40 protein-coding genes and 1 riboswitch are annotated in these 42,453 nt (G+C 73.1%); of the genes, 25 read left to right on the top strand and 15 right to left on the bottom strand.

Going from position 1 to position 42,453, the window contains the following annotated elements:
• Positions 1-411 precede the first annotated feature (411 nt).
• Complete coding sequence (locus V2J85_RS32790; RefSeq protein ID WP_330823614.1) at positions 412-693, bottom strand: Lrp/AsnC family transcriptional regulator; 282 nt, start codon at positions 691-693, stop codon at positions 412-414.
• Positions 690-1,370, bottom strand: coding sequence for a rhomboid family intramembrane serine protease (locus V2J85_RS32785; RefSeq protein WP_261957160.1), 681 nt, complete (start codon positions 1,368-1,370; stop codon positions 690-692). The genes V2J85_RS32790 and V2J85_RS32785 overlap by 4 nt, the downstream gene beginning before the upstream one ends.
• 339 nt (positions 1,371-1,709) lie before the next feature.
• On the opposite strand from V2J85_RS32785, the gene V2J85_RS32780 reads away from it, so the two are divergent.
• The 5 genes from V2J85_RS32780 to V2J85_RS32760 all read left to right on the top strand — a co-directional run bounded on the left by V2J85_RS32780 (position 1,710) and on the right by V2J85_RS32760 (position 7,460).
• A complete protein-coding gene (locus V2J85_RS32780; protein WP_261951962.1) occupies positions 1,710-1,949 on the top strand; it encodes a hypothetical protein in 240 nt (79 codons plus the stop codon).
• A gap of 18 nt (positions 1,950-1,967) precedes the next feature.
• Positions 1,968-3,341: an NYN domain-containing protein gene (locus V2J85_RS32775; protein ID WP_261951963.1), complete on the top strand. Its 1,374-nt coding sequence runs from the start codon at positions 1,968-1,970 to the stop codon at positions 3,339-3,341.
• A gap of 315 nt (positions 3,342-3,656) precedes the next feature.
• Positions 3,657-4,682 (top strand): C40 family peptidase, encoded by a 1,026-nt coding sequence (locus V2J85_RS32770; RefSeq protein WP_261951964.1) that lies wholly within the window; start codon positions 3,657-3,659, stop codon positions 4,680-4,682.
• A 290-nt stretch (positions 4,683-4,972) separates the two neighbouring features.
• Positions 4,973-6,019: a C40 family peptidase gene (locus V2J85_RS32765; protein WP_330823613.1), complete on the top strand. Its 1,047-nt coding sequence runs from the start codon at positions 4,973-4,975 to the stop codon at positions 6,017-6,019.
• A gap of 52 nt (positions 6,020-6,071) precedes the next feature.
• Entirely contained in the window at positions 6,072-7,460 is a 1,389-nt protein-coding gene (locus V2J85_RS32760; protein ID WP_330823612.1) for a hypothetical protein, read from the top strand.
• Here V2J85_RS32760 and V2J85_RS32755 read toward each other — a convergent pair.
• Positions 7,414-8,706, bottom strand: coding sequence for a glycosyltransferase 87 family protein (locus V2J85_RS32755; RefSeq protein ID WP_330823611.1), 1,293 nt, complete (start codon positions 8,704-8,706; stop codon positions 7,414-7,416). The genes V2J85_RS32760 and V2J85_RS32755 overlap by 47 nt on opposite strands.
• A gap of 128 nt (positions 8,707-8,834) precedes the next feature.
• Between V2J85_RS32755 and V2J85_RS32750 the strand changes: the two genes are divergently transcribed.
• The gene (locus V2J85_RS32750; protein ID WP_261951968.1) at positions 8,835-9,977 is read left to right on the top strand and encodes a glycosyltransferase family 4 protein; all 1,143 of its coding nucleotides are present in this window, start codon (positions 8,835-8,837) and stop codon (positions 9,975-9,977) included.
• Positions 9,978-10,065: 88 nt separating this feature from the next.
• On the opposite strand, the gene V2J85_RS32745 is transcribed toward V2J85_RS32750, so the two are convergent.
• On the bottom strand, positions 10,066-11,862 hold the full coding sequence (locus V2J85_RS32745) for an AMP-dependent synthetase/ligase (RefSeq protein ID WP_261951969.1): 1,797 nt from the start codon (positions 11,860-11,862) through the stop codon (positions 10,066-10,068).
• Between the two features lie 283 nt (positions 11,863-12,145).
• On the opposite strand from V2J85_RS32745, the gene V2J85_RS32740 reads away from it, so the two are divergent.
• From V2J85_RS32740 to V2J85_RS32715, 6 genes are all read left to right on the top strand, one after another.
• The gene (locus V2J85_RS32740; RefSeq protein WP_261951970.1) at positions 12,146-12,922 is read left to right on the top strand and encodes a metallophosphoesterase family protein; all 777 of its coding nucleotides are present in this window, start codon (positions 12,146-12,148) and stop codon (positions 12,920-12,922) included.
• Between the two features lie 130 nt (positions 12,923-13,052).
• The gene (locus V2J85_RS32735; RefSeq protein WP_261951971.1) at positions 13,053-13,553 is read left to right on the top strand and encodes an SRPBCC family protein; all 501 of its coding nucleotides are present in this window, start codon (positions 13,053-13,055) and stop codon (positions 13,551-13,553) included.
• Between the two features lie 2 nt (positions 13,554-13,555).
• On the top strand, positions 13,556-14,758 hold the full coding sequence (locus V2J85_RS32730) for an ArsA family ATPase (protein ID WP_261951972.1): 1,203 nt from the start codon (positions 13,556-13,558) through the stop codon (positions 14,756-14,758).
• A gap of 110 nt (positions 14,759-14,868) precedes the next feature.
• Positions 14,869-15,345 carry a DUF5304 domain-containing protein gene (locus tag V2J85_RS32725; protein WP_330823610.1) on the top strand — a complete coding sequence of 159 codons (477 nt, stop codon included), beginning with the start codon at positions 14,869-14,871 and terminating at the stop codon, positions 15,343-15,345.
• Positions 15,346-15,401: 56 nt separating this feature from the next.
• The gene (locus V2J85_RS32720) at positions 15,402-16,343 is read left to right on the top strand and encodes an ROK family glucokinase (protein ID WP_261951974.1); all 942 of its coding nucleotides are present in this window, start codon (positions 15,402-15,404) and stop codon (positions 16,341-16,343) included.
• Positions 16,344-16,352: 9 nt separating this feature from the next.
• Positions 16,353-17,108: an endonuclease/exonuclease/phosphatase family protein gene (locus tag V2J85_RS32715; protein ID WP_261951975.1), complete on the top strand. Its 756-nt coding sequence runs from the start codon at positions 16,353-16,355 to the stop codon at positions 17,106-17,108.
• A gap of 1 nt (position 17,109) precedes the next feature.
• On the opposite strand, the gene V2J85_RS32710 is transcribed toward V2J85_RS32715, so the two are convergent.
• Positions 17,110-17,649, bottom strand: a complete 540-nt coding sequence (locus V2J85_RS32710; protein WP_261951976.1) for a hypothetical protein — start codon at positions 17,647-17,649, stop codon at positions 17,110-17,112.
• Positions 17,636-18,442, bottom strand: coding sequence for an alpha/beta hydrolase (locus tag V2J85_RS32705; protein ID WP_261951977.1), 807 nt, complete (start codon positions 18,440-18,442; stop codon positions 17,636-17,638). Before V2J85_RS32705 ends, V2J85_RS32710 begins: the two co-directional genes overlap by 14 nt.
• A gap of 275 nt (positions 18,443-18,717) precedes the next feature.
• Here V2J85_RS32705 and V2J85_RS32700 point away from each other — a divergent pair, with 275 nt between their 5' ends.
• From V2J85_RS32700 to V2J85_RS32680, 5 genes are all read left to right on the top strand, one after another.
• Entirely contained in the window at positions 18,718-19,452 is a 735-nt protein-coding gene (locus tag V2J85_RS32700; RefSeq protein WP_261957161.1) for a lysophospholipid acyltransferase family protein, read from the top strand.
• 65 nt (positions 19,453-19,517) lie between these two features.
• Positions 19,518-20,807, top strand: a complete 1,290-nt coding sequence (macS, locus tag V2J85_RS32695) for a MacS family sensor histidine kinase (protein WP_410011158.1) — start codon at positions 19,518-19,520, stop codon at positions 20,805-20,807.
• Complete coding sequence (locus tag V2J85_RS32690; protein ID WP_261951978.1) at positions 20,804-21,475, top strand: response regulator; 672 nt, start codon at positions 20,804-20,806, stop codon at positions 21,473-21,475. Before macS ends, V2J85_RS32690 begins: the two co-directional genes overlap by 4 nt.
• A 212-nt stretch (positions 21,476-21,687) precedes the next feature.
• Positions 21,688-22,716 carry a 6-phosphofructokinase gene (locus tag V2J85_RS32685; protein ID WP_265363081.1) on the top strand — a complete coding sequence of 343 codons (1,029 nt, stop codon included), beginning with the start codon at positions 21,688-21,690 and terminating at the stop codon, positions 22,714-22,716.
• 112 nt (positions 22,717-22,828) lie between these two features.
• Positions 22,829-23,845 carry a 2-hydroxyacid dehydrogenase gene (locus tag V2J85_RS32680; RefSeq protein WP_330823609.1) on the top strand — a complete coding sequence of 339 codons (1,017 nt, stop codon included), beginning with the start codon at positions 22,829-22,831 and terminating at the stop codon, positions 23,843-23,845.
• Here the strand turns inward: V2J85_RS32680 and V2J85_RS32675 are convergent.
• Positions 23,811-25,766, bottom strand: coding sequence for an anthranilate synthase family protein (locus tag V2J85_RS32675; protein WP_330823608.1), 1,956 nt, complete (start codon positions 25,764-25,766; stop codon positions 23,811-23,813). The genes V2J85_RS32680 and V2J85_RS32675 overlap by 35 nt on opposite strands.
• Before the next feature lie 265 nt (positions 25,767-26,031).
• Between V2J85_RS32675 and V2J85_RS32670 the strand changes: the two genes are divergently transcribed.
• Together V2J85_RS32670 and V2J85_RS32665 are read left to right on the top strand one after the other, a co-directional pair.
• Complete coding sequence (locus tag V2J85_RS32670; protein WP_261951982.1) at positions 26,032-27,381, top strand: class II 3-deoxy-7-phosphoheptulonate synthase; 1,350 nt, start codon at positions 26,032-26,034, stop codon at positions 27,379-27,381.
• Positions 27,382-27,585: 204 nt separating this feature from the next.
• The gene (locus V2J85_RS32665; protein WP_330823607.1) at positions 27,586-27,873 is read left to right on the top strand and encodes a (2Fe-2S)-binding protein; all 288 of its coding nucleotides are present in this window, start codon (positions 27,586-27,588) and stop codon (positions 27,871-27,873) included.
• Between the two features lie 3 nt (positions 27,874-27,876).
• Here V2J85_RS32665 and bfr read toward each other — a convergent pair whose 3' ends face one another.
• Positions 27,877-28,353: a bacterioferritin gene (gene bfr, locus V2J85_RS32660; RefSeq protein ID WP_330823606.1), complete on the bottom strand. Its 477-nt coding sequence runs from the start codon at positions 28,351-28,353 to the stop codon at positions 27,877-27,879.
• Between the two features lie 147 nt (positions 28,354-28,500).
• On the opposite strand from bfr, the gene V2J85_RS32655 reads away from it, so the two are divergent.
• Positions 28,501-29,133 (top strand): sulfite oxidase-like oxidoreductase, encoded by a 633-nt coding sequence (locus V2J85_RS32655; RefSeq protein WP_330823605.1) that lies wholly within the window; start codon positions 28,501-28,503, stop codon positions 29,131-29,133.
• 25 nt (positions 29,134-29,158) lie between these two features.
• Here the strand turns inward: V2J85_RS32655 and V2J85_RS32650 are convergent, their stop codons facing one another.
• From V2J85_RS32650 to thiO, 5 genes are all read right to left on the bottom strand, one after another.
• Positions 29,159-30,058, bottom strand: a complete 900-nt coding sequence (locus V2J85_RS32650; protein ID WP_261951986.1) for a deoxyribonuclease IV — start codon at positions 30,056-30,058, stop codon at positions 29,159-29,161.
• Positions 30,059-30,109: 51 nt separating this feature from the next.
• On the bottom strand, positions 30,110-32,077 hold the full coding sequence (gene pknB, locus V2J85_RS32645) for a Stk1 family PASTA domain-containing Ser/Thr kinase (protein ID WP_330823604.1): 1,968 nt from the start codon (positions 32,075-32,077) through the stop codon (positions 30,110-30,112).
• Between the two features lie 485 nt (positions 32,078-32,562).
• Positions 32,563-33,405, bottom strand: a complete 843-nt coding sequence (locus tag V2J85_RS32640; RefSeq protein ID WP_261951988.1) for a thiazole synthase — start codon at positions 33,403-33,405, stop codon at positions 32,563-32,565.
• 6 nt (positions 33,406-33,411) lie between these two features.
• A complete protein-coding gene (gene thiS, locus V2J85_RS32635; protein ID WP_261951989.1) occupies positions 33,412-33,633 on the bottom strand; it encodes a sulfur carrier protein ThiS in 222 nt (73 codons plus the stop codon).
• The gene (gene thiO, locus V2J85_RS32630) at positions 33,630-34,841 is read right to left on the bottom strand and encodes a glycine oxidase ThiO (protein ID WP_330823603.1); all 1,212 of its coding nucleotides are present in this window, start codon (positions 34,839-34,841) and stop codon (positions 33,630-33,632) included. The genes thiS and thiO overlap by 4 nt, the downstream gene beginning before the upstream one ends.
• A riboswitch (TPP riboswitch) is annotated at positions 34,839-34,951 on the bottom strand. It overlaps the preceding gene by 3 nt.
• A gap of 156 nt (positions 34,952-35,107) precedes the next feature.
• Between thiO and V2J85_RS32625 the strand changes: the two genes are divergently transcribed.
• The 5 genes from V2J85_RS32625 (at position 35,108) to V2J85_RS32605 (ending at position 39,956) form a co-directional block, all read left to right on the top strand.
• Positions 35,108-36,391, top strand: a complete 1,284-nt coding sequence (locus V2J85_RS32625; RefSeq protein ID WP_261951991.1) for an NAD(P)/FAD-dependent oxidoreductase — start codon at positions 35,108-35,110, stop codon at positions 36,389-36,391.
• A 151-nt stretch (positions 36,392-36,542) separates the two neighbouring features.
• Positions 36,543-36,908, top strand: coding sequence for an Rv2175c family DNA-binding protein (locus V2J85_RS32620; RefSeq protein WP_261951992.1), 366 nt, complete (start codon positions 36,543-36,545; stop codon positions 36,906-36,908).
• Between the two features lie 131 nt (positions 36,909-37,039).
• On the top strand, positions 37,040-37,690 hold the full coding sequence (gene thiE, locus V2J85_RS32615; protein ID WP_261951993.1) for a thiamine phosphate synthase: 651 nt from the start codon (positions 37,040-37,042) through the stop codon (positions 37,688-37,690).
• A 108-nt stretch (positions 37,691-37,798) separates the two neighbouring features.
• Complete coding sequence (gene metF / locus V2J85_RS32610; RefSeq protein ID WP_261951994.1) at positions 37,799-38,716, top strand: methylenetetrahydrofolate reductase [NAD(P)H]; 918 nt, start codon at positions 37,799-37,801, stop codon at positions 38,714-38,716.
• Positions 38,717-38,753: 37 nt separating this feature from the next.
• Positions 38,754-39,956: a hypothetical protein gene (locus tag V2J85_RS32605; RefSeq protein ID WP_330823602.1), complete on the top strand. Its 1,203-nt coding sequence runs from the start codon at positions 38,754-38,756 to the stop codon at positions 39,954-39,956.
• 26 nt (positions 39,957-39,982) lie between these two features.
• Here the strand turns inward: V2J85_RS32605 and V2J85_RS32600 are convergent, their stop codons facing one another.
• Complete coding sequence (locus V2J85_RS32600) at positions 39,983-41,506, bottom strand: phytoene desaturase family protein (RefSeq protein ID WP_330823601.1); 1,524 nt, start codon at positions 41,504-41,506, stop codon at positions 39,983-39,985.
• Positions 41,507-41,574: 68 nt separating this feature from the next.
• Positions 41,575-42,195 (bottom strand): DUF4126 domain-containing protein, encoded by a 621-nt coding sequence (locus V2J85_RS32595; protein ID WP_261951997.1) that lies wholly within the window; start codon positions 42,193-42,195, stop codon positions 41,575-41,577.
• Positions 42,196-42,453 lie beyond the last annotated feature (258 nt).

Below are 42,453 nucleotides of genomic sequence, written 5' to 3'. Positions count from 1 at the left end.
GTCTCGCCGTTGCGCCGGCGGCGGGCTGGGTTGTGTTGGGTGCGGTGACGGGCCTCCGGGGCCGGTTGTGTGGACTGCTGACGCTTTACGTCCACACAACCGGCCCCTCCGGCCCGTCCCCTCCCGTTGGGGGGAAGTTGAGGCCGGTGGGGGTGCAGGTAATGCCGACGTGCGCGCAGGCAACGGATTACGCCCGCCCCCAACCAGCTCAGTAACTCCCACTCACGGGAGGGGCTGGACCGGAGGACGAAGTCTGGAGGGCCGGCACCGCACCCGACAAACCAACGCCCGCCGCCAGGCGCAACGGCGAGACGACCCGCGGCGGGACAGCCGGCTACGTGCGGGGCGCCGCAAAGCGCAGTGCCCCGCGGCGGGAAAGCCAGGTACGTGGGGGCGAGGCCAAGCGCAGCGCTAGGCGTCAAGCCCGATCGCGAACGCGGCCTCAAGGTCATGCTGCGAGTACGTGCGGAAGGCGATGTGCGTCTCCGTGGAGGCGACGCCGGGGATCTTGCTGATGCGGCCGGGGATGACGTCCGCGAGGTCGTCGTGCTTGGCGACGCGGACCATCGCGATCAGGTCGTGCGCGCCGGTGATGGAGTAGACCTCGCTGACGCCTTCCAGCGCGGCGATCTTCTCGGCGATCTCCGGGATCTGGTCCACGCTGGTCTTGATGAGCACGATCGACGTGATCACGGCTGGCTCTCTCCCTCATTCGCCCGGACGTTCCCGCTGGTGGACCCCACACTATCCCTCCGGTAGCGCAGCCATGCGTAGAGGAAGCCCAGGGCGAAGCCGATCACATGGGCGAGGTACGCGACGCCGGGGCCGTTGGGGTCGTCCTGGGCGGCCTGCCATTGGAGGAAGAACCAGAACAGCAGGACGACCCAGGCGGGGAAGCGCAGCGGGAGGAAGAAGAGGAAGGGGAAGACGCTGGTGACCCGGGCCCGGGGGAAGAGGTACAGGAAGGCGCCGAGGATGCCGGCGATCGAGCCGGAGGCGCCCACCAGCGTCTGGCCCGAGGCGGCGTGCGCGGCCGCGTAGCCGAGCAGCGCGAGGTAGCCGATGATGAGGTAGAAGGCGGCGAACGGCAGCCGGCCCATCCGCGCCTCGGCCATTCCGCCGAAGACGTAGAGAAACAGCATGTTGCCGAGCAGATGCAGCCAGCTGCCATGCACGAACAGCGCGGAGAGCGGGGTGATCAGCGCCCGCAGGGAACCGCTCCACAGCTCCACGGGAATCACGCCCCACCGCTCGAAGTACGCGGTCTGGGCCCGCAGCAGCGCGTCGCCGGTGCCGTACGTCCGGTTCAGGCCCGAGGCGGGGCCGAGCACGAAGACCGCACAGCACAGGGCGATCAGCACGTTCGTCAGCCGGGAGCACACCGCGGCCAGGGACCGGACCGGATGGCGTGGGCGGGGGAGCGGGCCGGAGGAGCGCGGCGTACGGAAGAAGAGCCGGGGAAGGGAAGGACGAGAAGAGCGGGGAGAACGGGGTGGGGGAGCCGGCGCCGTCATGAAGTGATCATGGCGTAATGCGGGCAATCGGGACAGAGTGCCTCGCCGCGTCCCGGCTCCCGGGCAGGGCCGCACCCGCCCCCCATCAGGCCGTAGGGTTGCAGGCAGTACTTTGCGTACTTCCGCAGTCCGACGGCGCACCGCGTGAACGGCGCAGCAGCAGCACGACCGACGAGCACGAAAGAGGACGACACGATGGCTGTTCCCCTGCCGACGGCCGAAACCCGGTGGCGCTGCACGCTGTGCGGCAACCTCACCCGTTTCGATGTGACCCGCCAGGCCAAGGTCGTGGAGTACATCCACCTGGATCTGGCCGGCGAGCCCAAGGTGGAGGAGCGCGAGGTCCTCAGTGAGAGCATCGAGTCCGTGCGCTGCCGCTGGTGCAACGCGGTCGACCAGATCGAATTGGTGGACCGGCCGGGCGCGAGCGCCTGAGATCGGAGCGATGCAGCCGTGGTGGACCGTCCAGAAGGGGAGCCGGGGGCCGAGCGTCATGACGTACCCGAGGGTGCGGCGGACGAGGTGCTCGACCGACCGCTGCCCGAGGGCGTACGGCGCCGTGTCGTGGCGCTCACCGCGGAGTCGTTCGGCGCGCTGACCGTCGCCGAACTCCCGCCCCCGCTGCGGCAGTACGCCCGGTTCACCCCGACTCGCCGGGCGAAGTTCGCCGGGAACGCGATGGCCGCGGCGCTGGAGAGCGACGCGGTCTTCCGGCAGCGGATCGCGGGGAAGCTGCGCGAGGCCCAGCCGGAGCTGGCCGAGGCGCTGGAGAGCGGCACCCCGCCGGCCGCCGCCGATCCGCTCGACGTCGCCGCGGCCGCCTATGTGCTGCGCCCGGACGGCTGGGTGAAGCTGGTCGCGGCGGCCGGCGAGGAGGCGCAGCGGGCGCGCGACGAGCGGGCCGGTGCGGAGGCCGAGCGGGAGCTGGCCCGGCTGCGCGAGGAACTGGCCCAGGCGCGCGGCGAGGCCCGTACGGAGACCGAGCGGATCCGGGGCGATCTGGAGGCCGCCCGCCGGGAGAACGAGTCGCTGCGCCGCAAGCTGCGCAGCGCGCTCAGCGACGTCAAGCGCGGGGAGGCGGCGGTCCGCAAGGCCGAGGCCGCGCTGCTCGACGCGCGGGACCGGGCGGCGACGGAGAAGACCGCGGCGGACAGCGAGCTGCGCCGGCTCAAGGCCCGGATCGCCGAGGCCGAGGCCGCACTGGAGACCAGCCGGCGGGCCGCCCGCGAGGGGCGCAGCGTCGAGGACATGCGGCTGCGGCTGCTGCTGGACACGGTGCTGGACGCCGCCCAGGGGCTGCGCCGCGAGCTGGCCCTGCCGCCCGCCAGCGTCCATCCGGCCGACACCGTCGAGGCGGTCGCGCCGGGCCGGATGACGCCGAAGGACATCGCGACGCGTGCGCTGTCCGAGATGGACCCCGCCTTGCTGGACCAGCTTCTGGCGCTGCCCCAGGCGCATTTGGTGGTGGACGGCTACAACGTCACCAAAACCGGCTATCCGACCATGCCGCTCGACAAGCAGCGGCTGCGGCTGCTGGGCGGGCTCGCGGTGCTGGCGGCGCAGACCGGTGCGGAGATGACCTGTGTCTTCGACGGTGCGGAGCTGGCGGCGCCGGTGCTGCTCGCGCCACCTCGGGGCGTACGGGTCCTTTTCAGCAAACCGGGCGTAACGGCCGATGAGTTGATTCGTCAGCTGGTACGGGCCGAACCGCCCGGCCGACCGGTCGTGGTGGTCTCCACGGACCGCGAAGTGGCGGACGGCGTGGCCAAGGCCGGCGCCCGCCCGGTCGCATCGGCCTTGCTGCTCAAGCGACTTGCCCGTACGTGACGCCGGGCCGGGCATGCTTTCCGGCCGGAAGTAATTCGCTTGACCTGCCCGACCGCTCCGTATCTGAGCGTCAATTGGCGCTCACTGCCTGTGTGATGTTGGTAAAGGATGGGGCTGGTGGCGCAGTTTTTTCCCCTGAGGATTTGAAGCGATCACAGCTCGGTTACTAAGGTCAGGGCCCGAGCCTTCATTAAGGTGATCATCCACCCGGGATGAACAGTGAAGGTACCGCCGAGTCCGCAGCGTTCCCGCGGAGCCGGGGTTTCACCACCCCCCCACCCGGTAGGCGGCTGGAGGAAGAAGGAGCTCGCCCCCGTGGCGTCCCACCGTCGACCCAAGCAGCCGAGCCGTACTCGCGTCACCGTGCTCACCGCCACCGCCGCGGCGGCCGTCGCCCTGTCGTCCCAGGTCGCCCAGGCCGACCCCCACCAGTCGAAGAAGGACGTCAAGTCCGAGGTCGACAAGCTCTACAACGAGGCGGAGCAGGCCACCGAGAAGTACGACGGTGTCAAGGAGCAGCAGGACAAGCTCCAGAAGGAGGTCGACGACCTCCAGGACAAGGTCGCCCGTGGGCAGGGAGATCTGAACCAGCTCCGCAAGAGCGTGGGTGCGGTCGCCTCCGGCCAGTACCGCAGCGGGTCCATCGACCCCTCGGTCCAGCTGTTCCTCTCCGGCGATCCGGACAGTTACCTCGAAAAGGCCGCCACCCTCGACCAGTTGAGCGGCAAGCAGGCCGAGCAGCTCAAGGTCATCGCGGAGAAGCAGCGCCAGCTCGCCCAGGAGCGCGCCGAGGCCGCGGCCAAGATCAAGGACCTCGCCGACACCCGTAAGGCGCTCGGCGACAAGAAGGACGAGATCAAGGGCAAGCTCGCCAAGGCGCAGGCGCTGCTCAACTCCATGACCGCCAAGGAGCGGGCGGCCATGCAGGCCAAGGAGGACCGCGCCAACCGCAGCAACGAGCGGGTCAACCTCGGTGACGACGTGCCGGCTTCGCAGCGCGGTGCGGCCGCCCTCGCCGCCGCCCAGTCCAAGATAGGTTCGCCCTACGTCTGGGGCGCCACCGGCCCGTCGTCCTTCGACTGCTCCGGTCTGACCTCCTGGGCCTACGCGCAGGCCGGCCAGTCGCTGCCGCGCACCTCGCAGCAGCAGGCCAACGCCGGTACCCGGATCGCCTCGGAGAGCGCCCTCAAGCCCGGCGACCTGGTGCTCTTCTACGGCGACCTGCACCACATCGGCCTCTACGCCGGCAACGGCACGGTGCTGCACGCCCCGAAGCCCGGTGCTTCGGTGCGCTACGAGTCGATCAACAACATGCCGTTCCAGTTCGGCGTGCGGGTCTGAGCACGCACGGGGCCGCTGTTCACCGGTGTGACCAATGCGCCGGTGAACGGGTCTGAAAAGCCTCACAACCCTCTCAACCTGCCGCCCGAACGGGCGAATTGCGGCCTCCACGGCTGACCCGCCGCCCCGCCGGTGACCTGCACAGTCACCGGCGGGGCGGCTTTTTGCGTACGAAATGGGGTCTTTGGCCGGTGTGGACCGGCGCCGTTACTGTCTGCCCTCGCAGCATCCGGTCACCGACCGCCCTCCCGGGGCGGCAGGGGCTGCACAGGGGAAGGAGTGCGGCTCCCGTGGCGTCCCACCGCCGTATCCCGCAGCACGGCCCGGCCACCCTCGCCGGGGTCACCGTTCTGTCGGCCGCTCTGGCGACCGCGGCCGCCGCGCTGTCGGCACCGCCGGCGTCCGCCGACCCCGCCGCCCGTCCGGCCGCCGGCCGGGGCGCGGCCACCGCCCGGGTCGACGTCCTCTACGAGCAGGCGGAGCGGGCCACCGAGAAGTACGACGGCGCGGACGCCCGGACCAGGAAGCTGCGTGCCGAGGTGGCCGACCTCCAGGACCGCACCGCCCGCGCCCAGGAGCGGGTCAACCGGATGCGCGGCCGGCTCGGCGCGCTGGCCGCCGCCCAGTACCGCGCCGGCGGCATGGACCCGGCCCTGAAGCTGATGCTCTCCGAGCGCCCCGACAGCTACCTGGAGAAGGCCTCCGCGCTGGACCGGCTCGGCCGGCACCAGGCCGGCCGGCTGCACGAACTGCGGGCCGCCCAGCGCTCCCTGGAACAGCAGCGCCGGGAGACCGCCGCCAAGCTCGCCGAGCTGGAGGCGAGCCGCGAGCAGGTCGCCCGCCACAAGAAGGACGTCCAGCACAAGCTCGCCACCGCCCAGCGGCTGCTGAACGCGCTGCCGCGGGCGGACCGGGAGGCCTGGGAGCGGTCCGCCCGCAGCGAGGGGCGTGCCGGGGCGGTGCCCGACCCGGCCGGGTCGGTGCCGTCCTCCGGACGGGCCGCCGCGGCCGTCGCCGCGGTACGCGCCGCGGTCGGCTCCCCGTACGCCTGGGGGAGCGCCGGCCCCGGCGCCTTCGACTGCTCCGGACTCACCCAATGGGCCTACCGCCGGGCCGGCGTCTCATTGCCCCGTACGTCACAGGCCCAGCGCGGCGCCGGACACCGGGTGCCGCTCGGCCGGATCCGGCCCGGGGACCTGGTCATCTACCGCTCGGACGCCAGCCACGTCGGGATGTACGTCGGCCACGGCCAGGTCGTGCACGCGCCCTATCCCGGCGCCCGGGTGCGCTACGACCCGGTCGGGATGATGCCGATCTCGGCGGTCACCCGGCCCTGAGCGCCGCTTCCTGCGTTTTTGCCCCGGCCGGGCCCGCTCTACGATCGTCCGCATGTCGGACCAGCGGGCGAAACGGCCGGTACGGGCCGGGGCGGCGGCCTGCGCCGCCCTGAGCGGCCTCGCCCTGCTCGCCCCGCTGGTCGGCTGCGCCCCCGGGCCCTCGTTGTCGGCCCGCTTCCCGGACGTCCAGCGGATGCTCGACAGCCGGGCGCACGCCGTCGAGCAGCGCGACGAGGCCGGCTTCCTGGCCGCCGTGGACCCGCGGGCCACCGCCTTCCGCGACCGCCAGCACGCCGTCTTCGGCAACCTCTCCGGCGTCCCGGTGACCGACTGGCACTACGACCTCGACGCCACCGACGCCTTCCCGCTGCCGCCCGGCGAAGGCGGTGAGCGGCTGGCCGCCAAGGTCCGGCTGCGCTACCGGCTCAAGGGCTACGACACCGCGCCGGTCAACGCCGTCCAGTACCTCACCCTTACCGAGCGGGACGGCCGCTGGCTGATCTCCTCGGACCGCGACGGCGCACCGGCCGGCCGCAGCGGCAACCGCCAGCTGTGGGACCAGGGGCCGGTACGGGTGGTCCGCGGCCGGCACAGCCTGGTGCTGGGCGGCGCCTCCCATTCGGCGCGGCTGCGGGACCTGGCGCGCCGGGTGGACCGGGCGGTGCCCGCGGTCTCCGACGCCTGGAAGGGCACGTGGTCCGAGAAGGTCGTGGTGGAGGCGCCGGACTCGGTCGAGCGGATGGCGCAGCTGATGGGCAGCGACGACCCGTCCGGCTACACCGGTATCGCGGCGGTCACCACCGGCGAGGCGGGCGTCACCACCAACGCGCCGGCGGACCGGGTGATCGTCAACCCCGACGCCTACGAGGAGCTCAACGACCTGGGGCGCAAGGTCGTCCTCACCCACGAGACCACCCATGTCGCCACCCGTACGGTCACCACGGCGAGCACCCCGCTGTGGTTGTCCGAGGGCTTCGCCGACTGGGTCGCCTACCGCGGGGTGCACCGCAAGCCCGCCACCGCCGCGCCCGAGCTGACCCGCGCGGTGCGGGCCGGCACACCGCCCGGCCGGCTCCCGACCGACGCCGACTTCGGCTTCCGGGCCGGCGCCGACCGGCTGGCGACGGCGTACGAGGGCAGCTGGCTGGCCTGCCGGATGATCGCCGAGAAGTGGGGCGAGGCCAAGCTGCTGGCGTTCTACAAGGCGGCGGGCCGGAGCGCGCCGCGCACCTCCGCGGCGACCGGGGACGCGCCGATCGAGGTGGCCACCGCCGGCCCCGCCTCGGCCCGTCCGGGGCCCCCGGCCGCCGGTGCCGGCCACCGCCCGGCGGCCGGCCGCACCGAGCTCACCGACCGGGCCCTGCGGACCCAACTGGGCGTCGGGCTGGGGGAGTTCACCCGGCAGTGGCGGGCTTATGTGAAGCGGCTGCTGGGGCGGTGACGGTGCGCGGCGCGGGTGCCCGGCGCAGGCCGGAGCCGCCGCGTCCGGTGCCCCGCCGGCCGGCGCCGGTGGCGGTCCACAGCCGGCGGCAGGCCAGCAGCGACGCGGCGACCAGCAGCCCGTTGCGCACCGCCAGCAGCGCGACGCCCCACGGGGCGCTCGCCACGACGTCGGCGAAGTGGACCGGGAACTCCAGCAGTGTGACGCCGGTGGCGAGCAGCACCAGCACCGCCGCCGGTGTCTGCCGGGTGCCGCGTACGGCCAGGCACACCGCGGCCAGTCCCACCAGCCACAGCAGGTACTGCGGGCTGATCACCCGGCTGGTGGTGGTGAACAGCAGGGTGGCGGTGAAGGCCGCGTCGGCGGGCGTCGCCCGGGTGAACCGGCGGGCCCGCGTCCGCCACAGCACCAGCCAGCCCAGCGCCGCCCCGCTCAGCATGACGGCGAGGGTGCTGACGAGCGGGACGCCGGGCCCGAGGAACTCCACCGAGCCGTAGTGCAGCAGCACCTGGCCGTCCCAGCCGTAATGGCGGGCGAGGTGGAAGACCAGCCCGCCGAGCGACTCGACCTCCGTACCGCGGTCGCGCTGGAAGGTCAGGAACGCCAGGGCGCCCGGTGCGGCGGTCACGGAGAGCAGGGTGAGTCCCGCCACGGTGCCGGCCGTGCTGCGCCACAGGACCCGCGCCCGGCGGCCGCGCAGCGCCTCCCCGGTCAGCAGCAGCGCCGGCCACACCTTCAGCAGCGTCCCGAACGCGATCAGCGCGCCCGCCACCCGGGGCCGGCGGGCGGCCGTGAGCAGCGCCGCGACCGCGACCGCGGTGACCATCAGGTCGTAGCGGGCGTACCCGGTCGGGCCGAGCAGGGCGACGCCCGCGATCCACACCCAGGCCCCGGCCGCCCGGTGGCCGGGCCGTCGCCCGGCCCGCAGGAACAGCGCCAGCGTCGCCGCGTCCGCGAGCAGGACCAGCACGAAGAACGCCGGGGCGTAGCCGAGGAACGGCAGCAGGCCGGGGGAGAGCACCGCCAGCGCGGCGGCCGGCGGGTACTGCCAGGTCACGTCGTCCAGCGGGAAGGCGCCGGTCCTCAGCACCTCGGCCCAGCCGTGGTAGATCACCGAGACGTCGGTGGTGACGTCCGGCCCCGGCAGCACCAGCACCTTCAGCACGCAGAGCAGCAGCACGGCCCGGGTCACCGCCCAGGCCGCGACCGCGAGCCATCTCCCGAGCGCCCCGCCGGCGCCGTCCATCGCCACCTCCGCCTGTCCGCCGTCCTCTGCATCATGCCGTCGGCGGCCGGTCACGGGGCGGCGCCGCGGTACGGGCGTGGCGGGCCTCCCGGCCACCGTGCGCCGGTCGGCGGGTAGCCTCGGGCCTCGTGCACAAGACCCTGATCGTCACGAACGACTTCCCGCCCCGGCCCGGCGGCATCCAGGCCTTCCTGCACAGCATGGCGCTGCGGCTGGACCCCACCCAGGTGGTCGTCTACGCCTCGACCTGGAAGCGGAGCGCGGAGGGGATCGCGGCCACCGCCGCGTTCGACGCCGACCAGCCGTTCCCGGTGGTCCGGGACCGTACGACGATGCTGCTGCCCACCCCGAGGGTGACCCGGCGGGCCGTCGGCCTGCTGCGCGAACACGGCTGTTCCTCCGTCTGGTTCGGTGCCGCGGCACCGCTCGGCCTGATGGCGCCCGCGCTCCGCGAGGCCGGCGCGCGGCGGATCGTGGCGACCACACACGGCCACGAGGCGGGCTGGGCGCAGCTGCCGGCCGCCCGGCAGCTGCTGCGGCGGATCGGTGAGGGCACCGACACCCTCACCTACCTCGGCGAGTACACCCGCTCCCGGATCGCCGCCGCGCTGACCCCGGCGGCCGCCTCCCGGATGGTCCAACTCCCGCCCGGCGTCGACGAGAAGACCTTCCACCCCGGCTCGGGCGGCGACGCGGTGCGCGCCCGGCTCGGCCTGGCCGACCGCCCGGTCGTGGTCTGCGTCTCCCGTCTGGTGCCCCGCAAGGGCCAGGACACGCTCATCGAGGCGATGCCGGCGGTCCTCGCCGCCGTCCCGGACGCCGTCCTGCTGATCGTCGGCGGCGGCCCGTACGAGAAGGACCTGCGCGCGCTGGCACGGGACAAGGGCGTGGCGGAATCCGTGCGCTTCACCGGTGCGGTGCCGTGGGAGGAGCTGCCGGCCCACTTCGGCGCCGGTGACGTCTTCGCGATGCCCTGCCGCACCCGCCGCGGCGGCCTCGACGTCGAGGGGCTGGGCATCGTCTACCTGGAGGCCTCGGCCACCGGGCTGCCCGTGGTGGCGGGCGACTCCGGCGGTGCGCCGGACGCGGTGCTGGACGGCGAGACCGGCTGGGTGGTCCCCGGCGGCTCCCCGACCCCCACCGCCGAACGCCTGGTCACCCTCCTGACGCACCCCGCCCTGCGCCGCACCATGGGCGAGCGCGGGCGCGCCTGGGTGGAGGAGAAGTGGCGCTGGGACCTGCTCGCGGAACGGCTCAAGGAACTGCTGTAGCCGGGGCCGCAGGGGCGCCGCTACGCGAACCGCCGCCGGGGCACACAGCCCCGGCGGCGGATTCCGGCCATGATCCTCAGGGATCTCGTCATCCCCGGTAGATCGCCTCGATCTCCTCCGCGAAGTCCTTGGCGACCACGTTCCGCTTCAGCTTCAGCGACGGCGTGACGTGGCCCGACTCCTCGGTGAACTGGGTCGGCAGGATGCGGAACTTGCGCACCGACTCGGCCTGCGAGACGGCCGCGTTCCCGTCGTCGACGGCCCGCTGGACCGCGGCGAGCAGCTCCGGGTCGCCGGCCAGCTCGGCCGGGGTGCTGCCGGCCGGGTGGCCGTGCTCCTCGGCCCAGCGCGGCAGGAACTCCTCGTCGAGGGTGACCAGCGCGCCGATGAACGGGCGGCCGTCGCCGACGACCATGCACTCGGCGATCAGGGCGTGCGCCCGGATGCGGTCCTCGATGACGGCCGGCGCGACGTTCTTGCCGCCCGCGGTGACCAGGATTTCCTTCTTGCGGCCGGTGATGGCCAGATAGCCGTCCTCGTCGAGGGTGCCGAGGTCGCCGGTGTGGAACCAGCCGTCGGACAGCGCCTCTTCGGTGGCCGTGGGGTTGTTCCAGTACTCGGTGAAGAGGTGCTCACCGTGCAGCAGGACCTCGCCGTCGTCGGCGATCCGGACCACCGAGCCGGGCAGCGGCTGGCCGACGGTGCCGATCTTCTGGCGGTCCCAGGGGTTGAACGCGGTGGCCGCGCACGACTCCGTCAGGCCGTAGCCCTCCAGGGCGGTGAAGCCGATGCCGCGGTAGAAGTGGCCCAGCCGGTCGCCGAGCGGCGCGCCGCCGGAGATCGCGTGGGTGGCCCGGCCGCCGAGCACGGCGCGCAGCTTGCCGTAGACCAGCCGGTCGAAGACCTTGTACTTGAGCTTCAGGCCGAGCGGCGGGCCGTCGGGGGTGTCCAGCGCCCGGCTGTACGCGATCGCGGTGTCCGCCGCCTTGTCGAAGATCTTGCCCTTGCCGTCGGCCTGCGCCTTGGCCCGCGCCGAGTTGTAGACCTTCTCGAAGACCCGGGGCACGCCCAGGACCAGCGTCGGCCGGAAGGACGCGAGGTCCTCGGTGAGGTTCTTGATGTCGGGGGCGTGGCCCAGCTTGATCGGGGCCATCACGGAGGCGACCTGCACCAGGCGCCCGAAGACGTGGGCGATGGGCAGGAAGAGCAGGACCGAGGAGTCACCGGTGCGGAAGAGCGGGCGCAGCCGCTCGACGACGTTGCCGCACTCGGCGAAGAAGCTGCGGTGGCTGAGCACACAGCCCTTGGGGCGGCCGGTGGTCCCGGAGGTGTAGACGATGGTGGCGGGCGCGTCCGCGTCGGCGAGGGCGCTGCGGGCGTCCACCTCGTCGTCGGTGAGCCCGGCGCCGGCGGCCCGCAGGCGGGCGATCGCGTCCCGCTCGATCTGCCAGATGTTCTCCAGCTCGGGCAGCCGGTCGCGGACCGATTCGACGGTCGCCTCGTGGCCGGGCGTCTCCACCAGACAGGCCACCGCACCCGAGTCGCCGAGGATCCACTGGATCTGCTCGGCGGAACTGGTCTCGTACACGGGCACGGTGATCGCGCCGGCGCTCCAGATGGCGAAGTCCAGCAGCGTCCACTCGTAACGGGTGCGCGACATCAGCCCCACCCGGTCGCCGGGCCGGATGCCGGAAGCCATCAGGCCCTTGGCGGCGGCACGGACCTCGGCGAGGAAGGTGGCGGCGGTGACGTCCTGCCACACACCGTTCACCTTGCGCCCCATGACGGCAACATCCGGGTGCTGCGCGGCATTTCGGCGGATGAGATCCGTCAGATTGCCGTCCGCGGGGACCTCGTACAGGGCCGGAAGGCTGAACTCGCGCAAGACTGCTGCTCCTCAAAAGCGCCGGCGCCACGACGCTGTGTGCACACCGGCGGCGGTCCATGATCATGCTGGGGGATTGGACTGCCCGGACGTTACCCACCGGTATTGCTTTTGGGATAGGGGGTCGCGACCAGATGTTTGATGCGTCACACGCTTGCGGACACGCCATGGGGACTGTTCCGCGCAGACTAGACCAGCGGGTCGGTGACCCGAAAGTAACCGCCGCCCGGTGAACCGGTGGGGGTCCCTCCCCCTCGCTCCGCGGGCGATCTAGGGTGACGCCATGCGCGTGCATGTGGTCAGTGACGTACACGGCAACAGCCGGGACCTGGCGGTGGCCGGGGACGGTGCCGATGCCCTGGTCTGCCTCGGCGACCTGGTGCTCTTCCTGGATTACGCCGACCATTCGCGCGGCATCTTCCCCGACCTCTTCGGCGTCGCGCACGCCGACGCCCTCGTCGAACTGCGCACCGCCCGCCGCTTCGAGGAGGCCCGCGAGCTGGGCCGCCGGCTCTGGGCCGAACTCGACGCGTCGGGCCGCAGCCGCGAGGCGGTCATCGAGGGCGCGGTCCGCAAGCAGTACGCCGAACTCTTCGCGGCCTTCCCGACCCCCACGTACGCCACCTACGGCAACGTCGACATGCCGCGACTGTGGCCCGAATACGCCGGACCCGGCACCACCGTCCTTGACGGACAGCGGGTGGAGATCGGCGGCCGGGTCTTCGGCTTCGTCGGCGGTGGACTGACCACCCCCATGCGGACGCCGTTCGAGATCAGCGACGAGGAGTTCGCCGCCAAGATCGAGGCGGTGGGCGAGGTCGACGTGCTGTGCACCCACATCCCGCCGGACGTCCCCGAGCTCTGCTACGACACCGTCGCCCGCCGCTTCGAGCGCGGCAGCGGCGCGCTGCTGGACGCCATCCGCACCACCCGCCCCCGCTACTCCCTCTTCGGCCACGTCCACCAGCCGCTGGCCCGCCGGATGCGCATCGGCCGCACCGAATGCGTCAATGTCGGCCATTTCAATGCGACCGGTACGCCCTATGTCCTGACCTGGTGAGCCCGGCGGCGGCCGGCTGCGTCCGCTCCCGTTTCCCCGCGCGGTAGCCTTCAGCAGCAGAGACAGCACCTTGCGGACACCGCGTGAGCGTCGGCGGACCGGCATGAATCGGCATGGAGGAGTCACGGCGATGGCCGAACACACCAGCTCTAGCATCACGATCGAGGCGGCGCCCGCCGAAGTGATGGGAGTGATCGCCGACTTTGACCGCTACCCGGAGTGGACCGGAGAGGTCAAGGAGGCGGAGGTGCTCGCCACGGACGACCAGGGCCGCGCGGTGGAGGTCCGCCTGCTGCTCGACGCCGGCGCGATCAAGGACGACCACACCCTCGCCTACACCTGGACCGGCGCCGACGAGGTCGGCTGGTCCCTGGTCAAGTCCCAGATGCTGCGCGCCCTGGACGGTTCCTACCGCCTCGCCGCGCTGAAGGGCGGCGCCGCCACCGAGGTCACGTACCAGCTCACCGTCGACGTCAAGATCCCGATGCTCGGCATGATCAAGCGCAAGGCCGAGAAGGTCATCATCGAGCGCGCCCTGGAAGGGCTGAAGCGGCGGGTCGAGAGCCGCCCCGACGCCGACCCGGCGCCCGCCGACGAGGCCGCGCCCACCGACGAGGCCAAGAAGCTCTGAGCGTGCGCACCGTCCTCGTCACCGGCCCCGGCGGCGCGGGCCGCACCACGCTCGCCGCCGCGACCGCCCTGGCCGGCGCCCGGCAAGGCGCCCGGGCCCTGCTGCTCACCACCGAGAGCGGCGCCTGCGAAACGGTGCTGGGCACCCCCCTCGGCGCCGAGCGGCCCACCGCGATAGCGCCCGGTCTGCACGCCCGGCGCATCGACCCCGGCGACCGCTTCCGCCGGGAATTCCTCGCCTTCCAGGAGCGCGCCGGTGCCGCCCTCGACCTGCTGGGCGCCGCGCCCCTCGACGAGGACGAACTGACCGAACTCCCCGGCGCCGAGGACTTCGCCCTGCTCCAGGCGCTGCGCACCGAACACGCCTCGGACGACTGGGACCTGGTCGTCGTCGACATGCCCTCGGCGGCCGAAACGATCCGGCTGCTGGCGCTCCCCGCCCAGGTCCGCCGCTACCTCCGCCGGCTGCTGCCGCCCGAGCGCCAGGCCGCCCGCGCGCTGCGCCCGGTCCTCGCCCAGCTCGCCGGCGTCCCGATGCCGGCGCAGAAGCTGTACGACGCCGCCGGCCGCTGGGAGACCGAACTCGCCGCCGTCCAGCAGGCGATCGACGACCCCGGCACCTCCGTCCGCCTGGTCACCGAGGCCGGCCCGGTCGCCGCCGCCAACCTGCGCTCCATCCGCGCCGGCCTGGCCCTGCACGGCCGCCGCACCGACGGCGTGGTCGTCAACCGGCTGCTGCCCACCGGCTCCGCCGACCCCTTCCTCGCCGCGCTCTCCGGCAGCCAGCAGACCGCCCTCAAGGCGCTCCGCGAGGAGTTCCCCGACGTCCCCGTCCACGAGGTGCCGCACCTCGGCCGCGACCCCCAGGGCGTCGCGGAGCTCGACGAGTTGATCGGCGGACCGGACGGCGGGATCGGCATCCCGGCCCCCGCGGCGGCGGACCGCCGCGACCCCTGGACCGTCGAGGACCGGCTCGCCACCGACGGCATCCTGGTCTGGCGGGTGCCGCTGCCCGGTGCCGAGCGCCGGGGCCTCGGCCTGGTGCGGCGCGGCGACGAAATCGTGGTGACGGTCGGCCGCTTCCGCCGGATCCGCACCCTGCCCTCCGCGCTGCGCCGCTGCTCCGTCTCGGGCGCCGGCCTCCGCGACGGCGTACTGGAGATCCGCTTCACCCCGGATCCCGACCTGTGGCCCAAGAGCGACTGAACGCGGTACCACCGTTCGGGTAACGTCGGGGGTGGGCCAGGAGCCCGCCCCCGCGTGCGCCCGTCCCGACTCGCCGTACCGCCCCGCCGCAGCAGTCCACGGAGTTCATCATGAGCGATGCCACCGAGCGCCCAGCCGACCGCGCGGCCGGGCCCGACGCCGACGCCTGGGAGGCCGCCTGCGCCGAGGACCTCGCCGCGGAGAAGGCCCGCCGCCGGACCGAGTACGGCCCCCAGCCGGGCAGCGCCGCCGAGGAACTGCGCAAGCTCGCCGAGGCGGTCACCGACAAGCTCGCCGGCATCCAGCTGCCCGGCGCGCTCGGCGGGCTGGCCGCGCAGAGCGCCGTGAGCCAGCTCTTCAAGCAGGCCCGGGCCGCCGTCGAACCGGTCATCGAGCGCAACCCCGACGTCTTCGACCACCTCGCCGCGGCCGGCTCCGAAATCGTCGCCGCCTACCGCTCCGCCGTCGAGCGCAGCGAGCGCCGCTGGACCCGCGACGACGTCACCGACCGGCCCGCCACCGGCCGCGCCGACGACCCGCGGGACGACGACGGTCCCACCGGCACCGAGCGAATCGATCTCGACTGACCCGGGCTCCGGTACGGTGGGTCCCGGCGGGGTTCGAGCGAAAAACTGAGGGACACATGGGACTCACCATCGGCGTCGACATCGGCGGCACGAAGATCGCGGCCGGCGTGGTCGACGAAGAGGGTTCGATCCTTGAGACGTGCAAGGTACCGACCCCGCAGGCCACCGATGCCCTGACCGAGGCCATCGCGGACGCGGTCCGCACGGTAGGTGCCGGGCACCACATCGAGGCGGTGGGGATCGGGGCCGCGGGCTACGTCGACGAGAAGCGCGCCACGGTCCTGTTCGCACCGAACATCGACTGGCGCCACGAACCGCTCAAGGACAAGGTCGAACAGCGCGTCGGCCTCCCCGTCGTCGTCGAGAACGACGCCAACGCCGCCGCCTGGGGCGAGTACCGCTTCGGTGCCGGCCAGGGCCACAGCGACGTCATCTGCATCACGCTCGGCACGGGCCTCGGCGGCGGCATCATCATCGGCAACAAGCTGCGCCGCGGCCGCTTCGGCGTCGCCGCGGAGTTCGGCCACATCCGGGTCGTGCCGGACGGCCTGCTGTGCGGCTGCGGCAGCCAGGGCTGCTGGGAGCAGTACGCCTCCGGCCGCGCCCTGCTGCGCTATGCCAAGCAGCGCGCCTTCGCCACCCCCGAGAACGCCACGGTGCTGCTCTCGCTCGGCGACGGCACCCCCGACGGCATCCAGGGCAAGCACATCAGCGCCGCCGCCCGTCAGGGTGACAAGGTCGCCATCGACTCGTTCCGCGAACTGGCCCGCTGGGCCGGTGCCGGCCTCGCCGACCTGGCCTCGCTGTTCGACCCGTCGGCCTTCATCGTCGGCGGCGGGGTCTCGGACGAGGGCGAACTGGTCCTCGAACCGATCCGCAAGTCGTTCCGCCGCTGGCTGGTCGGCAACCAGTACCGGCCGCACGCCCAGGTCCTCGCCGCCCAGCTCGGCGGCAAGGCCGGACTGGTCGGCGCGGCCGACCTGGCGCGCCAGGGCTGACCCGCGGTGGTGGCCGAGCACCCCGGACTCCCGGCGTCCGGCACCGAGGAGGACGCCGTACGGGTCCGCGTGCTCAGCTACAACATCCGCTCGATGCGCGACGACCGGGCGGCGCTGGCCAGGGTCATCCGGGCCTGCGCCCCCGATCTCGTGCTGATCCAGGAGGCGCCGCGGTTCTTCCGCTGGCGCAAGGCCGCCGAGCGGCTGGCCCGCTCGGCCGGCCTGGTCTATGTCACCGGCGGCGGGACGACCGCGGGCCCGATGATCCTCTCCACGCTCCGCGCCCACGTGGAACGCACCGAGGACGTCCTGCTGCCCCGCACCCCCGGCCTGCACCAGCGCGGTCTCGCCACCGCCGTGGTGCGGATCGGCGGGGCCCGGCTCGGCGTCGTCAGCGCTCACCTCAGCCTCGCCGACCGGGAGCGGTACGAGCAGGCCGGGCTGCTGCTGGAGCGGCTGGCCGCCCTCGGCACACGGCACGCGGTCGTCGGCGGGGATCTCAACGACCGGCCGGAGGGCCGCAGCTTCCGGCGGCTGGCGGACCGGCTCACGGACGCCTGGGCGGCCGAGCCGTGGGGCGGGGAGTTCACCTCCACGCCCCACGAGCCGGTGCAGCGCATCGACGCCGTCCTCACCACGGACGGCGTCGAGGTGCTGGGTTGCGGGGTGCCGCACGGGCTCCCCGGCGTACGCGAGGCCGACCTGCTGGCGGCCTCGGATCACCTGCCGGTGCTGGCCGCGCTGCGGGTGCCGGCCGGGGACTGACTCAGACCACCGCGCCGCCGCCCGGCAGCTGGTCGTCGTCCTCGTCGTCGTGCTTCATCCGGGCCACGAGCGTGGCGAAGCCGCCGAGGAAGCCGCCGATGCCCAGGACCGTGCTCCACCACGTCACCGGCTGCTGGAAGATCACCAGGGCGATCAGCAGCAGCGGGCCGCCGAGCACCGCGATCCAGGCGAACTTGCTGGTGACGTCGGCCTTCGGCAGCGGCGGCGGCTCGGGTGGGGTGAAGTGGCCCTCGTCGGTCTCGTCGAAGTCGTCGTCGGACGGTTCGGCGGCGGCCCAGTCCCGCGGGCCGACGCCCGGTGCGTAGACCACGAAGCTGCCCGGGCGGTCGGTGCCGGCCTTCCCCGGGTCCCCGGGCCCGCCCTTGTGGTCCTTGGCCCCGCCGCCCTCGTCGGGCCCCTTGGCGGGCGCGTCGTCGTCCGCCGGGAACGACGGCTGCTCGCCGTAGCCCGCGACGATCTCCGCCCAGGCGGCTTCCTCGTCGAGCGGGTCCCGGGGGTCGCGGGGGCTACGCTCCGCCACTGGCCGCCGTCCCCTCCGGGGCCGCGTCCACGGCGTCCGCCCCCGCTTGCGGGGCCAGCCGGGAGATGAAGGCGAAGGTGTCCTCGAAGATCTTCTCCGCGTCGTGGTCGAGCGGGGCGACGTGGTAGCTGCGCTCCAGCAGGGTCTGCCGGACGTCCGTCGAGGAGACCCGGGCGAGGATCCGCTCGGAATCCACCGGCGGGACGATGTGGTCCTGCGGGCTGGTCATCACCAGCAACGGCTGGGTGACGGCCGGGAGTTCGGAGTCCACCTGCTGGAAGAACCGGCGCAGGGAGTACGCGGCGTGCAGCGGCACCCGGGTGTAGGCCAGCTCCTCGGCGCCGGGCTTGGCGATGTCGTTGGACACGCCCTTGGTCGTGCGGACGAGATGGCGCAGCACCGGAAGCAGCGGCGCCGCGGCATCATGGACCTTGTTGGCCGGGTTGACCACGACCACCCCGCTGACCGCGGCGCCGTGTTTGGCGGCCAGCCGGAGTGCCAGCGCGCCGCCCATCGACAGGCCGCAGACGAAGACCTGGGAGCAGCGCTCGGTCAGCGCCCGCAGTTCGCGGTCGACCTCGGCGTACCAGTCCTGCCAGGTCGTGATCTGCAGGTCCTGCCAGCGGGTGCCGTGACCGGGCAGCAGCGGAAGGGAGACGGTCAGCCCCCGGTCGGCCAGATGTTCGGCCCAGGGGCGCAGGGACTGGGGGGAGCCGGTGAAGCCGTGGCACACAAGGACGCCGACCTCTCCGCCGTCGCGGCGGAACGGCTCGGCTCCGGGAAGGAGCGGCACCGGGGGACTCCGTTCGATGAGGGGACCTGGCGAGTTACCTCAGGGTACGCAAAGTGACGGCGGGCGGATAGGTCCGACGGCGCGTGCGGCCCGGCCGGTCCGCCGGTACTCCCTCATCTCCGCCCGACGGCGCCCGCGGGCCCCACAGGCGTCCCGCAAGCGGGCGTGCACCAGCTGCCGGAGCCCTTGAACGCCCGGCCGGGACGAGCGTGCCACCCGGGCAGGTTAAGGTCTTTGCGTCACACACAGGAGGCAGTCGGTTGATCTACGGCGCAATGAAGTTTTCCCTCGGCGGGTCGCTGAAGCTTGCCTTCAGGCCCTGGGTGGAAGGCATCGAGAACGTTCCCGCCGAGGGTCCGGCGATCCTCGCGAGCAACCACCTGTCCTTCTCGGACTCGTTCTTCCTGCCCGCGGTGCTCGACCGCAAGGTCACCTTCATCGCGAAGTCGGAGTACTTCACCTCCCCGGGCGTCAAGGGCAAGCTGACCGCCGCGTTCTTCAAGGGCGTGGGCCAGCTGCCGGTGGACCGCTCGGGCGCCCGCGGCGCGGGCGAGGCGGCGATCAAGAGCGGCATAGAGGTCCTCAAGCGCGGTGAGCTGTTCGGCATCTACCCGGAGGGCACCCGCTCCCCGGACGGCCGGCTCTACCGCGGCAAGCCGGGTGGCCTGGCCCGGGTGGCGCTGGCCACCGGCGCGCCGGTCATCCCCGTGGCGATGATCGACACCGAGAAGGTGCAGCCTCCGGGCAAGGTCGTGCCGAAGATGATCCGGCCGGGGATCCGCATCGGCAAGCCGCTGGACTTCACCCGCTACCAGGGCATGGAGGGCGACCGCTTCATCCTGCGGTCGGTCACCGACCAGGTCATGTACGAGATCATGAAGCTCTCCGGCCAGGAGTACGTGGACATCTACGCGACCGCCGCCAAGCGGCAGATCGCGGACGCGGCGAAGGCCGCGGAGGCGAAGAAGAAGGCCGAGGCGGAGCAGGCCAAGAAGGCCGCCGCCGAATAGGCCGACAAAGACGGGCAGGGCCGAGGCCGGTCGCGGGTGCGTCCGGTGAGGGGTGGGGGCCGGCAATGACGGATGCGGACATACGGACGGTGACCGGCGGCATGGCCGCCGCCCGGCGCCACGGCAAGCGCCCCCCGAGGGTGCTGCGGATGTCCGTCGAGCTGCCGCTGTGGCGTGCGCTCACCGGCTACCGGATCCTCACCCTCCTCTACGTCCTGGTCCTGGTGGCGATGTCGTACCGCAAGTACGAACACCCGCTGGGCGCCGCCGCCTACATGGGCGCGCTCACCCTCTGGATGGCGCTGACCTGGCGGCGGACGACCTCGCCGGAGCGCTGCACCCGCCGGTTCCTCGTCGGCGACCTGAGCTTCGCGGTGGGCGGCATCCTGCTCACGACGCTGGTCGACAGCCACGCGCGCATCATGGGCGGCTCGCCCACGCTGCCCTCCATCTGGGCGGCCGGCGCCGTCCTCGGCTTCGCGATCAAGGGCGGCTGGCGCTGGGCCGCGGTGGCCTCCAGCGTGGTGGCGGCCGCCAACCTCGTCGAACGCGAGGTGCTGGCCCGCGACACCATCCACAACGTGATCCTGGTGTGGGTGGCCAGCGTCGGCATCGGTTACGTCGTCGAGGTCGCCCGGGCCAGTGAGCGCACCCTCGCCCGGGCCCTGCAGGTCGAGGCCGCCACCCGCGAACGGGAGCGGCTGGCCCGCGACATCCACGACAGCGTGCTGCAGGTCCTGGCGATGGTGCAGCGGCGCGGTGCCGCGATCGGCGGCGAGGCGGCGGAGCTGGGCCGGATGGCCGGCGAGCAGGAGGTCGCGCTGCGCACCCTGGTCTCCGGCGGCCCGGTGTCGCGGCCCGCCGCCCCGGCCCCGGCGCCGACGCCGGCCGCGGTGCCCGTGCCGCCCCCGCCGCCGGCCGCCGGCGGGCCCTGTGACGTCCGGGCGCTGCTCGCGCCGTACGCGGGGGCCGGGGTGACCTTCTCCGAGCCGGGCGCCCCGGTCGAGCTGCCGGCCGCCGCGGCGGCGGAGCTCGCGGCCGCTGTCAGTGCCGCGTTGGACAATGTGCGGGTCCATGCGGGGGACGGCGCCCAGGCATGGATCCTGGTGGAGGACGAACCGCACGCGGTGATCGTGACGGTCCGCGACGACGGCCCGGGCATCCCCGAGGGCCGCCTCGCGGACGCCGAGCGCGAGGGCCGCCTGGGGGTGGCCCTGTCGATCCGCGGCCGGCTGCGGGACCTCGGCGGCACCGCGGAATGGGTCTCGGTCCCCGGCCAGGGCACGGAAGTGGAGTTGACGGTCCCCAAGGGCGCGGCGCCCGAGGGCGGAAGGCGGGGGAAGACCCGGGCATGACGGAGCAGACGGGCCTGAAGGTGATGGTGGTCGACGACCACCCGATGTGGCGCGACGCGGTCGCGCGGGACCTGGCCGAGGCCGGGTTCGAGGTCGTGGCGACGGCCGGTGACGGCCTCCAGGCGGTCCGCCGCGCGCAGGCCGCCTCGCCCGACGTACTGGTGCTGGACCTCAATCTGCCGGGCCTGCCCGGCGTACGGGTCTGCAAGGAGCTGGTCGGCGCCAATCCGGCGCTGCGGGTGCTGGTGCTGTCGGCGAGCGGTGAGCACGCCGATGTGCTGGAGGCGGTCAAGTCCGGTGCGACCGGCTATCTGCTGAAGTCGGCGAGCACCGAGGAGCTGCTGGACGCGGTGCGGCGCACGGCCGCCGGGGACGCGGTCTTCACCCCGGGCCTCGCGGGCCTGGTCCTCGGCGAGTACCGCCGGCTGGCCACGGAGCCGGCCCCGGCGACCGCGGACGAGCCGGGCGCCCCGCGGCTGACGGAGCGGGAGACCGAGGTGCTGCGCCTGGTCGCCAAGGGCCTCTCGTACAAGCAGATCGCCGAGCGGCTGGTCATCTCGCACCGCACGGTGCAGAACCACGTCCAGAACACCCTCGGCAAGCTGCAGTTGCACAACCGCGTCGAGCTGGTGCGGTACGCGATAGAGCGCGGCCTCGACGAGGGCTGAGCCGTGCCCGGGCCGGCTCCCCGGAGGGGGCGACCGCGGCCGGGCATGATCGATCCGCTCGTACGGGTGAAGACGGGGTGTCAACTCCCCCAAAAATCACCGGAATCGCCGCTTCCGACATCCCGGAGTGACCCAGATCACCATTAGCGTGACCGGCGTCAGCTCAACCACGGCCGTGCGCGGCCACTGACGGGATGTAGGTGATTGCAGCGATGCGGGTCGGAGTACTGACCGGCGGCGGCGACTGCCCCGGACTGAACGCGGTGATCAGGGCAATCGTCCGCAAGGGCACCCAGGAATACGGCTACGACTTCCTCGGCTTCCGGGACGGCTGGCGCGGGCCGCTGGAGAACGACACGGTGCCGCTGGACATCCCGGCGGTGCGCGGCACCCTGCCCCGCGGCGGCACGATCCTCGGCTCCTCGCGAACCAACCCCTTGAAGGCGGAGGACGGCGTCCGCCGGATCAAGGAGACCCTCGCCAAGCAGGAGGTCGAGGCGCTGATCGCGATCGGCGGCGAGGACACCCTGGGCGTGGCGACCCGGCTGTCCGGCGAGTTCGGCGTCCCCTGCGTCGGCGTCCCCAAGACCATCGACAACGACCTCTCGGCCACGGACTACACCTTCGGCTTCGACACCGCCGTGGGCGTCGCCACCGAGGCCATCGACCGGCTGCACACCACCGCCGAATCGCACATGCGGGTCCTGGTCGTCGAGGTCATGGGCCGGCACGCCGGCTGGATCGCGCTGCACTCCGGCCTCGCCGGCGGCGCCAACGTCATCCTCATCCCCGAGCAGCGCTTCGACGTCGACCAGGTCTGCGGGTGGATCCAGTCCCGCTTCAAGGTCCGCTACGCCCCGATCGTGGTGGTCGCCGAGGGTGCGATGCCCAAGGACGGCCAGATGGTGCTCAAGGACGACTCCAAGGACTCCTTCGGCCACGTCCGGCTCTCCGGCGTGGGGGAGTGGCTGGCCAAGGAGATCGAGTCGCGCACCGGCAAGGAGGCCCGGACCACCGTCCTCGGCCACACCCAGCGCGGCGGTACGCCCAGCGCCTTCGACCGCTGGCTGGCCACCCGCTTCGGGCTGCACGCCATCGAGGCGGTGCACGACGGCGACTTCGGCACGATGGTCGCGCTGCGCGGCACCGACATCGTCCGGGTGCCGATCTCCGAGGCGACCGCCAAGCTCAAGACCGTCGACCCGGCGCTCTACGCCGAGGCCGGGGTGTTCTTCGGCTGACCAGGGGTGCCGCCCCCTCCGGGCGGCACCGCCGGGCGAGGGGCCGTATATTCGCCATACACGACATATCCGGCCCATTGCTCCTGGTGAGCACGTACCGGCGGGAGGGAACGTGGAGATCGTCGCCTTCGGAGTGCAGACGGACGAGCGGCCGTTCCTGGAGCGCGCCTTCGCCGGCCGCCACCAGGTGCGCAGCCTGTCCGTCGTCCTCAACCGCGACACCGCCCCGATCGCCCACGGCTACGAGGTCGTCAGCTCCGACGTCAACGCCGACCTCGGCGCGGACGTGCTGCAGACCCTCGCGGCCGGCGGCACGAAGATGGTCGCCCAGCGCTCCACCGGCTTCAACAACATCGATCTGGAGGCCGCGGCCGATCTCGGGATGAGCATCGGCCGGGTCTCCCACTACTCCCCGTACGCGGTGGCGGAATTCGCCTGGGCGCTCGCGCTGGCCGTCGACCGCAAGATCGTGCGGGCCGCCCGGCGCACCCGCAACTTCGACTTCCGGCTGGACGGCCTGATGGGCCGCGATCTGCGCGGCCGCACCGCCGGTGTGCTCGGCACCGGCCGGATCGGCGAGGCGTTCACCCGGATCGCCCACGGCTTCGGCATGGACCTGCTGGGCTGGGACCTCGTCGAGAACCCCCGCTGTGCCGCACTGGGCATGAAGTACGTCCCCCGCGAGCGGCTGTTCGCCGAGGCCGACCTGGTCACCCTGCACCTCCCGCTGACGGACGACACCCGGCACCTCGTCGACGCCGCCGCGCTGGCCGCCATGAAGGACGACGCCATCCTGGTCAACACCAGCCGCGGCGGTCTGGTCGACACCGCGGCGCTGGTCCGCGCGCTCAAGGCCGGCCGGCTCAGCGGCGTCGCGCTGGACGTCTACGAGGAGGAGTCCGGGCTCTTCTACCACGACCGGTCCCTGGACGTCATCGACGACGACACCCTCGCCCGCCTGATGACCTTCGCGAACGTGCTGGTCACCTCGCACCAGGCGTACTTCACCGACGATGCGGTGGGCCAGATCACCCAGGCCACCGTGACCAACGTCGAGGACTACCTCGCCCACCGCACCAACGAGAACATGCTGGTCACACGAGGACAGCTGCCAGCAGTTGCGCGGTGACCGCGGCCCCGTCCAGGGTCAGTACCGACTCCGGGTGGAACTGCACCCCCGCGAAGCCCGGACCGCGCAGCGCATGCACCTCACCGGACTCCGCGTCCCGGCTCAACTCCACGCGGTGCATGGCCAGTTCGGCCTCCGTACGGTCGTCGCAGCGGGCCGTGAAGGTGTTGTAGAAGCCGACCGTCTCGGGGCGCCCGAAGAAGTCGATCCGCTCCTGCGCCCCCTGGAAGGGCACCTCCTTGCGGACGATCTCCAACCCCAGCTCCGCGGCGAGCAGTTCGTGACCCAAGCACACTCCCAGCAGGCCGTGCTTGTGGTGGGCGACCAGGTCCGCGGTCAGCGACCGCAGGAAGCGCATCTTGGGGTCGGCCGTGTCGGACGGGTCGCCCGGCCCCGGGCCCAGCACCACCGGGCCCTCGTGCGCCAGAGCGGCCGCGCGCAGCCCCGGCTCGTCGAACCGGCGCACCGTCACCGCCAGCCCGGACGTCCGCAGCAGATGCGCCAGCATCGCCGTGAAGGTGTCCTCCGCGTCGATCACCAGCGCGTGCCCGCTCAGCTCGGCGGTCGGCGCGGTGGTCTGCATCCGCAGCCAGAACGGTGCCAGGTCCGCCCGGCGGGCGTCCAGGGCGGCCCGCACCCGCGGGTCGTCGGCCAGCCGCGGCGGCCGCCCGCCGTCCGCCGGGCGCGCCGGTGCCTCCCGTACGCCCAGCGCGGTCAGCACGCCCGCCGCCTTCGCATGCGTCTCGGCGACCTCGCCGTGCGGGTCGGAGGCGCGCACCAGCGTGGCGCCGACCGGCACCCGCAGCCGGCCTTCCGCGGCGATGTCCGCGGTCCGGATCAGGATCGGCGAGTCCAGCGTCTGCGCGCCGCCCGCGTCCCGGCCGATCAGCGCCAGCGCGCCCGCGTAGTAGCCGCGCCCCCGCCCGTCCGGGCCGACCGGCTCGTGCCGTTCGATGACCCGGCAGGCGTTCTGCACCGGCGACCCGGTGACCGTCGCCGCGAACATGGTCTCCTTCAGCACCTCGCGCACATCGAGGGTGGACCGGCCGCGCAGCTCGTACTCGGTGTGCGCGAGATGCGCCATCTCCTTGAGCCGGGGCCCGATCACCACCCCGCCCCGGTCGCCGACCGTGCACATCATCTTGAGTTCCTCGTCCACCACCATGGACAGCTCCTCGACCTCCTTGCGGTCGCCGAGGAACGCCAGCAGGCTCTCCGGGGTGGGCCCGCCGGCCGGGTAGCGGTAGGTGCCGCTGATCGGATTCATCACGACCGTTCCTCCGGTCATCCGGACGTGCACCTCCGGGCTGGCGCCGACCAGCGTGCGCACACCGGGGCGGTGCACGACGTACGTCCAGTACGCGCCGCGCTCACCGACCAGCAGCCGCCGGAACAGTGCCAGCGCGTCGGCCGCCGAGAAGTCCGCGATCGAGCCCTCGAAGGTCCGGCGGATGACGAAGTTGGCGCCCTCGCCGGTGCCGATCTCCTCCCGCACCACCCGCTCGACGATCTCCGCGTACCGCCCGTCCGACACGTCGAACGCCCCGTCCGCCACCCGTACGTCGTGCGCCGGCAGCGCCGCCAGCACCTCGTCCAGCGGCAGCTCGCAGGTCTCGCTGGGGCGCAGCACGGCCAGCGGGGTGCCGTCGTCGTGGGCCCGGAAGCCGCGCTCGCGGATCTGCCGGAACGGGACCAGCGCGAGCGCGTCGATCACCGGCGCACCGGGTGCCGTCTCACCCAGTGGGATGTCCGCCAGCCGCTCGACCTCGGTGACCTCGCCGATGAGCACCTCGACGGTGTCGCCCGCCTCCCGGCCGGGGGAGCGGCGGCGCAGCAGCGCGAACGGGGGGCCGGCGGGGTCGAGCAGCCGCCGGACGAGCGCGGCGGCATCGGGACGGACGTCGGGGCGTACGCGGTGCATGGCGGTTCCTTCCGGGTGGGCCGGAGGGCCGGGACAGAGGGGAACGACCGCCGGAAACGCCGAAGGCCGCCCTCGGGCGGCCTTCGCGGAGTGTGGGATGTGCGCGCGAATCAGTGGGCCGCCGGAGGAGCGGTCCACCACCAGTTCATGGTCGGCATCGGTCGCGTGCACATGGGCCGCACCCTACCGGACCGTCCGGGTGCTCTGCGTCTCACAGTCCGGATGCCGGACGGACACCCCCACCGGACCCCGTAATGTGGGGCATGTGACCGTGAACGCTGAAACCCACGCCGGTGGCAACACCTGGCGACACCTTCCCGCGGCGCAGCAGCCTGACTGGCCGGACCAAGAGGCTCTGCGCGATGTGATCGCGGAGCTCGAGTCCTATCCGCCGCTCGTCTTCGCGGGCGAGTGCGACCAGCTGCGTGAGCGCCTGGGAGCCGTCGCCCGTGGTGAGGCGTTCCTGCTCCAGGGCGGCGACTGCGCGGAGGCCTTCGACGCCGTCTCCGCCGAGCACATCCGCAACAAGCTCAAGACCCTCCTGCAGATGGGCGCCGTCCTGACCTACGCCGGCTCGGTGCCGGTGGTCAAGGTCGGCCGGATCGCCGGCCAGTACAGCAAGCCGCGCTCCAAGCCCACCGAGACCCGTGACGGCGTGACCCTGCCGACCTACCGCGGCGACTCCGTCAACGGCTTCGAGTTCACCGAGGCGGCCCGCATCCCGGACCCGCAGCGGCTCAAGCGGATGTACCACGCCTCCGCGGCGACCCTGAACCTCGTGCGCGCCTTCACCACCGGCGGCTACGCCGACCTGCGGCAGGTGCACGCCTGGAACCAGGACTTCGTGAAGTCCTCGCCCTCGGGGCAGCGCTACGAGGCGCTGGCCCGCGAGATCGACCGGGCGATGAACTTCATGAACGCCTGCGGGGTGGACCCGGAGGAGTTCCGGACCGTGGAGTTCTACTCCTCCCACGAGGCGCTGGTGCTCGACTACGAGTCGGCGCTGACCCGGGTGGACTCGCGCACCGGCAACCTCTACGACGTCTCCGGGCACATGCTCTGGATCGGCGAGCGCACCCGTCAGCTGGACCACGCGCACATCGAGTTCGCCTCGCGCATCCGCAACCCGATCGGCGTCAAGCTGGGCCCGACGACCACCGCGGAGGACGCGCTCACCCTCATCGAGCGCCTCGACCCGGAGCGTGAGCCGGGCCGGCTGACCTTCATCACGCGCATGGGGGCGGACAAGATCCGCGACAAGCTCCCCGAGCTGGTGGACAAGGTCACCGCCGCCGGTGCGCAGGTCGCCTGGATCTGCGACCCGATGCACGGCAACACCTTCGAGGCGGCCTCCGGGCACAAGACCCGGCGCTTCGACGACGTGCTGGACGAGGTCAAGGGCTTCTTCGAGGTCCACAAGGGCCTCGGCACGCACCCGGGCGGCATCCACGTCGAGCTGACCGGCGACGACGTCACCGAGTGCGTGGGCGGCGGCGACGAGATCTTCGTCGACGACCTGCACCAGCGCTACGAGACCGCCTGCGACCCGCGGCTCAACCGCAGCCAGTCGCTGGACCTGGCCTTCCTGGTGGCGGAGATGTACCGCGATCAGTGATCGCGAGTGAACGTGAGTGGGGGGCGGATCTGTGATCCGCGCCCCACTCACGTTGTCCGGGTCCGCCGGGCGTTGTGGAGCCAGGACGCGCCAGGTAAGGTAAGGGTAACCTCACTCAAGATCGACTGGACCGGTCGACGAGGTTCTTCCGCCGACCAGTCGCCGGAACCGTCCGAAGCCGCCCCTCACGGAGGAGACACCGCGTTGTACGTCTGCTCTTGCTTCGGGGTCACCGAGCAGCAGGTCCGCCAGCACGCGGCGACGGGCGCCTGCACGCCCCGCCAGATCGCCTCCGCCTGCAAGGCGGGCACCGACTGCGGCAACTGCGTGCGCCGCATCCAGGCGCTGCTCGGCCGGGGCGCCTGCCCGCGCCGGGAGCTCATCGAGAACGGCGCCGACCCGCTGGCATCCGGGCGGACGTCGTCCGAGCTGCCGCCGGCGGACGCGGAGGAGGACGCCGCGGGGCCCGCGGCGCTCCCGGAGGCCGCGTAGCCGTCAGCTCGGCTGCTCGATCACCTGGGCGATGTAGAGCGCCTCTCCGAGCTTCTCCACCAGCTCCAGCTGGGTGTCGAGGTAATCGATGTGGTGCTCCTCGTCCGCGAGGATGTCCTCGAAGATGTTCGCCGAGGTGATGTCGCCCTTGTTGCGCATCAGCTCGATACCGCGCTTGAGCCGGTCGATCGCCTCGACCTCGATCTGCCGGTCCGCCTGGAACATCTCGGTGACGGTCTGGCCGACCCGTACGTGGAACAGCCGCTGGTAATTCGGCAGCCCTTCGAGGAAGAGAATCCGGTCGGTCAGCACCTCCGCGTGCTTCATCTCGTCGAACGATTCGGCGCGGGTGTACTTCGCGAGCTTGGTCCAGCCGTAGTTCTCCTGCATCTTCGCGTGCAGGAAGTACTGGTTGATGGCGGTCAGCTCGGCGGTCAGCTGCTCGTTGAGGAATTCGATGACCTCGGGGTCGCCCTGCATGGCTGCGGGCTCCTTCCACGCGAGAACTGGGCAGGTGCCGCGCATCCTCGCACCGCCCTCGGCGGACCGTCCAGTAAGTACACGCTTAGTACGAGTTGCCCGAATCTCTCCCTCCCTGGTCATCGGCACCCCTTCCGGTCTGACAACATGGAGGGCATGGGTCAGCCGGAAAGCCGCGAAGAGGAGCATCCTCAGCTTCCTCCGGGGCAGCGGCTCCAGCGGGGCTGGCCGGTGACGCATTACGGCCCGGTCCCGAAGTTCCGCCCCGAACGCTGGGAGTTCCGCGCGTTCGGCGCCACCGCGGACGATGCGAAACACTGCTGGTCGCACGAGGAATTCACGGCACTGCCGTATGCCACGGTCGTCGCCGACATGCACTGCGTGACGAAATTCAGCATGCTGGGCGCCGAATGGGGCGGGGTACTCACCAGGACCATTCTGGATCTCGCGCCGCCCGCGCCGGATGTCACCCATGTGATGGTGTGGGCCGAATACGGCTTCAGCTCGAATCTCCGGCTGGCGGATTTCGCCGCCGGGAACTGCCTCTTCGCCACGCACCGCTCGGGGGAACTGCTCACCGCCGAGCACGGTTTCCCGGTCCGGCTGATCGTGCCGCACCTCTACGCCTGGAAGGGCCCGAAATGGGTCCGCGGCATCGAATACATGCGGGCCGACCGCCGCGGCTTCTGGGAGGAGCGCGGCTACCACAACCTGGGCGACCCCTGGCAGGAGCAGCGCTACTCCTACCAGGAGGAGCCCGGGGACGGCCCCGAGCTCTGACCCCGGCCGGCCCCGGTCGGTGGTGTCAGCCGTCCCGGAGCTTCTTCAGCCGCTCGACGTCGCCCGCGTGCCCCTCCTTGCCGCCCGGCGTCTCGATGATCAGCGGGACGCCGTCGGTGGCCGGGTGGGCCATCAGCGCCCGGAACGCGTCCTCGCCGATGTGCCCGGCGCCGATGTTCGCGTGCCGGTCCTTGTGGGCACCCACCACGTCCTTGGAGTCATTGGCGTGGATCAGCTTCAGCCGCCCCGCGCCGACCGTCCCGACCAGCAGGTCGAGCGTCTGGTGCATCCCGTTCGGCCCGGTCAGGTCGTGCCCCGCCGCGAAGATGTGGCAGGTGTCCAGGCAGACGCCCAGCTTCGGATGGGCGTCCAGCGCTTCGAAGTACGGCCCGAAGTCCCAGGTCCGGGAACACAGCGACGCGCCCTGGCCCGCGGTCGACTCCAGCAGCAGATATGGGTCGTCGGGGTGCGTCAGCTCGTCGAGCAGCGGCAGCAACCGCGCCCTGACCTGCGCCAGCGCCTCCGCGCGCGGCCGCCCGCCGGTCGCCGAACCGGTGTGCACGACCACCCCGAGCGCGCCGATGTCCCGGCCGCGGCGCAGCGAATGGCGCAGTGAGGCCACCGACCGCTCGACCGTCTCCGGAGTGTGCGAACCGAAGTTGATCAGGTACGGCGCGTGGACGTACGCCGGCAGATCCTGCAGCGCACAGGCCGCCCGGAACGCCTCGTCCTGCTCGGGGCTGCCGGGCGGCGTCGCCCAGCCGCGCGGATTGGCCACGAAGACCTGCACGGCCTCGGCGCCCATCTCGCGGGCGTAGGCGATACCGGTCTTGGCCAGCCCGCCGGCCACCGGCACATGGCCGCCGACCGGATTGCGGGCCCGGGCGGACCGTCCGGCGTCCTGGGGGGAGGGGGTTTCACTCACCCTCCAAGGGTGCCAGGCGCCGGACGGCCCCCCGATCCGAGGGGCCCCGCGCTACAGGGCGCCCTTCAGCTTGATCGTGATCGTGCTGCCCTTCGGCGCCTTCTCGCCCGGGTCGACGGACTGGGTGTCCACCTCGTCCTGCGGGAACAGGAACGGCTTCTTCACCTCGACCTGGAAACCGAGAGCGGTCAGCTGCTTCTTGGCGTCCTCGACGTTCTTGCCGGTGACATCGGGCACCGGGACCATCTCCGGGCCCTTGGAGAGCGTGAGGGTGACCGTGTCGCCGGTACCGGCCTCCTCGCCCGCCGCCGGGTCCTGCCGGGCCACCGTGCCCTTGTCCTGCGGCGAGTTCACCGGCTCCGCGGCGAACTTCACATGCAGCCCCTTGGCCTGCAGCGTGGCCACGGCGTCCGCCCGCTCGCTGCCGATCACGCCGGGCACGTCGACCTTGGCGCCCCGGCTGACGACCAGCGCCACCGCCGTGTCGGGCTGCCGCTGGCTGCCCGCGGCGGGGTCGGTACGGATCACCGAGCCCTTGGCGACGTTGTCGTCGAACGCCTTGGTCTCGGCCCCCGGCCTCAGCCCGAGGTCGCGCAGCTTGCGCTTGGCGTCCGCGACCGGGGTGCCGGACAGGTCCGGTACGGCGACGTGGTTCGGGCCGCGGGAGATGGTGATCGTGACCGTCCCCGTACCGCGGATCCGCCCGCCGGTCGCCGGGGCGGTCTTCATGACGTGCCCGCGCTCCACGTTGGAGCTGAAGCCGCGCACGACCTTGATCCCCAGCCCCGCGTCCCGCAGCGTCTTGGTGGCCTTGGCCTGCGTCATGTCCAGCACCGCGGGGACGGTGGTGAACTGGCCGGAGGTGATGTACCAGACGCCCGTGCCGAGGCCGAGGACCAGCAGCACGGCCGCGATGATCGTGGCGAGCCGGCGCCGCTGCAGCAGCCCGCCGGCCGCGGCGGGCGCCGCGGCCGGGGCCGGACGCAGCCGGGTCGTCCGCTCCTCCGGCACCGGGGGCACTTCCAGGCGGCTGGTGCGGTTCAGCGCCGCCTCGTCCGCACCCGGCAGCGGCGGCTGTACGCCACCGGGCCGGGGTATCACGTCCGTGGCCTCCGCGTCGGAGTCCGCCGGCACCTCCTTGGCGCCCGGCGGGACGACGTCCAGCTCCTCGTCGGTCAGCGCCGCCCGGGCCTCCCGGGTCCGCGACAGCAGCGCCACCGCGTCCTGCGGGCGCGCCTGCGGATCGCGGGCGGTGGCCAGCGCGACCAGCTCGTCCAGCTGCCCGGCCAGCCCCGGCACCCGCTCGGACGGCGGCAGCACGTCCTCGTGCAGGTGCTGGTAGAGCACCTGCGCCACGGAGCCGCCGGTGTGCGGCTTGGTGCCGGTGAGCATCTCGTAGAGCACCACGCCGCACGCGTAGACGTCGACCCGGGCGTCCGCGGTGCCGTGCTCCAGCTGCTCGGGCGCCAGGTAGGAGACCGTCCCCAGCACCGAGCCGGTCGAGGCGGTGGTGTTCGTGTCCACCGCCCGCACCAGCCCGAAGTCGGCGACCTTGACCCGCCCGTCGTCGCCGATGAGGACGTTCTCCGGCTTCATGTCGCGGTGCACCAGCCCGGCGCGGTGCGCGGCCCCCAGGGCGGCCAGGATCGGCTCCAGGATGTCCAGCGCGGCCCGCGGCTGCAGGGCGCCGCGCTCGCGCAGCACGTCGCGCAGGGTGCAGCCGGCGACGTACTCCATCGCCAGATAGACGTACGTACCGTCGGTGCCCTGGTCGAAGACGCCCACCACGTTCGGGTGCGACAGCCGCGCGACGGACTTCGCCTCCCGGATGAAGCGCTCGACGAACGCACCGTCCTCGGCGAGGCCCGGGTGCATCACCTTCAGCGCGAGCACCCGGTCGAGGCGGGTGTCCACGGCCCGGTAGACCGTGGCCATCCCCCCTGCGGCGATGCGCGCCTGGACGCGGTAGCGGCCGTCGAGCAGCTGACCCACGAGGGGGTCTTGGAGCGTCGTATCCACGGCAAGCGAGTGTATTCGCCCCACGTGGTCGGCTGCAGCGCCGTGCGGCGCCCCGTACGTACCTGGCTTTCCCGCCGCGGGTCGTCTCGCCGTTGCGCCTGGCGGCGGGCGTGGTGTTGTCGGGTGCGGTGCCGGCCCTCCAGACTTCGTCCTCCGGTCCAGCCCCTCCCGTGAGTGGGAGTTACTGAGCTGGTTGGGGGCGAGCCTGGCCTGTTGGCTGCACGCACGTGGCATTACGTACACCCCCACCGCCGTTCCTTCCCTCTCACGGGAGGGGGCGGGCCGGAGGGGCCGGTTGTGTGGACGTAAAGCGTCAGCAGTCCACACAACCGGCCCCGGAGGCCCGTCACCGCACCCAACAACAACCCAGCCCGCCGCAGGCGCAACGGCGAACAACACCCGCGGCGGGACAGACGGCTACGTGGGAGGCGCCGCAAAGCGCAACGGCGAGACGACCCGCGGCGGGACAGCCAGGTACGTGGGGATTAAAAAGCGGGCCGCTCCGGGTCGAGCGCGGCCACCCCGTCCACCGGGGAGGACGCCACCGCGAAATGGCGCCGGGGGATCCGCCCGGCGCCATACGCCAGGCGGCCCGCCGCCACCGCATGGCGCATCGCGTGCGCCATGCGGACCGGCTCCTGCGCGCGCGTCACCGCGGAGGCCAGCATGACCGCCGCGCAGCCCAGCTCCATCGCGAGGGCCGCGTCGGAGGCCGTGCCGGCGCCGGCGTCCAGGATGACCGGGACGCCGGCCCGCTCGGTGATCAGCTGGAAGTTGTGCGGGTTGCGGATGCCCAGGCCGGAGCCGATCGGCGAGCCCAGCGGCATGATCGCGGCGCAGCCCACGTCCTCCAGCTTGCGGGCCAGTACCGGATCGTCGTTCGTGTAGGGCAGCACCGTGAAGCCGTCGTCCACCAGGGTCTCCGCGGCGTCCAGCAGCTCGATCGGGTCGGGCAGCAGGGTGCGCTCGTCCGCGACGACCTCCAGCTTGACCCAGTCCGTGCCGAGCGCCTCCCGGGCGAGCCGGGCGGTGAGCACCGCCTCGCCCGCGGTGAAGCAGCCCGCCGTATTGGGCAGCACCCGGATCCCGTGCCGGTTCAGGACGGACAGCACCGAGCCCTGCACGGTCGGGTCCAGCCGCCGCATGGCGACCGTGGTCAGCTCCGTACCGGAGGCGAGCAGCGCCCGCTCCAGGACGTCGAGGCTGGGCGCGCCGCCGGTGCCCATGATCAGACGGGAAGCGAACGTGGTGTCGGCGATGGTCAGGGGGTCGGAGAGGTCGGGGGAGACGTCGGGGCGCGTCTCGGGGGAGAGGCCGGTTTCGCTCATGGCGGGTCAGCCTCCCTGGACCGCGGTGAGGACCTCGACGCGGTCGCCGTCGCCGAGCGGGGTGGCGGGCCACTGGGTGCGCGGCACCACGACCTCGTTGACCGCGGCGGCCACTCCGGACGGCGCCGAGGACAGGGTCGCGACGAGCCGGTCGAGGGTGAGTCCGCCGGGGATCTCGCGGGGTTCGCCGTTGACGGACACCGAGACGGTGGGGGCGGGGGCGCTCATACGGGCTGCTCCTGGAGGAGGCGGGGGCGCGCGGCCTCAGAGGTGGCGGCGAAGCGCGCGGGGCTGAAGGGGCGGGCCTCGTCGGGGAGGCTCCCGGTGGCCAGCAGTTCGGCCATCACGTCACCGGTGACCGGCGTCAGCAGGACACCGTTGCGGAAGTGGCCGGTGGCCAGATGGAGGCCGGGCAGCTCGGTCGGGCCGAGCAGCGGGGCGTTGTCGGGGGAGCCGGGGCGCAGCCCGGCGCAGCTCTCCACGAGCGGCAGTTCGGTGATGCCGGGCACCAGCTCGTGCGCGTCCCGCAGCAGCTCGTAGACGCCGCCCGCGGTGACCGTGGTGTCCCAGCCCAGCTCCTCGCTGGTGGCGCCGACGACCAGTTCGCCGCTCTCCCGCGGCACCAGATAGAGCGGACCGCCGCGGACGACGGCCCGTACGGTGCGCGACAGGAAGGCGGGGGAGCCGGCCGGCAGGTCCGGCAGGCGCAGCCGCAGCACCTGGCCCTTGACCGGCCGCACCGGCGGCCGCACCTCCTCGGGCACCCCGGCCAGCCGGCCGCTGAAGCTGCCCGCCGCCAGTACGGTCTGGCCGGCCGACAGCCGTGTGCCGTCGGCGAGTTGGGCCCCGGTGGCCCGCCCGGCGTCGACCGTCAGCCGTTCCGCGCGGGTGCGGTGGAAGACCACCCCGGCGCGCTCGCAGGCCACCAGCAGCGCGTGGGCCAGCCGGCGCGGATCGACCTGGTGGTCGCCGTCGACCCGCAGCCCGCCGCGTACGCCGGGGGCCAGCATCGGTTCCAGACGGCGGCACTCCCGGCCCGTGAGCCACTGGGAGTCCAGCCCCGAACGGGTCTGCAGGGCGTGCAGTTCGCGCAGGTGGGCCCGGTCGTCGGCGTCCAGGGCGACGGCCAGGGTGCCGCACCGCCGGTAGCCGGTCGGCTGCCCGCCGGCCTCCTCCAGCTCCTCGATGAACCGCGGATAGCGGCGGGCCGAGGCGAGATTGAGCCCCAGCAGGGTCTGCTCGCCGTAGTGGAGCTCGGTGACCGCGGCCAGCATTCCGGCCGCGACGTACGCCGCGCCGCCGCCCGGTGCCGGATCGGCCACGGCCACGGTCAGCCCGCGGCCGGCCGCCCGCCAGGCGGTGACCAGCCCGATGATGCCGCCTCCGATGACGAGCACATCGGGGTGGCCGGTGGTTCGTGTGGCAGGTGGATGCATGGGCGTCCAGCCCCTCCCTTCGCCGGCATGACCCGGATCAGGTTCGTACGGTCGGAGGCCGGCCAGCCTCCCTCTCAGCCCGGTGCGTCCGGGCTCCCGCGAGTGCGTGTACCCGTCACCCTAATACCCGGCCGCGACGGGCCGTAAGGGAACGGGGGCCCGGTCCGGCGGCCCCGGGGACCCGGACGGCGGTCCGTGACGGTGTGTCAGAGATCTCCTTGCGCGCTGCTGCGAGCCGCGTCGCCGCCCGTCCTAGAGTTGATCGGGTGAGCGAGCAGAGCAAGTCCTCCCAGGCCCCTGACCGCACGCCGCGCGTGGTGATCGTCGGCGCCGGAATCGCGGGCGTGCAGACCGCGGTCGCCCTGCGGGAACAGGGCTGGCCCGGCACGATCACGCTGATCGGCGACGAGCCGCACCAGCCGTACGACCGCCCGCCGCTGTCCAAGGCGGTCCTGCTGGGCAAGGCCGACGGCTCCGCCTTCGACGTCGACTTCGCCGGACTGGGCATCGACCTCCACCTCGGCCGCCGGGTCACCGCCCTGGTCCCGGAGGAGCGCGTGGTCGAGACGGCCGAGGGCCGGGTGCCGTACGACCACGCGGTGATCGCCACCGGCGCCGACCCGATCACGCTGCCCGGCAGCGAGGGGCTGCCCGGCGTCCACCTGCTGCGCACCCTCGACGACGCCGAACGGCTGCGGCCGGTGCTCGCCGCCCAGCACGAGATCGTGGTCGTCGGGGCCGGCTGGATCGGCGCCGAGTTCGCGACCGCGGCCCGGGAGGCGGGCTGCGCGGTCACCGTCGTCGAGGCCGCCGACCGCCCGCTGGCGGGCGCGCTGCCCGCCGAGGTCGCCGCCCACATGACCGGCTGGTACGCGGACGCCGGCGCCGAGCTGCGGCTCGGTGCCCGGGTCGGGTCCGTCACCTCCGGGGCGGTCACCCTCGCCGACGGCACGGTGCTGCCCGCCGACGCGGTGGTCGTCGGGATCGGCGCCCGACCCGCCACCGCCTGGCTCGCCGGCTCGGGCGTCGAGGTCTCCGCCGAGGACGGCTCCGTGCTCGCCGACGAACAGCTGCGCACCTCCGCCCCCGATGTCTACGCGGTGGGCGACTGCGCCTCCTTCCCGTCCACCCGCTACGGCACCCGCCTGCTGGTCCACCACTGGGACAACGCCCTCCAGGGCCCCCGCACGGTCGCCGAGAACATCGCCCGCGCCGGCTCGGAGGGGCTGGTGTACGACCCGGTCCCGTACTTCTGGTCCGAGCAGTTCGGCCGGTTCGTGCAGTACGTGGGCCACCACGTGGACTCCGACGAGCTGGTGTGGCGCGGTGACCCGTCCGGCGCGGCCTGGTCGGTGCTCTGGCTGCGCGGCGCCGACGGGCCGGGCGAGATTCCGGCCGGCGGGAGCCCGGCGGGCCGGCTGGTCGCGCTGCTCGCCGTGGGCCGGCCGCGGGACCTCGCCCAGGGGCGCAAGCTCATCGAGCGCGGGGTGGCCCTGGACCGGGAGCGGGCGGCGAACGCGGCGGTCCCGCTGAAGGCCGCGGCGCAGTAACCGGCAGCTGGCTCGGGGATCGGGGGCGCCGGGGCACCGCGGGCGCACCGGCGGGCGCGCCGGGGGCACGTCGTCACTCTCCGGTGTGCCGGAAGCCGCTCATGGGGATGCCCGGCTACCGGCTGTCAGTGCGAGGTGGCAGGCTTGTCCTGTGACCGAGATTGACGCAAAGATCGATGGACTCGTTCCCGCCTGGCTCACCCTCCCCGACATCGCCGAACAGCTCGGCGTCGAGGTGACCCGTGTCCGGCAGCTGGTCAAGGAGGGCCAGCTGATCGCGGTGCGCCGCGGCGAGAACCGGGTGCTCCAGGTGCCCGCCGATTTCATCAAGGAAGACAAGGTGGTCAAGGGCCTCGTCGGCACCCTCACCCTCCTCAAGGACGACGGCTTCACCGACGAGGAGATGCTGGAGTGGCTGTTCACCGAGGATGAGAGCCTGCCCGGCACCCCGGCCCAGGCGCTGCGCGAGAATCGCGGCACGGAAGTCAAGCGCCGGGCCCAGGCCCTCGCCGTCTGACGCCCCCGCCGCCGCGGCCGCCCCCGGCAGTCGCGGCGGCCTCCGCAGCCACCTCGATCCGTAACCACCTTTCGGGGCGTGCGGACCGGAAGACCCGGTCCGTACGCCCCTGACCTGGGGGGAAGCCGCCCATGAGCACCGCACGACAGGCCCTGTCCGACGCCCGGCTCTATCTCTGCACGGACGCCCGCAGGCAGCAGGGCGACCTCCCGCAGTTCCTCGACGCCGTGCTCGCCTCGGGGGTCGACATCGTCCAGCTGCGCGACAAGGGCATGGAGGCCGGCGAGGAGCTGCGCCACCTGGAGGTCTTCGCGGACGCCTGCCGGCGGCACGGCAAGCTGCTGGCCGTGAACGACCGGGCGGACGTGGCGCACGCCGCCGGCAGCGACGTGCTGCACCTCGGACAGGGCGACCTGCCCGTCCCGGCCGCCCGCGCCCTGCTCGGCCCGGACGTCCTGATAGGCCGCTCCACGCACGCCGAGGCCGAGGTGGACGCCGCACTCGCCGAAGCGGGCGTGGACTACTTCTGCACCGGCCCCTGCTGGCCGACGCCCACCAAGCCGGGCCGGCACGCCCCCGGCCTGGACCTGGTCCGGTACGCCGCGGCGCGGGCCCCCGAGCGCCCCTGGTTCGCCATCGGCGGGATCGACGCCGGCAACCTCGACGAGGTGCTGGCGGCCGGCGCCCGCCGGGTCGTGGTGGTCCGCGCGATCACGGAGGCGGACGATCCGGGCGCGGCGGCCGCGGCACTGGCCAAGCGCATCCGGACCTGGGACGCCTGACGGGCCCGGCGGGCCGCAAAATGTCCACCCACTGGACATGAACCGGACCAACCAGGCATAACGCCGATGACGGTTGGTGTGTGACCGGCTGCTGGTTAACCTGCCCGTATGGCCCTAGGTACAGCTTCCACCAGGACTGATCGCGCACGGACCGTGCGCGAGCTGCTCGCTTCCGGCAAGCAGTCCTACTCTTTCGAGTTCGCCGCGCCGAAGACCGAGAAGGGTGAGCGGACCCTGTGGAACGCCATTCGTCGGATCGAGGCCGTCGCCCCGACCTTCGTCTCCGTGACGTACGGCGCCGGTGGCACCTCCCGTGACGGCACGGTGCGCGCCACGGAGCGCATCGCCACGGACACCACCCTCACCCCGGTGGCCCATCTGACCGCGGTCAACCACTCCACCGCGGACCTGCGCAACATCATCGGCCAGTACGCCGACGCCGGGATCCGCAACATGCTCGCGCTGCGCGGCGACCCGCCCGGCGACCCCATGGGCGAGTGGGTCAAGCACCCGGACGGCGTCTCCTACGCCGCCGACCTGGTCCGGCTGATCAAGGAGTCCGGCGACTTCTGCGTCGGCGTCGCCGCCTTCCCCGAGATGCACCCGCGCTCGACGGACTGGGACACCGACGTGACCCACTTCGTCGCCAAGTGCCGGGCCGGTGCGGACTTCGCCATCACCCAGATGTTCTTCTACCCGGAGGACTACTTCCGGCTGCGCGACCGGGTCGCGGCGGCGGGTTGCCAGACGCCCATCATCCCGGAGATCATGCCGGTCACGAACGTCCGTCAGATCGAGCGGTTCGCGCAGCTCAGCAATGCCGCGTTCCCGCCCGAACTGGCCGACCGCATCCTGGCCGTCAAGGACGACCCGGCGGCGGTACGCTCCATTGGCATCGAGTACGCGACCGAGCTGTGTTCGCGCTTGATGGCCGAGGACGTGCCCGGGTTGCACTTCATTACCCTCAACCACTCCACGGCGACTCTGGAAATCTACGAGAATCTGGGGCTGCACCAGCGGCCCTGAATCACGGTGGCCGGCGAGCGGCGGAAGAGGGGCGTATATGGGCTGGACGATCCTCTACATCGCGTTCGGTCTGGTCGCCCTGTGGCTGCTGGGTGAGGTGCTGCTCCAGTACAAGGCCCGGCTGCGCTGGCGGCTGCTCGCCTTCGTGGGCTTCCTCGGTGTCGTCATCGGCGTCGTCATCCCGTCGGTGATCGTGATCGGGGTCGGTCTGATCGCGTTCGCCATCGGCCAGACCAATGTGACGCTCTCCTTCAAGCGCGGCTTCACCGAAGGCTGGGCGCTGGGCGGCAAACCCGGTGAGAGCCGGCGGCGCCGCGGTCGCCGCTCCGGCCCGCCCGCCGCCGAACCGTCCCTGCAGGTCTCCGACGTCGAGGCGGTGCCGCCCGCCGACGGTCCCGGCGCCGGCCCAGCCGACGCTCCGCAGACCGGCCCCGCCCGGGGCGCGGACGGCGGCCCGGACACCTTCGAGAGCACCGGCGGCTTCCAGAGCCCCGGCTTCCCCGGCCAGGACGGCTACGGCAGCCAGGACACCTACGCCGGTCAGGACACCTACGCCGGTCAGGACACCTACGCAGGTCAGGACACCTACGCCGGCCAGGGTGCCTACGCCGGTCAGGACTCCTACGACTACGCGACCGACGGGTACGGCCCGGGCGGCTACGGCGGTCAGGACCCGTACCAGGACCCGCAGGACCGGAACGTGTTCGCCACCCAGTCCTTCGACGCCACCCCCGTCTACGCGCCGCAGCCGATGCCCGAGGAGACCGGCCAGTACGGCATCTACAGCCCGGACGCCCGCACCCCGCAGAGCGGCGACTACACCGGCTACGACGCCTACGGCGCCACCGCGGGCAGCGGCACCGCGGACGCCAACGGCTATGACTACGGCGGCGGTTACGGCGCGCCCGCGGCCGGCCAGGACGCCTACGGCGACCCGTACGCGGCATACGGCGACGGGTCCGGCCAGACCGGCTACGCCGACCCCTACGGCGGCCAGCAGTACGCCGCGCCCTACGACCCCTACGCCCAGCCCGACCCCTACGGCCAGGCGTCCTACGGCGGGCAGCAGTACGGCGCCCAGGACCAGCCGGCGGGCCAGAACCCCGGCCAGGGCTACGGCGAGACCCCGCCCGGCGGAGTCTGGGTCCCGCAGCAGCGCGGCGACGAACTCCCGCCCGAGCAGCCGCCGTACCCGCCGTACCAGCAGCAGGACTACGACGGTCAGCCGTACCGCTACTGAGCCGAACGACCTCCCCCGGCCCGGCCCTACGTGGAGCCGTGCCAGTCGTCGCCGTGCACGATCAGGCCCGCGACGAGCGCCCCGGACATCCCCGCGTGCGCCAGCCCGCCGCCCGGATGGGACCAGCCGCCGACCGCGTACAGCCCCGGTATCCGGGTGCGGTTGCCGGGCCGCAGGAAACGGCCCTCCCGGCCCGGCAGCGCGGGGGCCGGTATCAGCTCCTCGTCCGCCGGCGGCAGCACCTCACGCCACAGCACCCGCTCGCGCAGCCCCGGCACCGCGGCCTCGGCCACCGCCATCAGCCGGTCGGCCGCCTCCTCCACGGCCGCACCAGGGAGCCGGTCCACCGGACCGGGCGGCGCGACCGTCGCGGACAGCGTCACCGCCTCGTGCTCCCCGTCGGGCCGCGTCGTGGGGTCGTCCGGGCGCAGCACCGTCACCGTCGGCCGCGCGCAGGGCGTCCGCGGGCCCCCGCTGCCGTCCCCGAACACGCCCGCCAGCTCCGTGGCGCGGTCCGCGGCATGCACCACCGTGCGGTGTACCGCGGCCGCCTCGCGGGGGCCGCGCAGCGCCAGACAGACCGTCAGCCGCCCCGGGGCGCGGTCCGCCGGGCCGGTCCGCGGCCGCACCTCGTCCACGCCGTAGGGATCGCGGCCGCCGAGCAGCCCGGACAGCCGGGCCGGATCGAGGCCCGCGACCACGAACGCGGCCTCCTCCAGCCGGCCGTCGGCCAGCTCGACGCCCGCCACCCGGCCGTCCTTCTCGGCGATCCCGGTCACCTCCGCACCGAAGGTGAACGCAACCTTGCGGGCCAGACAGCGCTCGTACAGCGCGTCGGCCAGCGCCCGCACACCGCCGCGGGGGTACCAGCTGCCGAAGGTCTGCTCCATGTACGGCAGCACCGCGGCGCTCGCCGGGGCGCCGCGCGGATCCAGGCCGTACGCCAGCGCATGGCTCTCCAGCAGGGCGGCCAGCCGCGGGTCGGCCAGCTCGCGGCGGGCGATCTCGGCGAGGGTGGCCGTCGTCGGTCCCTTGTCGCGCCGGCCGAACAGCCCGCGCCGGCGCACCGCCGGATACGGATCGCGCCCCAGCACCCGCCAGTCCTGCCACAGCGGCTCCTCCAGGAGCGGCCGGCGGGCGGCGTCCCAGGCGTCCCGGGCGCGGCCCACCAGCTCGCTCCAGCGCTCACCGGCCCCCGCGCCGAGCGCCTCGTCCAGCGCCGCGAGGACCCCGGCCCGCGAGGCGTTGGGCAGCGACACCGCCGTACCGTCGGCGAAGACATGGCGGCTCGCGGGATCGACCTGGGACAGCTCCAGGCAGCTCTCCAGCGGCTCGCGGCCGGTCTTGAGGAACAGGTCGCGGTAGACCGCGGGCAGATGCAGCAGGCCCGGTCCCGTGTCGAAGGTGAAACCGTCCCGTGCCAGCTGCCGCACCGCGCCGCCGTGCGTCGCGGCACGCTCGAACACCGCCACCCGGTGGCCCGCGACGGCCAGCCGGGCAGCGGCCGCCATCGCGCCCATCCCGGCGCCGATCACCGCAATCCGTGCCATGCCTGCGACTTTATCCGCCGCCACTGACAACGCCGGAACGGGCGGGCGCGGCCGCGGCCGGCGGCCGCTCAGCCCGCCGGCGGCACCCCGGCGCCCGCCGCGGCCAGCCGCTTCTCCTCGCGCCGGGCCCGCCGGCGGCGCAGATAGCGGCGGATCCGCGACCACAGCACGACGATCAGCACGATGCCCGTGATCAGCAGCAGGGCCGCGAGGGACGCCGCGATCACCGGATGGAACACCGCGAAGACCACGATCCCGGCCACGCCCAGGTCCTCCAGCAGGCTCAGCACGATGTTGCTGGCCGGCTCCGGCGAGGTGTTCACCGCGATCCGGGCGCCCGCCTTGACCAGGTGGCTCAGCAGCGCCGTGGAACCGCCCACCGCGGCCGCCGCCAGCTCGGGCAGCGACCCGTCGTGCCCGGCCAGCAGCGCCGCCACCACCCCGCCGGCGACCGGCCGGATGACCGTGTGCACCGCGTCCCAGACCGAGTCGACGTACGGGACCTTGTCGGCAATCGCCTCGGCCAGGAAGAGCACCCCGGCCACGATCAGCACGTCGGGGCGCTGCAGCGCGGCGGGCACGTCGTCGGTGACGCCGGCCGTGCCGAGCAGACCGAGGAGCAGGACGACGGCGTAGGCGTTGATCCCGCTCGCCCAGCCACTGGTGAAAACCAAGGGAAGTACGGACACGCCGCAGATCGTAGGCCGCCCGTGGGGCCCGGTGCTCAGTTTTGAGTATCCGTACTCAGACGGCCAGATGAGTAGGTACGCGGATGGGCCGGCGGCCGCCCGGACGGAAGAGTGGGGGCCACGGAAGGGAAGCGGCGCCGCACCGCCGACACGGGGCGGCGGAGCGGCGCGGCTCCCGGACGTGACGGGGGAACGACGGGGGAACGACGGGGGAGTACGGGGGCTCCACGGGGGAGCACGGGGGAAACGCCACCCTGG

The sequence above is a fragment of the Streptomyces bugieae genome, from assembly GCF_036352915.1.
Taxonomy (GTDB): Bacteria; Actinomycetota; Actinomycetes; order Streptomycetales; family Streptomycetaceae; genus Streptomyces; species Streptomyces endophytica.
Note: the sequence above shows the minus strand (reverse complement) of the source record. Positions and strands in the feature narration are given on the sequence as shown.

Coding starts and splice junctions, on each gene's coding strand:
- V2J85_RS32675 (WP_330823608.1), bottom strand. CDS start 25,766: ATGCACCGCGTACGCCCCGACGTCCGTCCCGATGCCGCCGCGCTCGTC.
- V2J85_RS32780 (WP_261951962.1), top strand. CDS start 1,710: ATGGCTGTTCCCCTGCCGACGGCCGAAACCCGGTGGCGCTGCACGCTG.
- V2J85_RS32720 (WP_261951974.1), top strand. CDS start 15,402: ATGGGACTCACCATCGGCGTCGACATCGGCGGCACGAAGATCGCGGCC.
- thiO (WP_330823603.1), bottom strand. CDS start 34,841: ATGCATCCACCTGCCACACGAACCACCGGCCACCCCGATGTGCTCGTC.
- V2J85_RS32735 (WP_261951971.1), top strand. CDS start 13,053: ATGGCCGAACACACCAGCTCTAGCATCACGATCGAGGCGGCGCCCGCC.
- macS (WP_410011158.1), top strand. CDS start 19,518: ATGACGGATGCGGACATACGGACGGTGACCGGCGGCATGGCCGCCGCC.
- V2J85_RS32755 (WP_330823611.1), bottom strand. CDS start 8,706: ATGGACGGCGCCGGCGGGGCGCTCGGGAGATGGCTCGCGGTCGCGGCC.
- V2J85_RS32685 (WP_265363081.1), top strand. CDS start 21,688: ATGCGGGTCGGAGTACTGACCGGCGGCGGCGACTGCCCCGGACTGAAC.
- thiS (WP_261951989.1), bottom strand. CDS start 33,633: ATGAGCGCCCCCGCCCCCACCGTCTCGGTGTCCGTCAACGGCGAACCC.
- V2J85_RS32700 (WP_261957161.1), top strand. CDS start 18,718: ATGAAGTTTTCCCTCGGCGGGTCGCTGAAGCTTGCCTTCAGGCCCTGG.
- V2J85_RS32655 (WP_330823605.1), top strand. CDS start 28,501: ATGGAGGGCATGGGTCAGCCGGAAAGCCGCGAAGAGGAGCATCCTCAG.
- thiE (WP_261951993.1), top strand. CDS start 37,040: ATGAGCACCGCACGACAGGCCCTGTCCGACGCCCGGCTCTATCTCTGC.
- V2J85_RS32760 (WP_330823612.1), top strand. CDS start 6,072: ATGTCGGACCAGCGGGCGAAACGGCCGGTACGGGCCGGGGCGGCGGCC.
- V2J85_RS32740 (WP_261951970.1), top strand. CDS start 12,146: ATGCGCGTGCATGTGGTCAGTGACGTACACGGCAACAGCCGGGACCTG.
- V2J85_RS32725 (WP_330823610.1), top strand. CDS start 14,869: ATGAGCGATGCCACCGAGCGCCCAGCCGACCGCGCGGCCGGGCCCGAC.
- V2J85_RS32600 (WP_330823601.1), bottom strand. CDS start 41,506: ATGGCACGGATTGCGGTGATCGGCGCCGGGATGGGCGCGATGGCGGCC.
- V2J85_RS32690 (WP_261951978.1), top strand. CDS start 20,804: ATGACGGAGCAGACGGGCCTGAAGGTGATGGTGGTCGACGACCACCCG.
- V2J85_RS32640 (WP_261951988.1), bottom strand. CDS start 33,405: ATGAGCGAAACCGGCCTCTCCCCCGAGACGCGCCCCGACGTCTCCCCC.
- metF (WP_261951994.1), top strand. CDS start 37,799: ATGGCCCTAGGTACAGCTTCCACCAGGACTGATCGCGCACGGACCGTG.
- bfr (WP_330823606.1), bottom strand. CDS start 28,353: ATGCAGGGCGACCCCGAGGTCATCGAATTCCTCAACGAGCAGCTGACC.
- V2J85_RS32605 (WP_330823602.1), top strand. CDS start 38,754: ATGGGCTGGACGATCCTCTACATCGCGTTCGGTCTGGTCGCCCTGTGG.